The following is a 57,671-nucleotide window of genomic DNA, read 5'->3' as shown; positions in this document are numbered from 1 at the left end:
GGCTATCTTAATGCACCGCTAAACAGGCAACTTATGCTGGAAATGCTTAAAGATTATAAACGTCCTAATGACAAAATAAGTGAACTCCTTCAGGATGGTCAACTAACCGCCTTAAAAAAAGGGCTTTACATTCCGGGAAAAGTGACAGAACTCCCCACACCGGAACCTTTTCTCATTGCCAACCATCTCTGGGGTCCAAGCTATATCTCCCTGGAATCGGCATTGTCTTACTGGGGGATGATCCCGGAACGGGTATTTGAAACAGCTTCAGTGACCATCAAAACCACCAAAACATATAAAACACCGGTAGGACGTTTTACCTACCGGCATATCCCATCACCATATTATGCGTTCGGGATAGAAAGTATAGCGCTTTCCAAAAATCAGGTGGCAATGGTGGCGAGCCCTGAAAAAGCGATCTGCGATAAAATTGTTACCACATCGGGCATTGTATTACGCAGCCCGGGACAGGTAAGGGATTTCCTGACAGAAGACCTTAGGATCGATCAGGAAAGGCTCGCTACATTAAACTGGAAAACAATTCTGTCATGGGCAGAAGATGCCCCCAAAAAAAACAGCCTGCTTATGCTGGCTAAAACACTACAATCACTATGATTAAAGAATGGCTCGCGGAATATCAACCGCAAAATACCGAAGATACACTGGCCGCACTGCGTGAGATCATGCAGGAAATAACCCTTGCGGCACTCTCAAGGACAGACTTTTTTGAGAAAGCTGCCTTTTACGGGGGGACGGCACTACGGATTTTCTACGGACTTGACCGTTTTTCAGAAGACCTTGATTTTTCACTCCTGGAAGCCAATCCCAATTTCTCACTGGAACCTTATTTTGAGGGGATCGTAAAAGAATTTGAGGGGTTGGGTATGAAGGTAAGCATCCGTGAAAAAGAAAAGAAACAGCAGACCAATGTGGAATCGGCTTTCCTGAAATCCGAAACACTCTGGAAAGAGCTTATTTTGGAAGACATCGTAAAACAGGCCGGTATTACTCCGACAAACCAAAACGTAAAAATAAAGATTGAAGTGGACCGTATACCGCCATTGGGTTTCACCACAGAGGAAAAACTGTTGATCCGCCCGTTCTCGTTCTATGTAAAATGCTTTAACCTTCCCAACCTTTTTGCAGGGAAAATGCACGCGCTATTATTCCGTAAATGGCAAAACCGCGTCAAAGGGCGTGATTGGTATGACCTGGAGTGGTACATTAAAAAAGGGGTTCCACTGGATCTGCATCACTTTGCCCTGAGGGCAAAAGATACCGGTGATTGGCCAGAAGAAAACATTACCCGCGAACAGGTTTTACAATTATTAGAGGATAAAATAAAGCAGGTATCCATAGATAATGTTAAAGATGACATTGTACGATTTATCAAAGACGACAGTGTCTTAAACATCTGGAGCGAACAATATTTTACAGATATCATTCAGAAATTAAAATTCCAGTAAAACAGGCGTCATAAAAATAGTATTTTTGCCCCTCATTAAAAATCCTAACATGAAAGAACTAATCGAAAAGATCGGTGCAGAGTTTGAAGCTTTCAAAGCTGATGCTGAACTACAACTGGAGAAAAATAATAAAGCAGCCGGTACAAGGGCGCGTAAGTCATCCCTTGACCTTGAAAAACTGCTAAAAGAATTCCGTAAGATTTCCTTAGAGGAATCTAAGAAATAAAAAAATGCTTGCCGGGTATGGCAAGCATTTTTTCTATAGCTACTTCTCAAAACCAAACACAACTTCCAATTGCTTATTTAGCACTAACCGCGCGTTAAAAGTTTTCCCAGCCTTACTCTTTAGGCCTTTTAAGATAGGGGTTGATTTGTGTTGGATCAATTTTTCAATTTCATCAAGGCTTAGGTTCCTGCCGCAGATGGTCCGCCATTGCGACCAGTTACAGCTTTTGTCCGGGCATCGGATGGCTTTCTCATCAATTATCAGGTGGTTTGTATTGCACCCGGGACATGCCAGTTCCGGTACGGTTTCTTTACTGATTTTCGTGTGTAATAACTCATTGGTTATTTTCTCAGTATAGGCTTTGATCTCATTTTCAAAATCAGCGGCGGTTAATTCGCCATTTTCTATGCCTTCCAGTGCTGTTTCCCAATCCGCGGTCATGGCAACCGAAGCAATGGCTTTGTCTGCGACAATGGTATACACTGCAATTCCTTTTTCTGTAGGGGTAAGTGACTTCCCTTTTCGTTGGATATATTGTCGCGTAAGCAGTCCCTCAATGATACCGGCTCTTGTAGCGGGTGTCCCCAGGCCGGCCTTAACCTTCTGTTTTGCCTCAGGTGCAACAGCACCTGATCCGGGATGTTCCATTGCTGTGAGTAGGCTGGCTTCCGTATAGAGCGCGGGACTGCGCTTTTGTTTTTCGAGTAGTGAAACTCCGTCAATACGGACCATATCATCCACTTTTATTTCGGGCAATTCCATTTCTGCGTCATCCAAATGTTCAAATTTACCTTGTATAGCACACCAGCCCGCTTCCAATACGGTAACGGATGTAGCCTTGAAACGGCGGTGCAGCACTTGTAATTCAATTTCCGTTATTTCCTTCACACAGGCCTCTGAAACCGCTTCTAATAACCTAAAGGCAATCATGTGGTAAAGGGTCATCTCTTTTACGGAAAGTGCTGATGGGACTTTCTCCGTAACCAACAGGCCGTGATGGTCGGTTACCTTGCCTTCATTGACAATATGCTTGTTCAACCGTGCATATTTCAATTGTGGTAGTACTTTACCGAAAGCCGGATCGACTTCAAGCCCCCTGATGAGTTCCGGGACTGTACTCCAAAGGTCGGGTGTAATGTATTTACTCCCGGTTCGGGGATAGGTAATAAACTTTTTCTCGTAAAGGCTTTGTGCAATATCCAGTGTTTCGGAAGCGGTAAAGCCAAACTTGCGGTTGGCTTCTTTTTGCAGTCCTGTAAGGTCAAAAAGCAAAGGCGGTGGATCCTTTACGATTTCAGAATATATCCCGGTTACAACGGCTTGTTTCTGGCGCTGTAACACCTGATGAGCTTCTTCGGCTTCGGTTTTATCGTGGTATACTTCGGTAGATATACTATGAAAGTCAATAAATGATTTAGTATGCTGTAGTTGCAATTGCCAAAATTTTTCAGGGATAAAATTTTGATGCGCTTCGTACCTCTTGCAAATCATGGCCAGGGTCGGGGTCTGCACACGTCCAAGGGGATAGATACCGGTACCGGCAGCGAGAGTCAGGGCTTGTGTTGCATTAATACCCACCAACCAGTCTGCACGGCTTCTTGCACGGGCTGCCTGATACAAATTGTCAAAATCAGAACCCGGCTGCAGGTTCTCAAAACCTTTCTTTAATGCCGTTTCAGTAAGCGAACTTACCCACAACCTTTGGAAAGGTTTGGTACATTTTAGATAGTCATAGATATATCGGAAAATTAATTCACCCTCACGTCCCGCATCTGTAGCGACTATAATGTTCTTACATTGCTGAAATAAGTTTTCTATAACCTTTAATTGCCTTATAGTACTGTTGCTTTTATCTTTTTTACGATTAGTTTCCAATCGTGGGGCAAGTGTAAAAGTCTCAGGTAAGATTGGTAGGTTACTTTGTTGGAAACCCGTATAGCCATACGCTTCAGGGAGCGCCAGGCTTACCAGATGCCCGAACGCCCAGGTAACAGCATAGCCATTTCCTTCAATAAATCCTTCTTTCTTATCCGTTGCGCCCAAGAGCGCGGCCAGCTCACGGGCCACGCTCGGTTTTTCTGCCAATACTGCTATCATAACACATTCCTTTTAAATTTACATTTTCATACCGCGTTTCCTTGCCGGTGCCTGTTGCTCTTCTGTAGCAGTGTCGGATTTATCCTGCGTTGCTTTTTGCTGCTTGCCGTTTTTAGTTTCTTCCGAAGCATTATGTTCTGCTTTGGCAGCTGACTGCGTATTTTTAGCTTCGGCAGGCATCGCTTCTTCTTTAGACTTAGAAGGGTTGTTAAACGAAAAACCTACTTTGCCACTTTCCTGATTGTAGGTGATATACCCCTGGTATTCCTTGCCCTGCTTGTCTGTTAGTCCGCTGACATATACCGTAAGGCCTTCCTTTAATTTACTGTGTTGCTCGTCAGTAAGCTCCTTTCCACGGAATTCCTTAGGAGCCTCAGCATAGGTTCTTCCTTGCGATTGGTTTTGCCCGTTGCGGTCAAACAGAAATTCCACATAACGCTTATCTGCATTGAACTGTACCGTAGCGTCAAAAGCTTCACCTTTTTTGGAAGTCATGCCTTCCAGCTGTAAGGGCTTACCTTCCTGAAGCGTCTGTTTCTGCTGCTCGTTAAGCTTTATGCCCTTGATTTCATCGGGTATCTGCATCCATTCTGCCTTATAGGCTACGAGTTCGTTGGTTTTCCGGTCAACACTGATTACCGACGGGACCAACTCGCTGGTCTTTTGGTTAAACAAATTGACAACCCTTCCCATATTGCCGGTGTTCAACAGGTTCTCTTTGTCTTCTTTAGTAAACTCATGCCCGAAAAATGGGTAATTCAGGTTCGGCTCTTTTCTAATACCGTGCATCGCAACCACCACCTGTCCGGCATCGTTCTGCTGCAACGAAAGCCTGGCGTCAAGCTTAGCTACAGCATCACCCATCGTAAGGGTGAGTGGTATCAGGTTGTCAGTTTTATAGCCTTTTAGTAGCGGTTCCAGTGCCCCGATCTTTTCGAGGCGATCCTTGGTCAGTCCTAAGTCGGCTAAGGATTTCCAGTTTACCTGTTCGGGTTTGAAACGGTACTCTTCCGTTTTTCCATTTGATTCTTGTGTGTCCATACTATTATGATTTTTATGTTGATATTCTGCATTAAGCGCATACTTAGACATCAGCTTTTGGGCTGCTGCGCCCAAATGGTTGAGATGCTGTTGCAGTTCCGCCGCGATCTGTTTTCCTTCTGTTACCGGTACGCTGAAAAAGTCAAACCGCGTAGGGTCTGTCAGCTGGCGCTGGAAGTTCGAAAACAGGTTGCTGAAAAAGTTGCCGTTGCGGTCTACCCTCATGAATTGGGCTTCGCCTTTCTCGTCAGGTGGAACCGTTTCAAGCTTACCGTCCTTTCCCAGCTTCTTCACCGCGCTGATCTGGTTCTTTTGCTTATCAAGCACCAGCAGCATCTCGTTCATTTCGGGCTGATGTTCCATAGTTCTAATGTTTAGCTAACCTAAACTACTGTAGGCTTCGTGACAAAGGAAGGATTGTCTCTCGATGGCACATTTAGTCATTTTGCGTCCCCTGGCAGCCGCACCGGTTTATGGAAACTCTCACGGATAAATTGGTGGATATCGGAAAGCTTGTAGTAGAGTTTTCCGCTAATGGTGTAGTAGGCCAGTTTACCGGCTGAGCGGTAGCGTTGCAACGAACGCGAACTGATCTTGAGCATTTGTAATACATCCTGATTGTCCAGCAACTCCTCACCATCAATGCTGCTGTGGCGCTGTTCATTCTCCCGGATCCTTTGTGTCAGTAAATCGAAACGTTGCATTACACGTTCCATCCAGGCATTAAATTCCATTCGGTCTATGTTCATGGCTTTACATTTTGAGATTAATACTATCTCAAAGTTTTATATAAGTCATGACCTGGTGTGCCAAGGTGTGCCAATGGGTATTTATTTTTTTTCTAAAAAAAGCAGCACATCACTGTGCTGCCTGTTTTAAGGGGATTGGTATCCCTATAAACTTTTATCCATATAATGTTCCAATGAATCTTTGAGCTGGTCAATGAATAGCGTCCGCTTACCGGACCTATCTTTCATACGGTGAAAAGCGTGGTGTACGTCGCCCAAGGGCGTTTTGAAGATCGATTGAAAGATTAACGTAATTTTACGCAGGCCGATCTTTCCATTTGAAATAACGCCGGCAATGTAAAGTGCATATATTAATTCGATGAGGGCATTCTTGGTTCCGGTCCAGCGTAACTCATCAGGGATAACCGATAGACTGGTACTCCTTGTTTCCGGGTCTATGCGTGTAAGCAGGAAGGCATACAACAATTCGTGCGCGATGATCCGTGCCAGCAGGTGGTCGTAATAGGTGGAGAAATTGGGGTCGGTTTCAAAATAAAAGCTGTTGAGTCCTGTAAAATGGTGTAACTGCCCTCTGACAAAATACTCGCCGTCCCTGTCAGAACGCCCGGAACGGTAATACCGGAAAAACTCATTATCCCTGTACAACCGGCTGTTTTTCTTTAACAACTTCAGTTGCCCTGAAAAATATTTAATGTACATTTTCCCTTCTGAGAACGGACAGGAGGTCTCTATCCGATATACTTCATTGTAAAAAATCAATTTCCCCAATACTTGCGGCTTAACCTCTTTAAACAATTCGATTTCTTCCTGATTTGTAACGGATTTCAGTCCGAGAAGATATTCCCTTAAACGGTGCAGGGTTTCGTGAAGATGGACAATCATGTCACTGGATTGCAGTACAACATCGCCTCCAGTAGCAGAGAATTGCTGTTCCTTCTGATTGATATCAATGAGTAACCCTTTATAAAAAGCAATTTTTATCATACACGTGCGATTTAATCCTAAACATCATTTTTCTTTTTCTGAATTCGCAGCAAGGCATTGGATACTTATACCTGGAATCGCTTCCGAAATTCCAGTGGGGTAAACAACGTGTGCCTTTTGAAAAAACGGCGAAAACTACCGCCCGATGAAAAGCCCAGTTGTTCACTGATTGTTTCAATACCGTCACTATGGTGCACTAACAGGTATTTCGCTTCACTAATAAGGATTTCGGCAATGCAAAAGCCAACCGTTTTGCCGGTTACTTCCCGTACTACCTTGTTTAAATAACCATCCGTAACACATAATACACCGGAATAAAAACCTATATTTTGTTCCTGCCTAAAATGCTTTAGTAATAACTTTAGAAACCCCATGGTCAGGGCTTCTTTCCGGTTGTAGGTCGTGTTTTCAGAGGGGTTCGAATGATTGTATAACCAACCCGTTTGAAAAAGTAACAGGCTCAAAGTCATTGAGAATGATTGTACAGATAATTGCGAAATACCATCCTGGACCGTGGAATAATACATAAGGAGTTTCATAATACGGCTGAGTACTTTCTGTTCAAACGCGTCCGGGATTATTTTTAAGGGGTGTTTCTTGATAAAAGTCTCTATGAAATGATTGAACATTTTGGTTTCCAATATGAATTCCCGGTTGATTTTTACGATATAACAAAACAGCTTTTTCCCGGCATGGATTACCTGGTAATATTCCTGGCTGACCGCAACAATAATTTCACCGGATACGCCGAGCATGCTCACCCCGTCCACCAATATGCGCATTATCCCTGATTTAACGAAAACTAAAATAAAATGCCCGGAGCAGGATATATTTTGAATTTCGACAGCTAAGCCTTTGTATACGTATACCTCAGCAGGTAATTTTTTTGAGATAAATTCCATAACATACAGGTATTAAAATGCCCGGCGTACCGGGCATCAATTTTAAAAGGTTATGTTTTCATGCTGTGCAATACGGGAGATCAATAGATACTGCATGGCCTTGTTTGAATCGGTTAAAGCTCCTGACGTTGCTGCAACGATATTGCCTACCGATGTTTCCCAATCGGTATCTTCACAACAGCTGTGGTCTAGGGAATAACGCGCCAAAGAAGTAACGGTAAAGAGTACCCCTTGGTCGTTCGTGGTCAGAGCAATCGAGTTCGTTATGGTATTTTCAAAATTTACAATTTCAGTATAAGCACTTGCAAACGGTTGCTGCCTCAGGGTTGCAAAGTCATCAACGAAGGTTGTAAGATAATCTTTGGCACCCTGCGAAAGCGTGGAATTAGCCAAAACCGAAGTCAACGTTGATGAGGGTAAATTTATACTCGTCGAAAATAAAGCCTGTTCATTGTTGTCAATGGCAACTGCTTTACTACCCATAATCGTGGCAATAGCAGTCGATACTCCGGAAAATGTAGTTGGGTTATAGCCTGTATTTTGGTATTCTGATAAGAACTCCCTGTAATTACGCCCTATGCTGTCATAGGGATTCAATTTATTTTCGGCCTGCAAAGCAGTGGATTTCATAGTTTGTCCATAAACTGCCTCGTTAGGTGTCAGTTCGGTATCGGAGGAACAGGCCATAAGCAGCACTGCGGACAGTAGCCCGGGTAAAAGAACATTTTTCATAGTTTCGTTTTTAAATGTTACTGATTCGTTTTAATCAGTTCATTTATCCGGATAGACAAACTGCCAGGTTACAATCACGTAACCCTTGGTTTCTGAATTCACGACAAAACTATAGGCACGCATAACACCGCGCAACTGTTACACTTCGGGTATTCGTATTTTTACTACTGATTTTCGGAAAATCCACAGTCTTAAATTTTGTTAAAAGCCCAACAAATACAGGGCATTTAATTACTTTTGAATAGCCTTACCATATCGTTTGCCTTACTACTGCCTGATTCTTAACCGACACAGAAACTATTATTACGCTTGCAAATGATAACCGGCATCCATCTTAAAACTGCATTTTGTTGCTTATGTGCATTAATATGTGAAACATGCGCATACGCCTCTCTAAAAGACTCCTTAACAGGGAAAGACTATTCCTATCTTTTCAGAAAGATAAAGGAAACTAAAGACAATACTACATACCAGCAATTGTACTTAAAAGCATTCCTGGATAACGCCAAGGCAGGGACTGACTTTGAACTACTGATTCAGGGATATAAAAACTATGTCGATCATTCTGAAGGAACTTTAAAAATTATTTATACCGACAGCATGGTAAAGGCAGCATTAAAATCCAATGACGACAAATTAATTGGTTCCGCTTATCTTTCCCGTGGGATCGTTTTTTATGGCATGAAAAAACATCAGGAAGCCTTAGAAAATTATATTGCCGCGCGGACGTATCTCGAAAGGGCCGACGATCCTTACCTTTCGTATAAGCTCAAATACAACATAGCTCAGGAAAAATACTATTTGGGTCAAAACCGAGAGGCGATTGAACTCCTTACACAATGCCTGAAGTATTTTAAAGATGAAAACACCAGGGCATACTTAAATACCATCCATTCTCTTGGGTTGGCATACAATAAAAGCGGGGATTACGGGAATGCCGCCAGGATGGTTAGTTTAGGTGTCGGAGAGGCAAAACGCCTACATAACCATAGTATGGATTGCTATTTCCTGCATCTGGATGGGCTCAATGAATATTTTACATCGAATTACGCATCAGCAATAGCTAAACTAAAGCAGTCCATTGTGCCACTGACGAATCTGAATGATTATGCAAACCTGGCCGTTGCCAATTTCTATATCGGTAAAAGTTATTGGGCGCAAAAGAACTTCCGTGAAGGTATACCGTATCTTAAAAAAGTGGATGATGAATTTATCCGGAGCGAATACATCCGCCCGGATCTCAGGGAAAACTACGAGTTGCTAATCGACTATTACAAGGATAATAATAATCAGGGTGAAGTACTAAAATATGTAGACCGTTTATTAAAGGCTGACAGTATTTTACGAATAACGCATGACCATCTTTTTGACAGCATCCATAAAAATTATGATGACCGTGAATTACTCCTCGAAAAACAAAAAATGGAAAAGGCGTTATACAGGCAAAAGAGCAATAATAACTTATTAATCATAAGTTCGATATCATTGTTGGCAATAACGCTGTTCATATCCTATAAATGGAAAACCAACCGCAAAAGGCAGGAAAAAATATTTAAGGAACTGATGCAGGAAAACCAAAGGCTTTCAATGAAACCTGATAAAAATATCCTTAAAGAACTGGCAATTCCGAAAGATACCGTACAAAAAGTGTTACAGGCTCTTAAAAAATGGGAAGCCAATAAGGAGTATCTAAAAAGTAACACCAGCCTCACGGCACTCGCCGAGTATGTGGGAGCTAACAACCGTTATACCTCTGAGATTATCTCATTTCATAAAAAACAATCCTATAACAATTATGTCAACAGCCTTAAAATACAATACATCATAAAAGCACTTAAAACGAACCGCTTGCTGCGGATATTTACGGATGATGCCTTGGCTGCCGAGGCGGGTTTTACCAGTACGCAACGCTTTGTAGCCGCTTTTAAAACATACACGGAAATGTCTCCCAGGGTATTTATAGAAAAGCTAAGAAAAGAATTAGACGACAATGGCGAACCATCTTAATGGGCGATATAATAGGTAAGCAGGTCGTTAAGCTTGTTGGCCAAAAGTGTCGTCCCATAAACACCTTCTTCATTCTGCTTATAATAACGGCAACGGATATAATACAAACCGGTACCGGTAATCTCAAAAGGATCTAAAGCATCAACTTTTATCTTGTGGGTACCGGACTCGTGTTCGAGTTCCATACCAACTAAATACTGGCGCTCTTTAATTTCTTGTTGGCAATCGTGGAGTTTCAAAAGTATAGCTGTTTATTGAAGCCGCGAAAATACACAAATTTTATCATCCCATAAATTTAGAACAGAGATGTGAAACTTACAGAGATTTTAAGCTACAATCTGCATTCTGTTTAAATTATCTAATTGATTCACCTAGATATCTTTTAAACTTTATACAATCCTAAGATACTTTGCTAAGTTTACTTATATATCTATGCAACCTTTTATGATGTCTCTTTTTCAAATCTTTCTTCAATAGTTTTTTCCATTTTTATTTTTAGCATTTCATTTCTTCTAAAAAGTTTAGGTTTTGTTACAGTTATAGAGGATAGTATCCAAAAAACAATGTTTATGGCAATCCCAATAAAATAATTATTATAAGAAGACTCTGTTTTCTCTGTATAATAATAAATGCCGAAACACGTTAAAATAGCAATAGCTCCGGGTAGTAAAAGAAACCATTTTAGATTGCTAATCAAGACATTTTTTTCGTAGGCAGTTGTTTCTTCAAGTCTAATTCTTTCCTTAAGAGCTTTTTCTGTTTTATCAAGCTTGCTCGATTTAATTTGGTGCTCCCTCTTTTCATGTGTTAGATTTTCATATACAATATCTAAGTCTTGTACAAATTTCAATTTCACATCTTGAAACTCTCGGTTAAGCGCTAAGCCTATCTCATCATCAGGTAAACCTTTAAGTCTATTTGCATGTAAATTTTGTGCAATTTTAATTACTTCGTCAGCGGGTAACTGCTCAATTTGTAATTCCGTATCCAATAATTTTGACAAATCAGCTATTTGAAAAGTATTTTTATCAGGATGTAAATCGAACCTTATCATGTTAGCAAACAATGTTGAAAAGTCAAGTGGATTAACATTAGTTCCGCCATTGTCAATTGCCAGCATATTTATTAATGTTTCTAGTTTAATCGCAATTGGTAAATCATCTTTTACGGGCTTACTATGAGAATATCGGTTTACAGAAATTTCTTGTGAAAGTATAAACGCTTTCTCTTTTTTTCTTAAATATTCTGTTCCAGCAATAATTCCGACATCATGTAGCAGGGGAGCTTCCTTTTTATCATTACCTGTAACAGTCTTGTAGATATTATTAATGATTTCTCTTTTTTCAGAATCATTCTGAGCTATTTCTATTTCCTTGTCTAATTCTTCTGAATTGTTAAATATCTGAATTTCTTTAACCGCATCTAATCTTTTAGGCGGATTAGCAATTTGATTACAGAAATTTTCAAAGTCTTCTATCAAAAAACATTTCCGCTTTACCGCTGACTGTAAAAAGTGATCATCAGTAGCCTTAATTACCTCGTGGGAAAATCGTGATGCAGCTCTCAGGATTTCTTTCTTTTTATTCGCTATCGTTTTAATATATTCTTGTTCAGTAATATGGAAATAGCCCGTTGTAATATTAAGTTTTTCAAATACTACCTCAAGTTTCTTGATCGCATCGTGATATTCACTAGCTTCAAGTCCTATGTTCATTAACACATTTGTATCTAAAATACATTTCGAATCTCTAAATGCATTAATTGACATGGGGTCGGCGCCAACAGATGACTGCAAAAGATTTGCTGCAAATGCTGAAGTTCCGTATTGCCATAAGTGAGCATCCAGATCTACATCTTTTCTATAGATTATAGCATCTATAAATTTTTCAATAAGACTATCATAATCCGTTGGATCTAAATCTTTATTATGTCTAGTTCTGCGTGAAATATGGCTAAATATGTCTTCTTTTTTTGTTTTAAGTCTATCTGTTTTAGTGTAGCACAAATCAGAGATCCATTCAATTGAGTAAGCTTTGAAGAATTCTACCGTAGCATCAGAAAACCATTCAATTATACTTTCTTTAGAAGAGTTAAAAGGAGTAAAATAATTATCTATTATTCTCTCTAGCCGATCTTTAGATTCTTCATATCTTTTTTCTAAAGTTCTACGATTAGATTTGGTTAGATCATATTTATCTTTTATTAACTTAATCTCATTTTTTTCGGATAACTTCGAAATACCATCAATAATTCTTTCTTCTGCAATTGACGTTTGTAATAGACTAGCAACTTGAGTACCGATTTGTCCCAAGGTTAAAGGTTTTCCATTTTGAAAAAGTATTCGTACAATTAATTGTGAAATTGCATTCTTTGTTAAGGATCTTGAAGTGCTATCTAATCTAAGATGAAGTGTTTTGATGATTTTATCCATATAAATAAATATATTAAGTTATAAAAATATAAATTAATATGTTTTTTTAGCTAAAAAATTATCAAATAAATATTCATTAATTTTTAATAATTATGGACATCCAAAATTATTTATCTTTCTTTTTCGATTGTAATCAAAAGTTAAATTCACATATCTTTCCTATAGTATTAGTTACACCAATAATTACAGAATCTCTTAAATGTTTAATTCATATTCAAAAATTACAAATAAGAGTGAATTAATGCTTCGAATAAAACAGATATATATTTAAGGATTTTTTTTATGTGATTTGAAATAGCCTCAGATGCTTAATATTTAAAAAGTTCATCAAATTCTACTTCTAAAACTTTAGCTAAGGCAATTAAAGTATCGAACTTTACATTTATTTCTCCTCGTTCTATTTGGCCGATTGTTTTCTTATTTATGTACTCGCTACGGTCTGCTAACTCCTGTTGGGATATAGGACGTCCCTCATATTCAGTACTCTTGATATTTTGTCTTAGTGCTAGAATATGTTGGCCAAATCGTTTTCTTTCTTCCTTAAAATCTATATCGTCCATAGAGTTAAAATTCAAAGAAAAAAAGAAAAATTTTGATACCCTACAGGGTACCGTTGTTGTTTTTTATTTATATTTGTGAATGTACTTCTTTTGAGAAGTGTAATTTTGCGATACTTCAGAAGATAATGAAGCATTCGCTTTGAATCTTGCTATAGAAAAAACTGGACACTTTTTCAAAGCACGCAAGACAGATAAGTGTAAATGCTCACGCCATACGGCGTGGGCTCACTTATGCGTGCAAAGGTAGTCCAGTAAATCCTTCTATAGCATAAGCCGAGTTTAAACCCACGCCTCCTTTTTAAGGACAATCTCTCTGCTTACTTTCTTAGCGTTTTACTTCTTATTTCAACATTGATTTCGCAGCAGTTTAGGTTTAATCTGTAATGATATTCCTATAGTTTATTTTTTTTTTCATAGTTAAGTGGCCCGGCCTGTACTGGTATTCCTTTTATGAGTTAGTTGAGGAAAGGCTGGGTTTCTTTTTTGTTTTTGGGTATAAAAAAGCCCTCCGTCTAGTTTGGCGACTCACGGAAGGCATAGACCAATAAAATCGTTTGTTTCACTAATCTTAACCAATGTTATGAAATTTATTTCAGCTAACAATGGGCTAAGGCTGCTTTTCTATTCTTCTATGTTAGCATCCTTTCCTTGTACCGCCTTGGCCCGGGCGCATGCTTCACCCTATGGTGTGGCTTATTTTCAACAAACCATTTCAGGGACTGTTTCCGATAGCTCCGGGCCGTTACCGGGCGTTACTGTCATGGTAAAAGGTACTAATCGCTCTGTAGTATCCGATAGTGACGGGAAATTCTCTATTATGGCTTCACCTGATGAAGTGTTGGTATTTTCATTTTTAGGATATAAAACCGTTGAGGTTGCTGTGGGCAGTCAGATAGTTTTGTCGGTTACGCTTGTTGAAGATACCACCCAACTGGAAGAGGTGGAAATCAATGCAGGGTATTACTCCGTTAAAAAGAGGGAAAGCACGGGTAATATTTCCCGTATTACAGCAAAAGACATCCAAAACCAACCGGTTACCAATGTTTTATCTACCATACAGGGGCGTATGGCCGGGGTAAATATTACCCAAAATACCGGTGTGCCGGGTGGTGGCTACAACATACAGATACGGGGAACCAATAGCCTTCGCAGCGACGGAAATGCACCCCTGTATATCATTGACGGTGTACCCATAAGTGAACAGTCTGCCTCTATGCTGGCAGGGACTATATTGCCTGCCGGGACCATCAATCCCCTAAATGCCATAAACCCTAACGATATTGAAAGCATAGAGGTGCTGAAGGATGCAGATGCAACGGCCATATACGGTTCCAGGGGAGGCAACGGCGTTGTACTGGTGACCACGAAAAAAGGTAAATCTGGTGAAACTTCATTCAGCATTAATTCGAGCTCTGGTTTCAGTAAGGTAGCTTCAGAAATGCAAATGATGAATACTCAGCAGTACCTCCAAATACGCCAACAGGCTTTTGCGAACGATGGGATAGCTACAATCCCGGACTATGCCTACGATGTTAATGGTACATGGGATGCCGCAAAGAATACCAATTGGCAAAAAGAACTCTTGGGCAGGACTGCAAACAATTCTATGCTGCAATTTTCTATGAATGGTGGGAATGATAGCACACGCTTTTTAATAAGCGCCAGCCATAACGAACAAAACACTGTGTTCTCAAATGACTTTAAGTACAAGACCAACAACCTTGCAACCAATGTAAGCCACCGCTCACAAGACCAAAAATTTACCTTAAACTTTTCCGGCCTGTTTTCCGCCCAAAGCAATAATGTGGTCAATGATGACCTGACACGGCAGGCGCTAACCCTGAGTCCTAATGCACCCGCATTGTACAACAGTGACGGAAGCCTGAACTGGGAAGGCAATACTTTTACCAATCCTGTGGCAGGGTTTGAGAGCACCTACGAAAATAACACCAAGTCGTTCAATACCAATGTAAATTTAGGCTACAAGCTACTGCCTGCTTTATCATTGAAATTCAATGGAGGGATTAACTACCTTTCATTTAAGGATATGTCCTTAAGACCAAACACCATGTATAATCCCGCCTACGGGATTACCTCTGAGAGTTCGATGGCTTTTAAAGGAACTCAGGATCGATTTTCCTATCTGTTAGAACCGCAATTACAGTATTCGTTTAGCAAAGGGAACCATGAGCTCGAAATCCTCGCAGGGGCTACGTATCAGAAAACAACATCAGATAACCTGAATGTCGAAGGCTACGGTTTTCAAAGCAATACACTCTTGTCGAATATTTCGGCGGCAACGACACAGGTAATATCGCAAGACAGCCGTACCGAATATAATTATGGGGCAGTCTTCGGGAGGATAAACTATAAGTACAACCAAAGGTATATCCTCAATATTACCGGCCGTAGGGATGGATCGAGCCGCTTCGGGCCGGATAACCGCTTTGCAAACTTCGGCGCTTTAGGTGGTGCGTGGATTTTTTCAAAAGAAAGTTTTTTAAGCAACGTCGATTGGTTGAACTATGGAAAGCTAAGGGGAAGTTTCGGCAGCACGGGCAGCGACCAGATTGGCGATTATCAATATCTTGATACGTATTCGGTTACAGGAAACTTATATGGTAATTACACTGGCCTTACGCCGTCACGCTTATATAACCCTAACTTCAGTTGGGAGAAGACCACCAAACTGGAAGCAGCCGTTGAAGCAGGGCTGCTAAACGACCGTATCAATATTACCGCTGCATGGTACCGTAACCGTTCCGGAAACCAACTTGTTGGGATACCACTGCCTGCTACGACCGGGTTTGCAAATGTACTGGCCAACCTTCCGGCTACTGTCGAAAATAAAGGCTGGGAATTTGAACTGGCGGTTGTACCTGTAAAATCAGGTAATTTCAGGTGGGAAACCAACTTCAATATCAATATTCCTAAAAACAGGCTGGTTGCCTTTCCTGAACTTGAAGGTTCAAGCTATGCCAATCGTTATGTAGTCGGGCAACCGGTGTCCATCGTCAAGCTCTATAATTTTGAAGGTCTTGATTCACAGACCGGACTGTACCAATTTACAGACTTTAACGGTGACGGGGCTGTAACATCGCCTGAAGATAATAAGGTCATAAAAAATGTTGGGGTGCGCTATTTTGGGGGTATCTCCAGTAATCTTTCGTATAAAAACTGGGGGCTTGCTTTCCTGTTCCAGTTTGTCAAACAAAACCAATGGAATTATAATAGCATGATGCCTACGCCGGGAACTATGAACAACCAGCCCGTGGAAGTCCTGAACGTATGGTCTGCTGATAATCCCCAGGGTAATTATATGCCTTACACTTCCGGGGCTAACCCAGAGAAAAACCGGCTACACAATTATTTCATGAACAGTACGGCTGCGGTAAGTGATGCTTCTTATATCCGTTTAAAAAATATCCAGCTCAATTACCGCATTCCGGTAAACCACATTATTAAAGAAGCAATGTTCTACGTGCAGGGGCAAAACCTGTTGACCTTCACGAAATACTTTGGACTTGATCCTGAATTTACCCAAATCGGTTTTTTACCTCCATTAAAGACCGTTTCATTTGGCGTACAGTTGAATTTTTAAAAAATTGATTATGAAAAAAATTAAAAGAATTTTCTTCGGCTGCCTGCTCATCGGCATGGCATCCTGCGATAAAATGATTGAAACGGATATGCCCAATAACCAAATCGGCACCGAGCAGGTGTTTGAAGATGCGCAAACGGCTTATTCGGCGCTTTCAGGACTATACAATAACCTGCGAAGCAACTCACTGGTTTCAGGGAACGGTGCCGGTATGGGTGCCTTGCTGGGCTCTTATGCTGATGACCTGGATTGCTATTACACCGCCCTTAACGGCCATAAAGATATCAGTACCAACCAGCAATTGCCGACCAATACGGTAATAGAAACGGTATGGAAAAACGCTTACCTGCAAATTTATGCGGCTAACGCCATAATAATGGGGGCGCAAAATTCCACGTCGCTGGCTGATACCGACAGGCAGCAAATAATGGGTGAAGCAATGGTTATCCGTTCCATGATATACCTGGACCTTCAGCGGATATTTGACAGCATTCCTTACACGGCAACAATTGACTACGAACATAACAGGCAGCTCAGCAAACTTGGTGGTACGCAAATCATAGCCCTTCTTAAGACGGATCTTCTTAGCGCTATAAGTATGTTAAGCGATACCTATCGTGATCCGCAACGGATTTATCCCAACCGCCAAGTAGCGGAATTGCTTCTGGTACATGTATACATGCTACAAAACAAGTATGCTGAGGCTGAACAGGCAGCGCTGAGTATTATCAATTCACCATTGTATCAGTTCGAGACGGATATTAATGAAGTGTTCCATAACTCAGGTGCGCACATCCTGTGGCAGGTACCTCCGCAATATTCCGGAGATGCTACACAGGAAGCTTCGTTTTATTACTTTGAAGATGGCCCACCGTCAGCCTATGCGCTTACTGCTGGGCTTGTCAGTACTTTCACTTCCGATGATTTAAGAAGGACACTATGGATAAGTGAAATAACTGCAGGGGGGCAATTGTGGTACCGCCCAAATAAATATAAAAACCTCTCCGGTAACAATACAAATGAATACTCTATCGTCTTTCGACTGGAAGAAGTATATCTGCTACTTGCCGAAGCCATGGCGATGCAGGACAAACTATCAGAAGCGCTCCCGTACCTTAATGCTACAAGGATACGTGCGGGCTTGGCGGAGGTAGCGCCTACCACAAGGGAAACTCTGGTACAGGAGATACTGGAAGAAAAAAGACGTGAGTTTTTCACAGAACAGGGTATCCGGTTTACCGACCTGAAGCGTACCGGAAACCTCAACGCACTGGAAAATGTAAAACCATATTGGTCGGCATACAAAAGCAATTGGCCCCTACCACAGAATGAACTGCTCTTAAACCCAAACCTTGCGCCACAAAATGAAGGCTACTAATTCCATATTGGTACACAAAATACTGTGTTCATTATTGCTGTTTACCTTTTATACATTGACTGCGCAGATAATTCCCGAAAGGCTTATACAGGATGCAGAAAAGAGCCAAAACCTGGAGTCTGTAAAAGTTAGCGGCAACGCACATTACAGTATGGTCCGTCTCACGCATGCGCACAACCGTGATACCTTATTGGTATTTAACAATGTAGACGGTGTGACTATGGGCTTCAGGACTAAGGTGGGCGAAAGTTATTTTATAGGATCGGACGCAATACTACTGCCCGGTAAAGGTAAAACTGAACTGTGGAACCTGAAAAACAAAAGCAGTATCCTTTTTGACCACACTCAAAAGGTAAAGGATATGAAAGGCGGAAACCTGTTTGTAATCCATTATGACGCTTTAAAATCCGATCGCCTTATCCTGTACGACCAAAATGGCAAGCCACTTCAACAACTTGATGGGGTACAATCTTTTTTTGTATTGTCCAGTAGCGAAGTGGCAGCCGTAACCGCCCCCAATCATGAATTGTACATAATTTCAACAATAGGGAAAAGAAAAGTGTATTCAACAGGACATACTATAGAAAATGTGGAAAAAGGCTATAAGGACAATGAGTTGCTGATTTGGGAACGGGCTGCCGGGAGTGCGTTTCAGGAAATACTATGTCTTAATGGTTCAAAGATTTTCCGATTAGCAGATATACTTTCTGTACCATTCAACAACGGTTTTTTAGAAAAAGTGAGTACTCCCAACGGCTATTTTCTCCGTATTTCGTCGCAGTCTTCTCCTAATGAAGGCATCGTAGACATTTGGTATGGGAATGATACCCGCTTACAAGACAAATATCTGCCTCCGGGCGATGAACAGGCCTACCTATGGTATCCGGCAGAGAAAAAAGTGCAAAGGATTAGTAACCAAAATTTCAGAAAACAGATAAACCTTGGAAATGTAAAACAGGTATTAGCCTTTAATCCTGATCAATTACAGGACTACACCACGGTTTTTCCTACTGTTGAACTCAATGTAATTGACGTAGATACTGGCACAAGCCGTATATTGGATACGTTTCCTTTTGACATTTATGTTTCTAATAACGGTAAATTCGTTTTATCGTATAAAAAAGATAAATGGTGGTTATATGGCATCGACAATAATAGCGCGTCTTGTTTTGGAAGTAAGGAACTTTTAAAACCCTTTTTTACCAAGGATGGCAAAGGGATTATTTTTGAAGGCGAAAACGGGTTGTGGTTTTTCAATATTGCCAAAGGTAAGCTTACAACACTACTGAGTACGCCGGGCTATAAAGCTACTATTGTAAATGGTGCATCCAAAGCAGTGGCAAATCATGGAATGTACCAAAATTCAGTTGATAACGGAGGGCCTTTACTCATCAGGTTATTCGACTCCGAAAAGGCTGTTACCTCATTTATAAAATGGTACAAGGGGAAGGAGACAGTAGTTGTCCCACCATCCGCTCATTTATGCTCCGAAATACATTATGACCCGGAAATAAACAGGCTGATTTATCTTGAACAAGACCACAACCTGCCGCCAAGGCTGGTTACCAAAGGGAATGGGATACCGGAGCATGTGCTTTTTCAGAGCAATAAGGATGATACCTCTCTGGCACGGATACGGCAGGAAATAATATCTTACCCTGATGGACAGGGAAATCTAATACAAGGTGTTTTGTTCTATCCTGTAAATTTTAAAGAGGCTGGTACGTTTCAAATGGTTGTACATATCTATGAGAACCAGCGCCACCGCAAAAACCAATACCTCAATTTGAGTTATAACGATGGTATTGGATTCAACCCGAGGGTGTTTTTGGAAAATGGCTACTTTGTTTTCTTCCCGGATATCGCCTACGGGGATTCAGGTTCTGGCCTCTCAGCCCTACAGTGCGTTACCAATGCCTTGGATGTACTCAGGAATAAAGAATATATTGACCAGAGGAAAGTTGGGCTTATCGGGCATTCGTTTGGGGGGTATGAAACGAATTTTATAGCCACGCAAAGCGACCGCTTTGCTGCTTATGTTTCAGGAGCAGGAAATAGTGATATCGTAAATACCTATCACACTTTTAATACTAATTTCTTAAGCCCGTCTTTTTGGAGATTTGAATCATTTCAATACAGGATGTACAAACCTTTTTCAGCAGATAAAGAACTGTATTTCAGAAACAATCCTTTGTATAATGCAGATAAAGTAAACGCTCCGGTCTTGCTATGGACCGGACTGAAAGATGAAAATATCAAATGGGAAGAAAGCCGCACATTTTATAATGCCCTGCGCCGCAATGATAAAAAAGTCGTGGCGCTTTTTTATCGCGGGGAAGACCATAGCCTTCAGGGAAGTGCTGCGCAGCAAGACCTTTCGATCAGGATACTCAACTGGTTTGATTATTTTTTAAAGGGGCAAAAGAATATTGCCTGGATAAGTAAGGAAATGGAAAAGGGAGCAGAATAGCTCCCTTCCTTTTTTAGTTTACCCTGTAAAGGTTCATACCGCAAGCTGTATTGCTAACCTTTCTTTGAAGATTGTGGCTTACGTTATTGGCATCAATCCACGTACATAGTGAACTACCGGTAGGGTTACACTGTACATCTGTTTCAATACATTTAATGGTAGGCGCGGTACTATCAAAATAGAAACCGTTTTCCAACACTGTTTCGCTGCTTTTCTCCGGGCTTGTAGCAAATGCAGCACTAACGCCTGCTATAACAATTACAGCCGGCAAAAGGACACTTTTTAAAGTTTTCATAATATTAAAATTTAAAATTGATTGCTTACTATTTTAAGGGTTTTCAGCTTCTCCCTTTTTGAAATGTTTGGTTATCGCCTGCGCTAAACGGTAACGTAACATTTCCCTGCCGGACAAGACAAAAAGATACTCATCCGTCAGCAGCATTTGGGACAGTCTTTTTTTTCCGCGGTGTTCAATAAAAAAACTACCCAAATAACTTTGTTCTCTGGTATCATATATATCAATAACAGAAGCACTATCCCAAATTTCACGGGTTTCAAATTTCCCCATAAGATTGGATTCCACTAAAAGAAGATTATTGTAAGCTTCCATATTCCTGTTCACAATTAGAGGGGGTGCATCCAGCTTATGCGTGCCGCCGGGCAGATCCCGGACCGTAACCTGCGCACGCGATATTGTATCTATAGTATGTAGCCTCCGCAAAAGGTTGAGTCCTGAATCCATAACTAAAAATTCGTTACGGTAGAAGTAACTGTAAATAACGTTCCTACTCCTCCTGTCATAAAGGAGCATACCGTCGGTATCGAATACGCCATCGTATTGACGGCTAAGCAAATCATAGCTGATTTCGGGATTGGTTTTGCCTTGTGTAAAAGCCCCGAGCACATTTGTTTTGGTACTGTCGCTTTGTGCCCGGAAGACAAAAGTATCAGGGGTTACAAATTGCAATTGGGAAAAATAAATATCGGAAGTATTTATTTTTACAGCTGAAGAATCACCCAAACGTCCCCTAAATACTGCCGGGACAGTACCATCGTATATGTAAAAGTAGGGTGTACGTACCTGTACCTTTACCGAACGGAAACGCTGTCTTGGAGTATCCAGTGTTAGCCTTATACTTTGTTTCGTTTTTAAAAGTGTATCAACCAAGGTCAGTATCTGTGGAGCGGTAGAATTACCCAGAAAAATTTTTCCATCTTCGTAACCTGCAAAATAATAGGAATCAGCTTCAAGATTAAATACGGTTTCATCGTTTAAAGGGTGCTGTAAGAACCTGCGGGTAAAATTGTTTTCTTTTTTTATGATGTGTTCAGAAGACAAAAAAAGTATAATTACAAGGCTTGATCCGAGGCCCAAACATAGCAGATGGAGAACGAGTATTCTTCCCATACGCTTTCCTGACATCCTCTCAGTTAGCAAAAGCGCCAGTAGTGCTAGTATAATAAATACAATATTAAAGGCCATGTGTTCTGTCCAACCCAATTTTTCAAGAATGCCCCCGCAGGAACAAGGAATGAACTCACTATAATTCAGAATGAGGTAAATATAGACCGTAAAAGAAACCATCAAAGTAAACGAAGCATATAAGCCTATACTACGCAATGGTTTAAGCCATAGCAATATTACAATGAGATACTCTACAGAAATAACCATTGGTGCAACTATCCCTGCATACGCACTCAGCAAAGGCGACTGGGCAATTTGTACTTGAAAATTGCTATAATCCAAAAGCTTGCTGGTAGCTGCGTACACAAAAAGCAAGGTGTAAAGCAGGCTGATGGTATCAACTAATGCTTTTTTAACGTGAGGTGATAATTTCATTCCCTGTATTGCTATACTGAGGTTTCATCAATGTATTGATAAGACATCAGAGGTTTAATACAGGCAAGGTATATTGTTTAAATAGATAAAAAGGCTACAGATACAAGCCAAAAACACTCAAATACAAGCCATTATAAAACAACCATGATAGAAGTTTTTTCTTTATCGAATTCACTTCTTTTTTAAGTTCAAGCAGTATATTTTTAATCGTGTCCTGGGGAATGTGGTCAGGACTCAATCACTATATCTTACGATAAGAGTGGACAAATTTCTTTATGGTACCTAACTGCAAATGAGCGCCAAAAGTAATCAAAGAATACTAAATTTAATTTAATAGGAATTCAATCAATATCTTGCGTGTTGCCGTTAATGAATTATGAATACTTAAATGTCAGAGAGATGAATGTAGATTTGATTACAAGGGATGACTTTGAACGTTTCAAAACAGAACTGATTAATGAGATAAGAATGTTTCAAGTTAATAACCAACGTCCAGAAGAGAAGGGAAAAGCATGGCTTAAAAGCAATGACGTTCGAAAACTGTTAAACATTTCAATTGGTACCCTTCAAAATTTGCGCCTAAAGGGGACATTACCTTTCAGCAAAATTGGTGGGTTGCTATATTATAAATACGAAGATATATTGAAACTGATGGACAGTAAAACTGATACTGAATAATCGTTTAAAAGTATTCTTTTTTAAAGATGCGTTTTAAGATAAAAAATCACTATTTTTGCTTTGAAATTACCGTTAAAATTCATAAGTGAGTTATTCGGTGAGTACCAAATTAGGTTTAGTTACAAATTATTGATTTAAAGATATTTACGGGACAGGGTTAAAATCCTGCCACCCCGACCGAAAAAACTAAAAAGCTCTTAATTTTAAAATTAAGAGCTTTTTATTTTATGTAACTTAAGAACTTAAAACTGTGCAGTGTCATGTAATACCGTGTAGTTTTTGTCATTAAATTTTACCTTCCTGTTAGGTTTATCCTGCATTTCAAAAACACCGTTTACCACGTACTTATATTCGGTAAATTTATAGCCGGTGTTATAGGTAACAACAGCACGATAGACTTTCTTGACAGAGTCATATACCATAACTTTATCTTCCTGCCAGTTAAGTGGAAAATCAGTGCCGCGCAAGGCTACGTTTGTAGCTTTTCCATCTGTGCCTGGCACAGCAACCTCAAACACCACCGTTTGTTTCTCTGTTTTTTGCACGCATGACGCCATACATGCAGCGACTATAATAAGTAGTTTAGTTTTCATTTGTAGTTAAGTTTTTAGTAATAAGATAATCTAATCCAAATTTCCCCGAACCTAATACCAGTGTGTAGATACAAATAGCACCCATACATAATGACGGAAGCATATTCCACAATCCCTCATTAACCTGCTGGCAAAAAGCTGCAACCAGCATTGTACATAGTATTAAAAAAGAACTGATTCTTGTTTGCAGCCCCAGCATAAGGCAAAGTCCGCCAACGGCCTCACTAAACGCCCCTATCCACGCGAAGAATACAGGAAATGCGGCAAATATTCCTCCAAAATCTGCCACATCTTTAGGAAACCAAAACGCTACTTCAAACAAACCTAAATTTTTATCCGGTTCAGACCATGGCATACCGAATTTAGCCGCGCCAAACTCAAATGCCATAAGGTAGCCGCAAAATATACGAGGCACTGCTATAAGTAGTTGAGAACCGATATTTAATCGAAGTACCGGTTGTGTTAACATAAGGAATAATTTTTTCATGGTGTGCTTTATTTAACTGCCTCAAAATTATCATTAAACAATTTGTAAATCGGTGCAAATTATAATTTGGCACCTCTTTATAGTGCAATATTTTCGTACATTTAGTAAGGAAACCAAATCGGAACACCATGATATTTGAATTTAATAAACAAAGTGTATTTTTAATGGTGTTCCTTATACACCTTGCGGTGTATAGCATTCTATCGTTTAAAAGATATGCAGATAAACGAAATCCATCTGATTTTTTACTGGCATTGCTCCTACTACTGGGGTGTCTTTATGCATGCCCCTGGATGCTGGGCTTTGCGGGTTGGTATGACAACCAGCCTTACCGCGATATTTTATTTTACGTACCGTTTCAGCAACTTTTTTTTATCGGGCCGATAGGTTTGCTATATGTACTTTATCTTTTAAATCCTGGATTTAAAATAAAACCAACGTTTTTTTACCATTTTTTACCGGGGATATTTTACCTCAGTTATTCGATTGTATGTTTTGTAGCAGATAAATTTATTTATCATAGCTACGTTATGATGGATGACATTCAGGATCCCGACTTTGACAATTGGTATCAATATCTGGGGCTCATTAGTATAGCCGGCTACTTTTTTACGGCTTACAGATACTATATTAACTACAGGAAAATGGTTTTAAATTTTCTGAGTAATGCAGATGCATTGTCTTTTACGTGGATAAGAAACTTTTTTGTAGCGGTATTAGCATTTATCATAAGCTGGTTAAGCATTAATTTCTACAGTGTTATTACCGGCGGAAGCTACACAGCAAGCTGGTGGTATTTTTTAATCTTTTCATTGCTATTCTATTACATTGCCATTACGGGATACTCTAACAATACGGCTTCCAGACTTTATATAAAAAACTGGACATTACATAGAACTCCTGATATAGTTGTGCTTACGGAAGGTGCACAGAAAATGCTTAACAGTTATACTCCAGTACAAGCCATCGAAGAAGAATGGGAGGAAGAAAAACAAACCGCAACGGAGCCGGCTACGATTAATAACAATGCAGCCGAAGCTGAACTTTTAGAAAAGGTAGCGTTGCTTATAAACGAGCAACAGTTGTACGCAGACCCGGGGCTTAGCCTTACCGACCTCTCCGTTGCCACAAAAATAGGGCTCCATGTACTCAGCAGGCTAATAAATACTCAATCAGGGCAAAACTTTAATGACTACATAAACAATTTCAGGGTAAATGCCATTATTGAAAAAATGAAAGCCGGCGACCACCATAAAACTACACTCATAGGTTTAGCGTATGACTGTGGTTTTAACAGCAAAACAACGTTTCAGCGATCGTTTAAAAAACATACCGGTACTACCCCATCTGCCTATATAAAAACACACAATTTGTAAATAAACCTCAAAAAATAAGATATGAAGATATTGTTAACAGGCGCTACCGGATATATAGCGCAACGATTGCTCCCCGTACTCCTCGAAAAAGGACACGAGATGATATGTATGGTGCGTGAACGCGAACGGTTTGCCGGAAAATATGCTGCTACAAAAAACATAACCGTTATAGAGGCCGACCTATTAGCCCCGGAAAGCCTGGCAAACATACCTAAAGATATTGATGCCGCATACTACCTGGTACACTCTATGAGTGGCAAGGGAGAATTTTCGTCTTTAGAGGAACAATGTGCCGAAAACTTTATAAAGGCCATGGAAAATACTAATGCGCAACAGGTAATTTACCTCAGCGGTATTGTAAACGAAGAGCATCTTTCTAAACACCTTTCATCCAGAAAAAATGTGGAAGAAATACTGGCATCAGGCAAAACGCCACTTACCACGCTAAGGGCGGGTATAATTGTAGGTTCGGGCAGTGCTTCATTTGAAATAATACGCGACCTTGTAGAAAAGCTACCGGTTATGATAGCGCCAAAATGGCTATACACAAAATGCCAGCCGATAGCTATAAGGAATGTGGTAGAGTTTTTATCGGGTGTGCTGCTTAAAGAAGTTACCTACAACAACCATTATGACATTTACGGCCCGGACATACTTACCTACAAACAAATGCTACTGGGATTTGCCGAGGTTAGAAAACTGAAGCGACACATATTTACCGTACCGGTTATGACACCGAGGCTTTCGTCTTACTGGTTATATTTTGTAACCTCTACTTCCTACTCCCTTGCAAAAAACCTTGTGGAAAGCATGAAGATAGATGTGGTGGCTAAGCCAAACAATCTTAAAGACCTTTTAGGCATTAACCTTATTCCGTATAAAACGGCCATAAAAATTGCCTTTGATAAAATAGAGCAAAACATGGTGCTTTCCAGCTGGAAAGACGCGGTAGGCAGGGCTAACTACAGCAAGTTTTTTGCCAAGCAAATAAAAGTACCTCAACACGGTGTTTTTACCGACCGAAAAATGACCATTACTGATGACCCTGAACGTGCTGCCGACCGTATATTTTCTATAGGAGGAGAATCAGGGTGGTATTATGCCGACTGGCTGTGGAGCTTCAGGGGTTTCTTAGATAAACTTTTTGGCGGCGTAGGCCTGCAACGTGGCCGTAATAACAAAGCCTTGATTACCGCCGGCGAATCACTTGATTTTTGGAGAGTGCTGTACGCCAACCGTAAAGAGAAACGCCTGTTGTTGTACGCAGAAATGAAACTGCCCGGCGAAGCCTGGCTGGAGTTTAAAGTAAAAGGAAATAAAGTAATTCAAGTCGCTACGTTTCGCCCACTGGGCATTGCCGGCAGGCTGTATTGGTATAGCGTGTTGCCTTTTCATTACTTTATTTTTAATGGAATGATAAACAAAATAGCGCACTGATAAAGTTAATCCAATAGTTGCTCCCCTGTTTAGGTTACTAATAAAAACATAAAGCGTAAGTAAGCAAGTGTAATATTAAGTAACTTAAACATAAAAAATGGAAATGCAACATCAACTTACATGGCTGTTTGTACTGGCTATAGTGGTAGCCTGTGTAGCCTGGACAGTAACCCATGAGGAGGTTTTCAGGGAGCCACGCGAATATTGTGTTAACCGTTCTAAGGCAGGAAAAAGCATTGCATCACGCAAGTTCTTTTACCTTTTTACGTGCGAATACTGCTTTAGCCACTATGTTACCATTGTTGTTGTAGCGGTTACACAGTTTAAACTACTCATAGACGACTGGCGCGGGTATCTTATAGCAGGTTTTGCGCTGGTGTATATAGCAAACGCTTATATGAGTCTTTTTTTATTTTTAAGGCAACTGATTAAAAAGGAAAAAACGGAAATCCGGCATATTGAAGCATCAGATGAAGAAAGTGCCTGATGGCACATAAAACAAAAACCCGGCATTATGCCGGGTTTTCTATTTTGGGACTATTATTAAGAGCAACCGTTAGAAAATAACACGTTTGCTAACTTTACCTTTTGTAGTGTTAACCTCTACAATAAGCACCTGTTGCTCTGCTGTAAGGTTACTAATTACAGCTTCTGTATTATTAACATTATCTACACTGTATACTTTTGCACCGCGTATGTCATAAATGGTTATACCATTTACACGTGCGCTGCCTGCGTTTACGTGTATACTGCTTCCTTGTTTAAACACTGCTACTGTATTAGCGTCCAGCGGCTGGTCTGTACCAAGGGCTTGTGTAGTATAAAGTATCTCAAAACGATTATCAAATGTACCTGCTTCGGTAGCAAAGCTGTAGCTGTTATCGTTTAATGACCTGATTATACCTTCTGCATTGTCCTTAATATATACCGCCTGACCTTGCTGGAATACACCGTTAGCGTGGTCTATGGCAATAGTATACGTACCTGCCTGTGGAGCATTGTAACCCATTGGCACTACATCGGTATTACTAAATACCGGCCTTGCCTGTATGGTTAATGGATTTTGCTGGGCAAGTGTATACACACTAAGCGCATTGTTTTCAGTAAACTTGGTAGCATCATAACCAAAGTCGATACCCATAGTGGCATTGTCCATGTAAGCTATAGCAGTTTGACTTGCATTGCCGGCAGCCACCGAAGACAGGTTGATCCAAAGGCGTGACGCAGTATCTGCACCCTGCCTGAAGAAACTTTGCGAACTACCCGGAGTACCGCGGCGCATGCTGTTTGTAAAGGTAACTTCAGGATTAGTAAGGCCTGTAAGCGTACGTACAATAAATCCTTGACCAGGAGCCAGCAACCAGTTTGAAGAACCTGTTGATGGATCAAAAGCATAGAACTGGTTGTTCTCTGCACCACCACCCAGAGCCGGGTTTGCCACAAATGCAGCTAGGTTTAGCGTAGCATAAGAAGAGCTTGAGGCATTGTTCTTCTTTCTCCATAGATACACACCAGATGATGCATCTATAACGGTGGCGTTTCCATAGAAAAAGTCGTAAAGGTTTATTGGCGAAGGGTACGGGTTACCTATAGCATTGTACCTGCCGCCTGTTGTGGCAAGAGGCCTTGTTATAGTACCATTGTTTGGTACACCTGTAAACGTTCCGTCAAATTTAATAGCTGTAGCACCGTCGTTGTAACCCGCTGTAGCATCTGCATTTGGCATACGGATAAGGTAACCTTTTGCTGCTTCAAAGTTATTATCGCCGGGCGTTACAGAAGCATATACGTCTGTAGCCGTTTTGTACTCGTAGAATCGGTTAGATACTGTAGCCGGAGAAAACGCCTGAAGGTTTTGGCCCGCCACAGGAGAAGACCATATTGTATAGTCTGACCTGTAAAGGCTGCTTCCTTTTTTATGGAACACAATGTTACCACTGTTAGCGCTCACCGTAGTAGCTGCTCCCTGCACAAGAGCGCCGTTATCTGCTACAGTAAGTGTACCTGCAGGGTTAACCGAAAGCAAGTTATCTACATTTAGTGTTGCACCTGTAGCCACAGTAAGGGTTGCACCTTCGGCTATAGTAAGGTTATGTACTGAAGCCGTACCAGTGCTTATAACAGGATTATTTGTAGCTGTTGTTATAGTAACATCGCTAGATGAAGTCGGTACAGTACCACCACACCAGTTAGCTGTATTGTTCCACTCTGTATTAGCAGTTCCTGTCCAGTTAAAACATGGTGCGGCAACTGCAAGAGTATATTCTACATAAGTACCGTAAGCGTAGCTGCCACAAGCAGACGCTGCTGGAGTTCCTAAACCAGCGTTTGCTAATCTGTTCCATATCCTAACCGTATAGTTACCCGGAGTTAATGATGATGGAATAGCAGCTGTTATAGTATAAATTACAGAGTTACCATCTATATAGTTTGGTAATGCTAATGTTTCGTTAGCATCGTCAAAATTACCATCTCCGTTGTAATCTATGGCCATACCTACACCTATCCACCCTATACTTGTAACATTAAATGTATAGGTGTTACCAGTAGTAACAGGTATACTTAGTGAAGTACGGTTAATTGCAGTAGCAGAGCACGCTGTAATGCCGGAAAGGTCGTCTGTAAACGATGCCTGCGGCACAGTTAATAGTGTTATACGGTGAGTAGAATCACACGTTGTGTATGTAGGAGCACATGCACCAGTAAAGAATATACCTACAGGACTCCAGCTACTCTTATCTGAATCGCTACAAACTGAGCGTACCCACCAGTAATACTTAGAGTTTGTAGTTAATCCTGTAAGTGATACAGATGTACCTGTGGTTGGCGTACCTGTAAAGCTTGATACAGGCGTGGTATTAGTAGTACTGTAATAATACTCATATCCGTTTGCAGGAACTACCGATGGAGCAGTCCAGCTGATGTCTGCAGTTGTGGTAACAGCAACAGCAGTTAGGCTTACAGGATAGAAACACGTTGGTATCTTCATGCTTATATTGTCTATACTGGCCGATGGCTGCTCTCCAAAAATGCCATCATTTCTCCACTCAAATACTAAACGAACTGTTTGTCCGGCAAATGAACTTACATCAAGTGTAGGCGTGTAGTATGTTGTGTAAGTAGTTTGTGCAAAAAGATTACCACCTATTTGAATCCTGCCCGAACCAGAAGTAATTTGCGTACCGGCAGTTGGTATAAAGCTGGTAGGAACCATCCAAACGCGCAGGTAGTCATAACCGCTTTCTCCATATCCTTTCCAGTCAAAAGAGAATTCAACTGTGCTTGTTCCCGCCGGAATAGTAATATCCCTATATGCCTGAACAACGCTTATAGACGTTAAGTCGTATCCGTTAGTGGCACCACCATCGTTAGATACATAAAGTGATTTCGTACCTGAGCTACTTGTGGCAGTACCGATGAACCATTTGTTGGTTTGCCCTGTATTTACGAGAGACCAAAACGATTCACCTTCAAAGCCTTCTGTGTAGTTTAGCGTAGCTGGCACCTGAGACGTTGTAAACGTACCTGTTACATAACCTGATTCACAAGCAGCGTTAATGGCTTTTACCCTATAGTAGTATGTGGTTTGAGCAGTTAAACCTGTTATACTGTATGTGGTAGCTGTAAGGCCCGTTACTGGCGAAGCAGCTGATGTTGTAAATGCAGCATCTGTATACACTTCTACCGTATACGTAGGTGTACCACCATCTCCCTGTGTAGAAAGTACCCATGCAATATTTGCACCGTTTGCACCTGTTGAGACTACTGATGTAGATGCCATAGTAGGACAATCGCCAATAATTTTTCCAGATATAGCAAAAATATTAAGCACCGGCTCTACAGGTCCGTCTGAAGTTTTTGTAAACTTAACCGCGGCTACTTTTCTTGTTTGGTTCGCCGTGTTCACTGGTATAGCAATCTGGAAGATTTTAGAAGCAATAGTTTCAACATTTCCTGTAGTATCGCTCATGTTTGCCCTTCCAAGATTATCTACTATTATAGAACCTGTTCCCACAACCCAGTCAGGTATTGCTATTGACGTACTAAGCTGAGAAGTACCGCCATCTTCAAAAATAATTTCTGCCGAAGCAACAAGGTCGCCACTACCACCCGTTGCAGCAATATATATGTCGGTAAGTTTAACAGGTGTTTCAAAGGTAAGCGTTCCTGTATCGTTTTGACCCGCGAGCCTTAAACAGTTATTTCCGCTGTAATCAGGAATTATAAAGTTAAGGCCAGATGTAGTAGTGCTGCTTAAAAAGCGGTTTATCGGTAATCCTACTGTTGTAGGTGTACCTGTGCCAGAGATATAGTTTCTCGCCACGTAAGCATTTCTGGCACCTGCAGCGTCAGCGTCTACCGGTGCTGTTGTAGAATATTGTGCAGCACCCGAACCGTTTGCAATAACGTCCTTATTATACCCGCCTGAAGTTACATCTATAGGGGTATAGCCATTTGTAGCTGTAAAACTACCGGTAGAATAGGTACTTGCACAAGTACCTGTAGCAATAGCACTAACCCTGTAATAATAAACAGCATTTGCTGTAAGACCTGTTACAGCCTGTTTTGTAGCTGTAAGCCCTGTAAATGAAGTGAAAGACGTAGTATATGAAGCATCTGTAAACACCTCAAGATTATACGTGATTGCGCTTGCCCCACCACCGGTAACTGAATTCCAGTTAAGTGTAGCAGAACTGTTTCTTATATTACTTGCACCTACTACCAAAGCCTGACCCACGCAAGTTGTTACGTCAAATGTAGCAGCCGACGTGCTGTAAACAGGACCTGAACAAGATGATCCGCTGTTGTAAGCGTATATAAAATAATAGTAATGTGTATTAGAGTTAGCAGATGTATCGTTTATGTTTGTAGATGTACCTACTGCAATAACATTACCTGAGCCTATAGAGGCACCTACTGTATAAGTACTAAAGTTTGCCGGAGCTGCACTTAATGCAGATGATATACTACGTACAATAACATACCCCACTGAACCCCCAGATGGTGCTGTAATGGTACCTGTAGCACCTGTAGATGTGGCGCTTGCAGCTACTGTAGGAGCACCTGGTGTAGGACACTCCGGCTGAAGCGTAGTAGCGTTAGCTGTAAGCGTGTTAGAGCTACACACATTGTTAGCTGCCTGTACTTTAAAATAATACGTGGTTGTAGGGTTTAGACCTGTAACAGTGTACGAAGTTCCACTAATGCCAGAGTTAGTACTAACAAGAGTAGTTAGTGCAGCATCTGAATATGTTGTTACAGTGTAGGTAGGCGCACCTCCGTCGCCCTGAGAAGAAAGCGTCCAGCTTACGGTAGCACTGGTAGCGCTTGCAGCCGCGGCAGTTACCGCAGAAAGCGTAGGACAGTCGCCTATTACCTGGCCGGAAATAGCAAATATGTTAGGAACCGCTGTACCCGAAGCTACCCTGGTTATATTTACTTTAGTAACTTTTTTACCTTGGTTAGCAGAAGGAATAGCTATAGTAAGCTGGAAAATTTTAGCATTACTTTGGCTTATACCTGTTGTAGTAGTAAATTCGGCTTCGTTAGTTGTACCGTTTTTATTTACACGTCCAATGTTGTAAGCCAGTACAGGAGCACCGCTTGTTGCAAACCAGTCTGGAACGGCTGTGCTTGCAATAGCCTGAGTAGTGTCGTCTTCAAAATAAATTGTACCTGTTATAGAAGAAGCACCACCACCCGATGCTACCGCAAGATAAAGGTTAGTAAGCTTAGTAGGCACACTAAACACAAGGTCTTGTGATGGCGAAGCAGCCGTAAGCCTTACCGAGTTATTTGTTTTGTAATCCGGCATAAGGAAATTAAGACCTGCATTGTTTGGGCTTGCCATAGTGCGGTTTACAGGAAGTGCTCCTGTTGAAAGTGCCGCTGAATTTACATTTGGCTTGTAATCACGAGACATGTACACGTAGCCGCCACCATCTACATCACTTGTTGTAGATATGGTAGCCCATCCATTACCTTCGGCAATTACGTCTGCATTAAAACCTGTAAGGTTAATAGGAGAATAATTGTTCTCTGCCTTAAAGTTAATAGTAGATGAGAATGTAGCATCGCCACACCCGGCAGGAACTTCTGCTTTTACCCTGTAATAATATGTAGCATTAGCCGTAAGATCTGTAATGTTATAACTTAATTGATCTACAAGCGTGTATGTACCAAAAAGTGTAGTAAGTGCAGCATCTGTATACACTTCTACTGTATACGTTACAGGATTACCGTTTGTACCTTTTACCGAAGCCCAGTTAAGGGTAGCAAAAGAGTTCTTTACATTACTTGCCGCCGAGGAAACCGCTGCTGTTGCACAAGATGTAGCATTGCCTGTTACGGCAGTACTATATACTGGCCCAACACAGCTTCCGTTATTAAAGGCGTATACGTAGAAATAGTAACGCGTGTTAGACGCCACAAAACTTGATACAGATGAGGCAGTTGAAGAAAGTGCCACAACAGTACCTCCGCCAATTGTGCTACCTACTGCGTATGAAGTACCTGAAACAGGATCTGAACTTAGAGATGCCGAAGTACTGCGTACAACAAGATATCCTCCTGTAGGTGGCGTTGTTGCTGCCGTAATATTAACATTAATATTAGAACTTGTAAGCCCGCTGAAAGATATTGAAGCAGGAGCCAACGGAGCCGTACACGCTCCTGTAGAGGCGGTAACATTAAGAGTATAATCTTCGGTTTCACCTGTTACAGAACAACCCGATGGTGTGCTGGAATATATTACACTACGTACTCTCAGCCTGTGTGAACCTATTGCAGCCCCTGCAGGAACTGAGATCGTACCCGAATATAACGTTAAACCGCCTGAGAGTGCACCGGTATGTATGGCAATGGTTTCGCCTGCGTCGGCAAAATCAAGGTCATCGTTCCAGTCTACAAAAATACCTGTAGCTGTTGTACCTGCTGCCTTACTACCTGTATAGGTAAATGAAGAACCTGCCTGCACCGAAACTATTTGGGTAGCCGAATAACTAGCCGTAGCAGCTGCTGTGCTGTTACTTATATTAGAAGCACCTCCTATAGTAGTAAAGTTGGTGTTATAGTATGTAGTAGATGTAGTTACAGAACAATATGCCAAAGACTGGCTGCCCGTAACATAAGATGATGAACAGCTAGTGCCGTCTGCCTTAACCCTATAGTAATAAGTAGCGTCAGGAGTAAGCCCTGTTACAGTGTAAGAATTACCGGTTAAGCCGGTAAACGGAGAACCAGAAACCGGAGTTGTGTAACCGGCATCGGTATATACTTCCAAAGTATAGGTAGGTGTGGCACCATCAGAACCTAGAGAACCTAACGTCCAGTTTGCTGTAAACGACGATGTAGATACCGCAGCCGAAGTAACTGATGTCATTACCGGGCAAGCATCTAGTGTTTTACCCGAAAGACCAAAAATTTGTGCTACTGCCCCGGTAGCTCCACCTTTAGTAAACGTAATAGAGTTTAACTGTTTGGTTTGGTATGATAGGGGTACCGCGATTGTAAAGTAAAACACCTTAAACGAACCTGTACTTGTAGGTGCTGTAGCGGTCGCAGATGTACGTGTAATACGGTTTAGGGTATTGGCATTAGTACATGCGGGTACTGCTGTAGTTGCGGCATTGTCCCAGTTAACTAATGTTGTAGCACTGGCCGTGTAAGTAGTACCATCTGTAAAGTTTAATACCGGGGTTAGTGCAGCATTTCCGCTACCAGAAGTAACAGCCACATATATAGTACCAAACTTTTGAGGGTAAGCCAGTGTAATAGTACCCGAGTTTCCATTTGTAGGAAGCCTTAAACTGTTACTACCAGTGTAATCCTGCATGTAAAACTGAACACCTAAAGCGGTATTAAGTACGCGGTTTATAGGTAGTCCGGAGTTCGCCACAGGAAGGTTACTCGAAGCATTAAGCTGGTAATCCATAGCAACATAAGAGAAGTTTCCTCCGTCTATATCTGCAGTCGTAGATCCTGAAGGCACACCAATACCATTAGCAATAACGTCTGATGCATAACCTGTAGTAGCTAATGTGGTATAAACACCTCTTTTAGGAATAAAAGAAGTTGCAGCACTATAGGTACCACATGAAGTGTTATCTACCTTTACCCTAAAGTAATATGTAGTGTTCTCTGTAAGACCCGTAACCTGATAACGCGTTGTTGCAACTGCAGATGCGGTAGTTAGTATGGTACTAAAGCCTGAATCTGTAGCCACATCTACGGTATACGTACCTCCAGATACACCTGTTACAGTGTTCCAGTTTAGCACGGCAGATGTAGCAGTAAGGTCGCCCGCACCCACTACTACCGGAGCAGCAGTACACTGTGCGTTAACGTTGTTAAAGCCAAACACCAAAAACAACACGCTTACCAGAACAGCCATATTATGGCTAAATCTAAAAAGCGAAGGTGAATTTGATGAAAACACATTGTTAAAACCGGACCCCATAAGGGTTCGGGTTAACGCAAACCCTCTCCCAGGGGAGTGGTCTGATTCGTGGCTTCCGAAACCATTTCTGGAGGGAACGGAACCCGAAAGTGGTGTGTAATTTTCTCTCATTACTAATTCTGATTTTAAAAGATATTCTTAAAATTAAAAGATATTATAAATGAAAAGAGGCACACCTAACTAATTATCAAATATTCAACGAAAACGTTGTAAAGAAAACAATAGTTGTTAAAATTTTTATTTTAAGTAACATTACCTTAACAAAAAACCAATTTATACAGCATAAACAACAACCTTAAAAAACTTCAATAAACTGTATTTTTTAATAAAAAATCATATAATATTCTAAAAATAGCATCAAAACATTAAACAATACACTAAAACACAGGAAATAATTTAAAAAAATATCACACTGCATGGAACGCTTGTGAATATTATAACATCTATTTAACAATTAAATAATCCGTTGAATATTTTTATAACCAAATGATTTTGAATTTAATCCCAAAAATGTTGTTGCGATGCAACCGGTTTATTTAACCAGAGTTTGCAATTTTAAACAACATCTCATTTATTTAAATTTGTACATTTGAGACATGGAACACACAAAACGAAACCGAGGTAAAACAGCAGAGGACGATGCTCTCTTTAGCAATGAAAAGCAAATAAACAAATTAAGAGAGGCACTGAAAGACTTAAATTATCTGCTTACAAGAGGGTATACCATTAAATCTTCTTTAGCTCTAGCCGCGGGAAGGTATAAACTGAGATCAAGGCAATTAACCGCACTACAGGGAATGGCCTGCGCAGAAGCCGAAGTGTTAAACCGGATTGAAAAGCAGGTAGCCGAAAATCATATTGCCGGTAAGGAAATTTTTCTTGATGGTTTCAATATTATTATTGTGCTTGAAAGTTTTTTTTCGGGTGCCTATATATTTAAAGGACAAGACGGCTGCTACAGAGATATATCGTCAGTTCACGGTACGTACAAGCGTGTTTTACAAACAGAACAGGTTTTAACAACTGTAGGCAAGCTGTTTTTAGAGGCGGGAGCGGGCAAAATAACCTGGGTATTTGACAAACCCGTTTCTAACAGTGGTAAAATGAAAACAATGTGCTACGAGGTAGCGGCAGCACATAATTTCAACTGGGATGCAATCCTTGAAAATTCTCCAGATAAATACCTTGCCGAATGTAACGGTATTGTTTGCTCTTCAGATGCATGGATTTTAAACGAATGTAAAAAATGGTTTAACCTCACGGCCAACATTATTGAAAACCACAAAGTTCAGAAGATTAACGCCAACATTATAGTACCTTAATTACACCCTTCGGTAATCGCCTTGCCAGTGTTGTATAGCACGCTTAATTGCATCTGCCGAAAGTTTCTCTGAAACAGCACGGTTTAAAAGCCCTACAAATTCTGAGTCCGGAGCAAATCGCAACGCAAAAAGCTGTCCCTCGGTAAGTAGCGGTTCTATTTCCTCAAGGCGCTTACCGGTAAGCACAAAATAACGGTAACGAAGCTCATTAATTACAACACGGTTCTGCAATGTAAGCGCATAATGCTGCCTCAGCAAAAAACCCAGCCAGGTAACTGCAAAAAATGCCAAGCCTAAAACTACCCACACTTCTTTTAGACTATCATCTGTAAAGGCCTTGTAACCACAATACCCCATTAACAAGAGCATTACAGGGTAAAAGACAAAATGGTGCGGCGGATAAAATCGTATGTGGTTATTGTAATTTTGTTGCTGAGACATTAGTTACTTTGTTTTTATTAGGTATTCAATAATTTTATAATAAGTATTACAATTCCGGAAGTAGCTTTAATACGTCCCTTATATCTTTAAACGCCCTGAAATTAGGGTGACGCACTTCATGATCTACGCGCTCAAACGCCCAGGTAGTATGAAAAGGCACATGACAGGCATACCCCCCAATTTCCAAAACAGGCAATACATCGCTTTTTAGCGAATTACCTATCATCATAAAATGTTGTGGTTCTATTTCCAGGCGTTTAAGAAGCTTTTCATAATTAATAACCTCTTTATCGGCCATAACCTCTATGTGGTGGAAATATGGGCCCAGACCACTGTCGTGCAACTTACGCTGCTGATCTTTAAGGTCGCCTTTGGTGGCAACCACCAGTTTGTAACGCCCGCTTTGGTGTAGTGCCTGTAGCGTCTCCTCTACCCCGGCTATAAGCTCCACCGGTTTTTGCAGCAGTTCTTTACCAAGATCTAAAATACGCTCTATGTGTTTTGTAGATAGTGTACCGTGCGATATTTTAATCGCCGTTTCTATCATACTAAGTATATATGCCTTTATACCATAACCATACAACGGAAGGTTTTTAATCTGGTTAAGATACACTTCCTGGCTTATGCTTTTGTGGCTCAGGTAGTCTTCCATAAGCACGCAAAACGCTTTTTCGGTTTCCTCAAAAAATGGTTCGTTTATAAATAGGGTATCGTCTGCGTCAAACGCTATAACTTTTAAATCCATACATTAATTGGTTAAGTAAACATAAAAATACACAATTAGCCGCCATTTATGGTATACAAGCGAAATTTCCTTACATTAGCTAAAAAACCAACCATGGGTATAGGGTCTATTTTTTTCTTTTTATTCATAGTCTTTGTCTTTGGTCCCTTTGCAATACTAATAGGGTGGATCATAAAAAAATCGACCCGCAAACTTAGCAACCCGGAACTGCAAAACGAACGACTAAAACTAGAGCATTATGTAAATAGTGTTTTACCGTCATTAGCGCCTCTATCGTCTCCCAACCAAATTGTTAACGACATTAGGTGTAGCTATTCTAAAGGATTCTCCATTAGATCTGAGGGATGTATCTATTCTCAGTACGGGCAACCTGTTTTAGCATTTAGTGCTGTACACAGAGGAATTTATACAAACGAACGTATAGTACTAAAGAGCAGTAACCTGTCATTTTACATAGAAGTATATAAGGTAGACAAAAAAATAGAGCTAAACGGCCGCACCTTTGGTTACATTGATGGCGCTAAAACAATATACGACGCCAACAGAAAACGTGTAGGCTACGTGCGTATCCTTAAAAAGAATTTTGAAATTGTAATGAACGGCAGGCCTGTAGCCTCTTTAAACTACAGTGAGGCAGGTATAACAAAAACACTAAACCTTTTTTCAGAATTATCGTCAAACCGAAAAGCGGCTTTTAACATTGTGGAGACACTGGAGGACAATCTTAGCGAAGAAGAAAAGCAGTGGATAATATGCCTTATCGCCTACGAAATGATTCATAACCAGTTACTCCCACCCGTTTCGCACACCTCGCGAAGTGGTGCTTGGCGTTAATTGATTATCTGGCTGGTGTGGCCTGCAATAACCTTCCATCCGTCTGCAAATTGTTTCCAAATCCTGGTATAACGATAAATACCCGCATAGGTGTGCCCATCTACCGCGCCGCCCAAATCCTGAACTACACTTACCACTGCCACATCATCATACGTGTATATAAGCCTGGCACTGGTTTCTATACTATATATTTCCAGCTTCCCGCCCTCGTGTATGGCTATATCGTCAGCCTTGGTAACAAGATGCCCGTTTTGATTGGTAAATACAAGTGAATCTGCCAGTAACGTTATGAGTTCGTCTACGTTGCTGCTTTTCATAGCAGCTATGAGCCTGTCTTCGTACTGCTCAATGATTTGTTTGGTTTCCATAGTGGTAATTTTGCTCCACTAATTTAAGAAATTTCTGCCTTAATGATTTAGCTTTAATAAAGGTTTAATATTTTACTACCCAAACAAAAAACCGATAACTACAAAAAATAAGGTTACCATTAAAAATATACGTGCATCTTTAAACTTTTGGGGCACATTGGCTGCAAAGGCAGTGGGCGGTGTCGTTGGGATGGCATCTTCAATTGGGATAGCATTAACGTTAAGCCACTCTATTACAGCTTTGTCCTGCACGCTGGAAAATGAAAAAACGAATAAAGGAATGATGAATAATAGTTTCTTCATAGGTAATTTGGATTGGTTTTGAATAGAAAACGGCTGTATTGACGAAATATTTTTATGTACTTTTACATTTTACAAACATACTACCACAAATGCCCGAAACCATTATTATAATTGTCGTCTTTATCATTGCCCTGTCCATAGGAATTTTTATTGGAAAACAGCTATCTGCGTCTAAAGCAGCAGCAGACCAAAAAGTTTTAGAAGAGCGCAACCTGAGCCAGTTACAACTTATAGACCAGCTAAAAACGCAGTCGGCTAACGAAAAACAATTGGTTGAAAAACAACTCGTACAGGTTAATGCCGAACGCGATGCCATCCGCAGGGAAAAAGATTCCCTAGCCATACAACTTACAAAGTCGGAAACCGACTATGATAACCTCGTGGAACGTATGCGCGAACAGCGTCAGGAAACCGATGAACTAAGGGAGAAATTCACCAAGGAATTTGAGAACCTGGCTAATAAGATTCTGGAAGAAAAATCGAATAAGTTTACCGAGCAAAACCGCGAAAACCTGAAGAACATACTGTCTCCGCTTCAGGAAAAAATTCATCTTTTTGAAAAGAAAGTGGAAGACACCCACAAAGAAAGCATTGACTACCACGCTGCGCTGCGCCAGCAGATTCTTGGGCTACGCGAAATGAACGAAGCCATGAGTCGCGAAACGCTTAACCTTACCCGCGCCCTTAAAGGCGACACTAAAATGCAGGGTAACTGGGGAGAGCTTATCCTGGAACGAGTATTGGAGAAATCAGGCCTTGAAAAAGACCGGGAATATTTTGTACAGCAAAGCCACCAGCTGGAAGACGGCAGCCGCGTAATCCCCGATGTGGTTATAAGCCTGCCCGATGGTAAAAAGATGGTGGTAGACAGCAAAGTATCGTTAGTGGCGTATGAGCGCTATGTAAACGAAGAAGATGATCCGCTAAAGCTTGTACATTTAAAAGAGCACGTAAACTCAATACGCCGTCACGTAGACCAGCTAAGCGCCAAGAGCTACCACGACCTATACCAAATGGAAAGCCCTGATTTTGTATTACTATTTATCCCCATAGAGCCGGCGTTTGCCATAGCCTTAAACGAAGATGCTACCTTATACAACAAAGCTTTTGAGCGTAACATTGTTATTGTTACCCCAAGTACCCTACTGGCCACCCTACGCACTATAGACAGTATGTGGACGAACCAAAAGCAACAGGAAAACGCTTACGAAATTGCCCGCCAGGCAGGCGCGCTTTATGACAAATTTGAAGGCTTTATAAATGACCTTACAAAGGTGGGTAATAAAATGCGCGACGCACAGGCGGAATATCAAAATGCAATGGGCAAATTGTTTGAAGGCCGGGGTAACATGATTGTTACCATAGAAAAACTGAAAAAAATGGGAGCTAAAGCTAAAAAGTCGCTTCCCGAAAATATCCTTAGCCGCGCCATGAACCGGGAAGACGAAGAACTTTTAGACAATAACGACACACCCACTGCCCTAAACTAAATTACAACCCTAACAATATACTATGGAGCCACAGTACCGTAAAGCCAGCGAATCAAGAATCACGATATCAGAACTTATGCTGCCGTCGCACCAAAACTTCAGCGGCAAAATTCATGGTGGCTACATTCTTATGCTTATGGACCAGATAGCCTTTGCCTCGGCGTCCCGCTATAGTGGCAGCTATTGTGTTACTGCAAGTGTAGATACGGTAGACTTTCTTAACCCGATAGAAGTGGGCGAGTTGGTTACCATGAAGGCTTCCGTAAATTATGTAGGAAACAGCTCTATGGTGGTAGGCATACGTGTTACATCTGAAAACATACAAACCGGCGTGGTAAAGCACTGTAATTCGTCTTACTTTACTATGGTTGCTAAAGATGCATCAGGAAAAACGGTTCAGGTACCCGCAATAGAGCTAAACAACTTAACCGAAGTAAGACGTTTTTGTAACGCCCTAAAACGTATAAGCCTGAAAAAAGAACGCACGCTGCATGAGGAAACCTTTGACCATACTTCTGAAACCGCGCTGCAAAACCTAAAAGACTATCGTGTACGCCTACAACTGGATAAGCAAAAATAATCTTCGTTAACATCAATAAGCTTATCTGCTTACTGTTTGTTCAGGAGGTACTAAAATAAAAAAATGGATACCAGTTGTGGTATCCATTTTTTTATTCATTAAGCACAGTACTACTCAGCAGAAACGTCTACCGTAGTAGCTTCAGCTATCTTTTTATAGGTGCCGTTTTCCAGCTTTTCACGTATTGCTTCGTATGCAGATAGTGTTTCGTCTATATCTTGCTTTGTGTGCGATGCCGTAGGTATCATCCTAAGCAGTATAATACCTTTAGGAATTACCGGGTAAACCACAATACTAAGGAATATGCTGTAATTTTCCCTAAGGTCATTAACCATAACCATAGCTTCAGGTATACTACCTTCCAGATATACCGGCGTTACACATGTATTGGTGTCTCCAATATTGAAACCGCGCTCTTTAAGTCCGTTTTGAAGATAATCTACATTTTCCCAAAGCTTATCTTTAAGTTCAGGCATGCTACGTAGCATCTCAAGGCGCTTTAGCGCACCTTTTACAAAAATCATTGGCAGTGCCTTCGCAAACATCTGCGAGCGCAGGTTATATTTAAGGAAGTCTATAACATCCTTATCTGCTGCGATAAACGCGCCTATACCCGCCATTGACTTTGCAAATGTAGAAAAGTACACATCTATACCATCCTGGCACTCCTGCTCTTCGCCTGCTCCGGCACCGGTTTTACCCAGCGTACCAAAACCGTGAGCATCGTCTACTAACAGTCGGAAATTATATTTTTCCTTAAGGGCTACTATTTCTTTTAGTTTACCCTGCTGTCCACGCATACCAAAAACACCTTCGGTAATCAGCAGTATACCTCCGCCGGTAGTTTCGGCCATATTCCTGGCGCGCTCAAGGTTTTTCTCAATACTTTCAATATCATTATGCTTGTAAGTAAAACGCTTACCCATGTGCAGGCGCACGCCGTCTATAATACAAGCGTGGCTGTCTACATCATATACAATAACATCATTTTTACTAACCAGCGCATCTATGGTACTTACCATACCCTGGTAACCAAAGTTTAAAAGGTATGCCGACTCCTTGCCTACAAATGCTGCAAGCTCCTGCTCCAGCTGTTCGTGCAGACTGGTGTGTCCGCTCATCATACGGGCACCCATAGGGTAAGCAGCGCCATACTCGGCAGCAGCTTCTGCATCAGCTTTAAGCACCTCCGGGTGGGTAGCCAAACCAAGATAATCGTTAATACTCCAGTTTATTACCTTTTTACCGTGAAACATCATGCGGTTACCCAGCGGACCTTCCAGCTTAGGGAACACGTAGTAACCTTCTGCCTGTGAAGCCCATTTGCCAAGAGGGCCTTTATTTTTTTGTATCCTTTCAAACAAATCTTTTACCATAATGAAAAATTTACATTGGTGTTTAAAAAACGCACCAAAAGTAACCATAATATTAGTTTTGTCATAATAATTTTTAATGCAGAAAAAACTAATTATTAACCGTTTTAGCAAAAAATAAAAAATAAATATATATTTGGCAATCCATTAAGAAAACCGACCTCCTTATGTGGAAAACCGCCTTTAAATATGTTTGGGTTATTTACTCTGTTATTGCCCTACTTGCGGTACTTTACACAGCCTTACTCCCCGAAGATGTAGTAACAGCCAGTGTCCCCCATTGTTATTCGGTAAAAAATTTTGGAAAACCGTGCATTATGTGCGGCAGCACGCGCAGCTTTATGGCCATGGGCGATTTAAAAATACACAGGGCCTGGGCGTTTAACAAAATAGCCTTTATGCTTTGGATTATCATTGTGGCCAATAGCCTTTTAATCTTAAAACGTTTAATAACCAAACTGAAACGAATATGAAATTAGCAAGTTTAATAATAGGTATAACAGCACTGGTGGGTATGCTGATAGGCTTTGTGCCATGCCTTGGCTGGTTTAACTGGTTTAACATACCCCTGGCACTACTAGGATTAATTCTTGGCCTTGTAGATTACAACAACTCAGAACTGCCACAAACAAGTTACGACCCTTTAAAAGGTTACCAGAAACCATTTCCTACCGGAGCATTACTGTGCGGTATAGCGCTGGCATTGTCATCTTTAAGGCTTGTTATAGGAGGCGGCATTATCTAACATTTAAAAAAATGTTAATAAACAAAACTGTATAACCAACCAACATTGGTATAAATTATTATTTTTACATTTTTTACAACCAATTTAAATATAATTCACAATTATGGATTCTCAAAAAGTAGACATGTACATGATGGCCAATGCGAAATTTTTCCAGCCATCTCAAATCAATTTTATCCGCGAAAGGCTTCTTGCTGCGGATGATTCTAAATGGGCAATGATAAACAGCGCCGATCTTAAAGAGCCTTCTACCATGCTAATCATATCTATCCTAGCAGGAGGACTTGGAATAGACCGTTTTATGATAGGCGATACCGGCCTTGGGGTAGGTAAACTGCTTACAGCTGGTGGTTGTGGTATCTGGGCTATTGTAGACTGGTTCCTTATACAGGATGCTACACGCCAGAAAAATCTTGAAAAAATACAGCTGTATTTATAACAAATGGCTAAACGGCTATACCTGTATGTAACAACATTACTCATTGCTTCTTATGTTTATGTAGGATGGACTCTATATCATAAAGACAATCCCAGCACAGGAACAGTTTGTGTGTTTAAAAACATTACAGGTATAGCCTGTCCATCCTGCGGGAGCACACGTGCTGTTATACTCCTTACTGAAGGAAAAATTACACAGGCGGCACTTACAAATCCGTTAGGCTATCTTATAGCATTTTTTATGCTTACACTTCCCTTTTGGCTGTTGTATGATGCAGTGACACAAAAAACTACGTTTTACAACCGGTACAGAGCTGCAGAAAAAGTAATTTCATCTAAATGGATTATCGCCATACTTATACTTCTTGTTTTATCTAACTGGGTGTGGAATATCTTTAAAGACCTTTAAAATGCAAGTAAAAACTATAGAAGTACAGCCATACGAACACGAGCCGGCAAGTAATGCCTATCTAATGTCTATAATAGGTATTATTAGCGGCGTACCTCTACCCATTGTAAATACCATAGCTTCTTTGCTATACTTTTTAGCACAAAGAAAAAACACTTACTACGTACGCTGGCATTCTTTACAAGCGCTTTTAGCACAGGTTATGCTTATGCCGTTTAACAGTATAGCCCTTGCCTGGACGCTACGCATAATATTTTCTAAGGTACAAAGCGGGCCTGATTTTATAGACCAGCCAGAGTATTATACCGAACTAAAATCTCAACTCACCTTTCTTAACGAGGCAACCGTGGGCTACTGGGCTTATATTTGTTTTATTGTTTTCATCAACCTTTTCGAATTTATAGCCATTATAGTTACCGCTACCGAAGTTAGAAAAGGTAAAAATATCCGTTTCTTTGGAATTGCACGCCTTACTGATTTACTTTGCAGTAAGGAAAACAAAATCCAGCAATTTAAATGAAACTAGTATTTGCCTCTAACAACAAAAATAAAATTCAGGAAATCCGCCATCAGTTACCTTCAGAGATTGAACTACTGAGTCTTGAAGATATTGGTTGCACCGAAGAAATCCCCGAAACCGCATACACCATAGAAGGTAATGCCATATTAAAAGCGAATTACGTAACTGAAAAATACGGCTACAACTGTTTTGCAGATGATACCGGGCTTGAAGTAGACGCCCTTAATGGCGCTCCGGGTGTATATAGCGCGCGCTATGCCGGCGAAGCTAAAGATGCTAATGCCAACATGGATAAGTTGCTTACCGAACTAGCCGGAAACAAAAACCGTAAAGCCAACTTTAAAACCGTAATCGCCCTTAATCTTAACGGGCAGCAGCACTTGTTTACCGGGATTGTAAACGGTACTATAACTACCGAAAAAGCGGGAGACAAAGGTTTCGGCTACGACCCCCTGTTTAAGCCTGAGGGTTTGGAGGTTACATTTGCGCAAATTTCGCTTGACCAAAAAGCACAACTAGGCCACCGCGGCCGGGCCGTAAAACAACTTATAGACTTCCTGAAAAAATAACCCGCTGATATACAAATATTAGCATAAAAATAAATCTACAAAAGCCATTAGTAATTATGGTTAATAAACCGTACCTTTGCGGCTTATTAAATTTATATGAACAAATTCGAACTATTGGGGCTAAGCGAGCCACTTGTAAAGGCGATTAACGACCTGGGTTTTGAAAACCCGTCTGAAGTACAGGAAAAAGCCATACCCCTACTATTGGAAAAAGATACCGACATTGTAGCACTTGCACAAACCGGTACCGGCAAAACTGCAGCCTTTGGATTTCCGCTTATCCAGAAAATAGATCCTGAAAACCGCAGTACACAGGCGCTTATACTATCGCCAACGCGCGAACTGTGCCTACAGATTACAAATGAGATTAAGCTGTACTCTAAATACGTTAAAGGGCTGCACACTGTAGCAGTATACGGTGGAGCCAGCATTAACGACCAGGCACGCGATATTAAAAGAGGCGCGCAGATAATTGTAGCTACTCCGGGGCGTATGCAGGATATGATTAACCGCGGTATGGTTAACATCCGTGAGATTAATTTCTGTGTTCTGGACGAAGCAGATGAAATGCTTAACATGGGTTTTTACGACGATATCGTATCTATCCTTTCTACAACACCAGACGAAAAAAGCACATGGCTTTTTAGTGCTACCATGCCTCAGGAAGTGGCGCGTATAGCACGCGAGTTTATGCGTAAACCACTTGAAATTACCGTAGGCCACAAAAACCAGGGATCTAGCACTGTAGCGCACGAGTTTTACCTTGTGAACGCACGCGACCGCTACGAGGCACTTAAACGTATTGCCGATGCTAACCCAGACATTTTCTCGGTAGTATTTTGCCGTACCAAAAGGGATACTCAGGCAGTAGCCGAAAAACTAATTGAAGATGGGTACAACGCTGCAGCGCTACACGGGGACCTTAGCCAGGCGCAGCGCGACGCAGTAATGAAATCATTCCGTGGCAGGCAGATACAAATGCTTGTAGCTACAGACGTAGCTGCACGTGGTATAGACGTAGATAACATAACACACGTTGTAAACTACCAGCTACCCGATGATATAGAAACCTACAACCACCGTAGTGGCCGTACAGGCCGTGCAGGCAGGTCTGGTACATCTATTGTAATCATTACAAAAACAGAGCTTCGTAAAATCAACGCTATTGAGAAGGTAATCAAACAGAAGTTTGAAGAAAAAGCAATCCCTTCGGGTATAGAAATATGCGAAATACAGCTGCTTCACCTGGCTAACAAAATACATGACGTAGATGTTGACCATGAAATAGACGCATACCTTCCGGCGATTTATGAGGTTATGAAAGACCTTAGCAAAGAAGAGCTTATTAAGAAAATGGTTTCTGTTGAGTTTAACCGTTTCCTTAACTACTATAAGAAAAACAAAGACATTTCTGCTACAAAATCAAGAGACCGCAAAGAAGGCGATTTTACACCAGGCGGAGACGGAGCAGTACGTTTCTTTGTAAACATAGGTTCCCGTGATGATTTTGACTGGATGAGCCTTAAAGATTTCCTTCGCGACACCCTCGGACTGGGCCGTGATGATATCTTTAAAGTGGATGTTAAAGAAGGATTCTCTTTCTTTAATGCCGATGCTTCTCATGCAGAAACAATACTTGAAACCCTGAACAGCATGCACCTAGAGGGCCGCAGGCTGAACGTGGAAATATCTAAAAATGACGGAGGCCGTAACAACAGCCGTCGCGACCATAACGGCCGCAGTGGTGGTTTTGGTGGCGGAAGCCCAAGAGGCGAGCGTCGTAGCGATGGTTTCAGGAGCGGATCTGGACCAAGGAAGGACAGCAGCAGTGCCCGTCCGCCACGCCGTGGAGATTCATTCCGTGATAAAAAACCACGCCGCAGCTAAAAATATTTCTTACTAATTGTATACTAACTACAAAATGTCGCGTTTGTTTATTACTTTTACAAATCATAATAAGCCAATGCGATATTTTGTAGTTTTTTTTATCACCCTGCTATCTACAATTAGCACCTATTCCCAAACCACTGTTTCGGGTACCGTAGTTTCAGATATTACCATGCTCCCGGTTATTGATGCTAACATTATTAATATTAATAAAGTTAAAGGAACTACTACCGATGGTAAGGGTAACTTTACCATAGAAGCCTCTCCTAATGATACGTTGCACATTTCTTTTATCGGTTATCAGCCTGTAAAAGTGCGCGTAACTAATGACTGGATAAAAAATGCTAATAAAACACGCATTAACCTTGTAGAAAAGGCTAAAGTGCTGGAAGAGGTAGTTATAAACAAATACAACCTTACCGGTTACCTGCAGATAGATTCTAAGCTTGCCCCGGTACAGCAAAGGCCTTTCAGATACAACATTTCAGGACTTGGCTATGGTTATGAAGGCGGCGATAATGCTCCCGGCGCTTTCCAAAGGATTGTAGGTTCTGTATTTAACCCAACGGATTTACTACACAATGTTTTTGGCAAAAAGCCGAACGAAATGCGAAGGCTGCGCGAAATGAAAAAAGACGATGCGGTACGAAATGCCCTTGCCTCTAAATTTGACCGCGAAACACTGGCTGCATTGTTAGGGGTAACTAAAGAAGACATTGCCGAAATACTGGAACGCTGTAACTATAGTGAAGAATTTATAAAGTCTGCTAACGACCTGCAAATTATGGATGCCATTAGCGGATGCTATGAAGAATACAAAGCCGTAAACCGCAATTAAACGGTTTGCCTGTCCAAGTATCTTTGCGTTATAAAGTCAATATCTTTAATAGATTTTTGGGTCCAATCGATTCGCTTTTCAAGGAGTTCCTCCTCTGTAAGCTGCCATTTTATATTTGATTTACGAAGGCGCTGGCTTATATTTTGTATTATAATAGCAGCCGAAGAAGATATATTAAGGCTTTCGGTAAAACCAAGCATAGGTATTTTTATAAAGCCATCGGCCTGATCCAGCACTTCCTGGGTAAGCCCTTTCTTTTCTGTACCAAAAAAAATAGCAGCCCTTTCGGTAATATCAAAATCATCAAGGTCTGCCGCCTCAGCATGTGGCGATGTGGCAATTATTTTATAACCACGGCTTTTTAACTGATTTATACACTCGGTTGTGGTATTGTAGCGATCTACATCTACCCACTTCTGCGCTCCTAAGGCAATTTCCTTATCTATTTTTTTACCGTACTTTTCTTCTACAACGTGTAGTTCCTGTACCCCAAAAACTTCGCAGGTACGCAGCACCGCACTGGTATTATGCAGCTGGTATACATCTTCTATAGCCACCACAAAATGCCTGCTGCGTTGTGCGAGGATTTTAAGGAATGCATCGCGCCTGTTTTCGGTAATAAATCCTTCAAGGTAGTTAAGATAATCAGTATCGTGTGTATTTTTCATCCGGGTATTGTTGTTACAAAATTCTTTCCTAACTTAGGCTCATACAAACCTTCAATACATGACACAGGAAGAATTACTGGAGCAAATTTACAAAAAAGACAGCAAAGCCTTTACCGCACTGTACGATATGTACTCTAAAAGCCTTTATGGTATAATTTTCAACATATTAAAAGACAAAGAAGAAAGCGAAGACTTACTGCAGGAAGTATTTGTAAAAATATGGAAAAACATAGATTCTTATAACGACGGCAAAGGGCGCTTTTTTACCTGGATATTAAACATAGCCCGGAACGCGTCTATAGATAAACTGCGCTCCAAAAGCCACAACAACAGCAAAAAAAACCTCTCTTCAGATAATTTCGTACATATACTAGACTATAACACCAGCGTTACAAACCGCATAGATGCTATAGGTATAAAAGAATTTATTAACAAGCTAAAACCTAAATGTATTAAACTTATAGACCTGCTCTTTTTTAAAGGCTATACACAACAGGAAGCCAGCGAAGAGCTTGAAATACCACTGGGAACAGTAAAAACACAGAACAGGAATTGTATTAATGAATTGAGGAGTATTTTAAACGCATAATGGACACCGCAGCATACATATCATCAGGAATATTAGAGCTTTACGTTTTTGGCCTTTTAAATGAAGACGAAAACCGCGAGGTAAACCGCCTTGCCGCGCTCTACAACGACATTGCCGCCGAAATTGCCGATATAGAAAAAGCCGTGATTAACTTATCATACGCTGTTTCGCCAAAATTATCATCGGCTAATTATGAGCGCATACGCGAAAAACTATTAGACAAGTATCAGGAAAAAGTAATTCCTATACAGCCTAAACGTACTCTGGCACCATACATTGGCTGGGCAGCTGCCGTTATCTTTATGATTGGCTTTGGATACCAGTACATGATGTACAATGAAGCGACCAAAACTATGGAAGCCGCCACAAAGCAAAGCTCTAAATTTGAGCAGCTCTTAGCTATGTCGCAAAAAAACAATACCGCTAAAGACAAGGCGCTGGCTGTACTTAGAGATACAGAGAGTACTGTTATAAAACTGGAAGGCCAGCAGGTAGCGCCAACAGCTTCGGCTAAAGTTTTCCTAAACAAGGATAACGGCGAGATATACGTAGACGTTTCCGGCCTGCCCGATGCCCCCGAAGGTAAAGTATACCAGGTGTGGGCTCTTAAGCTGGATCCGCTTACGCCTACCAGTATTGGTGTGATAAATAACAAGAACGAAAACGGCAGCGTGTTTAAAATGGACAGCTATGCCGGCCCGCAAGCCTTTGGTATAACACTAGAGCCTGCTGGTGGTAGCAAATCGCCAACACTGGAACAACTGTACACCTTGGGTAAAGTTTAAAAATTATGTACTGAAAGTAGAATTTCTACAAATGATAAAGGGAAGCGTTTCGGCTTCCCTTATTTTTTTAATTACATTTGAAGCATGAGAAAGAAACTTGTAATACTGTCCGGAGCCGGAGTAAGCGCCGAAAGTGGTGTAGCCACTTTTAGGGATGCCGACGGCTTATGGGAAGGGCACGATGTAATGGAAGTTGCCACCCTCGAAGGTTTCCGCAAGAACCCCGCTTTGGTATTGGAATTTCACAACCAACGACGCAGGCAGCTTTTTGAGGTTCATCCAAACGATGCCCACCAAATTATAGCAGAGCTAGAAAAGGATTTTGATGTAACAGTAGTTACCCAGAACGTAGACGACCTGCACGAAAGAGCCGGCAGTTCAAACATCATTCACCTGCATGGGGAGTTGCTTAAAGCACGGTGCACCATAAACGAGCAGGCAATCATTGACTGGAAAGAAGATATTACACTTGGGCAACTGCACCCGCAAACGGGTAAACAACTACGGCCACATATCGTTTGGTTTGGCGAAGCGGTCCCGGCAATAATAGAAGCCGCTGAAGCCGTAGACCAGGCCGATATTATTGTGGTAATAGGAACCAGTATGCAGGTGTACCCCGCAGCCGGACTTGTAGACTACGCTAAGCCGGATGCTAAAATTTATTATATAGACCCCCGCCCCGCTACCATACCAAATATGCAGCATAGAGTAGAAGTACTTGCTATGGGTGGAAGCGAAGGAATGAGAACATTGAGGGATAAACTTTTACAGTAAAACACATTTACGATGTTGAAAAAAATTATAGGTTATTTATTATTAGTACTTGCCGCACTGATTGTTATTGGCACACTTATTACCATACCAAACACCCTTGAGGCTAAAACAACTGCTGCAATTGCAGGCAGGCTTGTGGGAATGGTTATACTGTTCTTTGTTGCGTTTTTGTTGTTTAGGGTTGGAAGGAGATGGCAAGGGTGGAGAAACAGGAAGTTGAACACTAACTAATATCGGTCAACCCTCAAGATAAATTATAGTAACACGGATATATAATCCGTATTACTATAATTTAAGTGTTTGTTACAGGTAACAAATTACTTGAAAAATTTTACCACGTTATCTTGAAATAATTTTTCTAGAGGCAGAAACTTATCTCGAAAGTTTAGAAATCTGTCGTCAACCATTTTTGTAGACAACTTTTCTTTATTCTTATCTGGAACTTTATATCTCACATATCTAATTTCATCGTTACTGAAATTAAAAGAATTAATTTTTTGTTCAATAGTTTGACGAGCATTGTCCAGCTTAACAAATTCTCCTAATTCGTCAATACTTCTCTCTTCTAATAACCCCTCTGATTCAGCATATTCCCAAATATTGGGAGGATACATTTCTTCCAATTCGATTGGGAAAGTTACTATCTTTGACTTTATATTAATAAGATGTTGCGGAGCTTTATAAGAAATAGCCTTTACTCTACTTTTATTTTGCGCATCCTTAAACTGATCTTCAGATTTTAATTTACTTAATTCTGCATTACCAGATTGATCATTATCAAAAATGCCAAATGCTTTGTATGAAGAAACACCCGATACCCAGGCCCAAGCCATAATTTGATTTTTTACGCCTGTACACCCCATACCCTCTTTACTAGCATATACAGTTTTATCCAAACCAAAGTGCATTAGCAACTTCGAAAAGACGACTACTTCATCCTTCCCTTCAACAAAAATCACATTTTTATGTATATTTTCAATCTGCTTTTTATATAATGAAATATCGTTTTGTAATCTATCGATGTCATCAACTTTCTGTTTTACATAAGGGGCTATGATGGGCATAATTCCCATATCCTCATCCAAATCTTTATAATTACTGATTTCTGAGACTTTCGCTTCAGCACCATTAGGCTTTTGAACTTTATAAAGTCTAACTTCGTTTAAGTTATTTTCTTTTAAAGTATAGAAGCCTGGCGAGTAAGTGGTCAATAAAATTTGTATAGATCTTGAATAATCAACAAACTCCTCAGCTAATCTAAACGCCGTTATCATTTCTAAATTATTCTCCGGCTCTTCGTACCCCCAAATAGTATTTACTGCGACAGAGCCTCTAGTCTTATTAATATTTAATTGATCAGCTATAAACTTTAAAATAACTGGAATATGTCTAGTTTTAATACCATCTCCCCTGTTAGAAAGGGAAATTTGATATTCCCCCTCTTTAGTGGAAAAATCTAAAGTTCTAAACAATGACTGAAGATTTGAAGGGAGTTGAATTTGGCTATCAATACTCAATCTTTTATTAATTTCAGAAATCATTGATTTTGTATTGTTTTTAATCTTTTCAATGAATTCATCTCCTGCAGTCCTTAATTCATTCTCAATAGTTTCAGCCAAAGAATCATGTAAATTAGATAGAAGTTCATAAAAATATGAATTATCACGTATAGCAGGTATATAAGAATATCTTATATTGAGAAGCCAAGCTGTTATTCTTGATCGAGGCGGAAAATCTTTTCCATCTAAGAACTTCATTACTTCACTTTGCAGCCCTATTTTTCGCCAAACTTTTGACCATTTTACTAATTTCCCTCCACTATAACTATCTGGAAGTTGTATTACTAATTCTATATGAATCTCCTCTGCTTTTTTTTGTTTTTTAGGAGCATATTTTGAATAGTCATCGTCAAAACTTAATTTTTTCCCATAGTCGGTTTCGCCATTAAAAAAAAGATTTAAGGCTTTCAAAACGTTGGATTTACCGACATCATTTAGGCCGACTAAAATTGACAACTTTTCTAATTCAATATCAGCTTTAACAATAGAGCGAAAATTTCTTACTCTTAGTTCTTTTATTATCATTTGTTAGTGGGTTGGAATGTTAAAACCAAGTTAATAAAATGTATATAATCTAATGAATAAAACTTTAAAAAATTCACTATCACTTTTAAAAACCTTATATTTGCGCGCATAAATAATACAACACACTATTTATGCAACTATCTGAACTTAACGCCATATCGCCTATAGATGGCCGATACAGGAGCAAAACCCAATCGTTATCCCCTTATTTTTCGGAACAGGCACTTATAAAGTACCGCGTGCTGGTAGAAATAGAATATTTTATAGCACTATGCGAACTGCCTTTACCACAACTTGCCGGGGTTGACAAAAACCTGTATGGCGCATTACGCGAAATCTATACCAACTTTACGGCAGAAGACGCGCTTCAGATAAAAGAAATAGAAAAAACTACCAACCACGACGTTAAAGCCGTAGAATACTTTATAAAAGCCGCTTTTGACAAGCTTGGCCTCGAGGCTTATAAAGAGTTTATCCACTTCGGGCTTACCAGCCAGGATATAAATAATACGGCTATTCCGCTTTCTACTAAAGAAGCGTTTCAGGACGTATATATGCCGCTTTTCATTAATGTAATAAACAAACTGAAAGAACTTAGCATAGAGTGGGCAGATGTACCTATGTTGGCTCGTACACACGGACAGCCTGCGTCCCCTACCCGCCTTGGCAAAGAAATCCTGGTGTTTGTAGAACGCCTTGAAGAGCAGCTTCGACTGCTTAACAATATTCCGTTTGCGGCTAAATTTGGCGGGGCTACCGGTAATTTTAATGCCCACTTTGTAGCCTACCCTAAAAACGACTGGCGTAAATTCGGGTCAGACTTTGTTGAAGGAACTTTGGAATTAAAACACTCTTTCCCTACCACGCAAATTGAGCACTACGATCATTTTGCAGCGTTTTTTGATGCCCTTAAACGCATTAACACCATACTTATAGACTTGGACCGCGATATATGGACGTACGTGTCTATGGACTATTTTAAACAAAAAATCAAAGCCGGCGAGGTGGGCTCATCTGCCATGCCGCATAAAGTAAATCCTATCGACTTTGAAAACTCAGAAGGTAACCTGGGTATAGCAAACGCTTTGTTTGAACACCTTTCGGCAAAACTTCCCATATCTCGCCTGCAGCGTGACCTTACCGATAGTACAGTGTTAAGAAATGTGGGTGTGCCTATGGGGCATACACTAATTGCTTTTGAAGCTACCTTAAAGGGACTTAATAAACTCCTACTCAACGCTGATAAATTTGCCGAAGACCTTGAAAAGAACTGGGCAGTAGTGGCTGAGGCCATACAAACCATATTACGCCGTGAGGCATACCCTAACCCGTACGAAGCACTTAAAGAACTTACGCGTACTAACACGATAATAAATCGTGAGGCGATTCATAACTTTATAGATACCCTTAGCGTAAGTGAGGAAGTAAAACAAGAGCTACTTCGCATAACGCCATCAAACTATTTAGGCATACAGCCTTAATCAACAGGCAGAAAACTGTTAAATCCTGTTTAAATTTTATCGTATGCAGAAAAACCGCTGCAAAACTTTTGGCACAATTTAGTATATTGTAAGCACGCCATAAAGCTGATAAAATTTAAACAGGTTTTTTATGCCAAATAAAATACTTATTCTCTTTGCACATCCATTGTTTGAAAAATCAAACGCAAATGATGTGCTTGTAAAAAGCATTCCAAATTCGGCTAACATTACCTTTCACGATCTTTACGAAAATTACCCAAATTTTGACATTGACATCCGTAGAGAACAGGAGTTGCTGTCCCGCCATGATATTATTATTTGGCACCACCCCATGTACTGGTACAGCTGTCCCCCATTACTAAAACAGTGGATAGACCTTGTGCTTGAACACGGATGGGCATACGGAAGTAAAGGAAAAGAACTTATTGGCAAACGCCTGTTTCAGGTAATAACTACCGGTGGCAAAAAGGAAAACTATACGCCGCAAGGCAAAGACCACTTTACTATAGGCCAACTTCTCGAACCATTTTGCCAAACCGCCACGGTATGTAACATGCACTATTTACCCCCGTTTGTAGTACATGGTACACATTTTATTAGCCCCGAGGATATGGCACAGTGTGGAGAACATTACAGCACCCTGTTGCAACTTTTAGAACGGAATGACTATGACTTAACGGAATTTAGCGGCCATCGTTACCTAAATGACTGGCTTATAACAAAACTACTATAAGCTATGACAGACGGATTCTTTTTTCAGGCAATTATATATTTGCTCGCGGCAGTAATTTGTGTACCTGTAGCAAAAAAATTAGGGCTTAGTTCTATACTGGGCTACCTTTTTGCAGGTATAATTATCGGACCCTATGTTTTAGGTTTAATAGGCCAAGAAGGGCAGGACATAATGCACTTTGCCGAATTTGGTGTAGTAATGATGTTATTTCTGATTGGGCTAGAACTAGAGCCCTATAAATTTTGGCGTATGCGAAAGTTTATACTGGGTATGGGCAGTTTACAATTAGTCTTGACAGCTGGCGTATTGTTTACTGTATGTTCTGTAGTAATGCCCTGGCCTTGGGAAACAACTTTTATAATAGCAGTGGCACTTACCCTGTCATCTACGGCTATTGTAATGCAAACACTAAAAGAGAAAGGCCTTGCAAAAACCTCTATGGGAAGGTCGTCATTTGCCATTTTACTGTTTCAGGATATAGCAGTAATACCCATCTTAGCTATAATACCGCTACTGGCAGATGGGCATGTATCTGGTAATACTATACATCAGTCACTTATCAGTAACTACCCAAACTGGTTACAAACTATTATCGTATTCGGAACAATTGGCTTTGTATACATAAGCGGAAGATATATAATCATACCACTACTGCACATTGTAGCTAAAACACGCTTACAAGAAATGTTTACCGCATCTGCCTTATTACTTGTAATGGGCGTATCATTTATAATGCAATTGGTGGGCCTCTCGCCTGCACTCGGGGCTTTTATCGCGGGAATGGTACTTGCTAACAGCGAATTCAGGCATGAACTTGAAGGAGACATAGCACCTTTTAAAGGCTTACTTTTGGGATTGTTTTTTATTGGAGTAGGTGCATCGATTAACTTTAATATTATGATGGCCGACCCCGTATTCATCATCATTTTTACAACAATATTCAACTCGATAAAGTTCTTAATACTTCTTGTGGTAGGCAAAATCTACAAGAAGAGTTCAGACCAAAATCTCCTATTTGGTTTTGCACTTAGCCAGGCCGGAGAGTTCGGATTTGTGATATTTGGATTCGCCCTACAGTTAAACCTAATGCCTGTAGATTTATCGAATCAAATGATGGCGGTAATTGCCATAAGCATGGTAGGCACCCCTTTCTTATTACTTATTAACGAAAAATGGATAGATCCGTATTTCGGCGTTAAAGAGCACAATAAGAATAAGTACGACCACATTGAGGAAAATAATGAAGTTGTAATTGCTGGATTTGGTAATTTCGGAAGCACAATTGGACGGCTCCTTAAAGCCAACGGAATACCGGCAACGATTCTAGATATGGATTCAGACCGTGTGGACTCATTACGAAAAATGGGTTTTAAAGTATACTATGGAGACGCGTCACGACTTGAATTACTACAGGCAGCAGGTTGTGAGAACGCGAAACTGTTCATCGCCGCCATAGACAATCCGCAAGTCAATTTATACGTCTCAGAACTGGTAAAAAAACACTTCCCACATCTGAAAATACTTGCGCGAGCCCGAAACCGAAACGATGCATTCGACCTTATAAATATGGGAATAAATGATTTCTATCGTGAAAACTTATATAGTGCTGTTAACTTAGGGATAGATGCGCTCGTGGAAATGGGACACAGGCGATATACCGCTACAAGACAAGGACAACGTTTTATAAAATATGACGAAGCTGCCACACGCAGACTGGCTACCGACCGCCATGATAAACAAATGCTGATAGCAGGCACACTTAAGGAAATCGAAATTCAGGAAAAATTACTAAGGCAGGATTTATACGCACAACTAGGAGGATTGGACCATAGTTGGGAGAGTGCCGAAAGAAGAAAAGAAGAGAATGAAAACTAATAATTAAGTACGCTTTGAAGAATGGCTAATACTGTTTAGTCTAGAAAAAAACAAAGTATACTTTATAACAAAAAAATGTAAAACTTATAACTGTTTACGATCAACTGGAATTGATTAGTTAGACTTACTATTTTAAAGAAATTTAAAGTAGGAATATAATGTCTATAAAGAATCCAGATTAACGCCCCCCTCACATCGTTCACGCAAGGATTCCCGGGAAAAACTACCCTCATTTGAGTTGGTTTTACGTTTGTTATGCTGTAAAATAAATGTTTTTGAGATGTATTTAGGGAGGTGTTTAAAAATA

The 57,671-nt window shown here is 40.6% G+C and carries 51 protein-coding genes (1 of these 51 running past the window's edge); 30 read left to right on the top strand and 21 right to left on the bottom strand.

The genetic code is table 11. From position 1 onward, the window contains the following. The 3 genes in view from ACLI08_RS14630 to ACLI08_RS14620 are tightly spaced (at most 49 nt apart) and all read left to right on the top strand, a layout consistent with a single transcriptional unit that may run on beyond the window. Positions 1–615 carry the 3' portion of a type IV toxin-antitoxin system AbiEi family antitoxin domain-containing protein gene (locus ACLI08_RS14630; RefSeq protein ID WP_411429254.1) on the top strand. The gene continues 24 nt to the left of window position 1, outside the view, so 615 of the gene's 639 nt are visible here — the last part of the coding sequence; its start codon lies beyond the left edge, outside the window; it ends in the stop codon at positions 613–615. Continuing rightward, on the top strand, positions 612–1,466 hold the full coding sequence (locus tag ACLI08_RS14625; protein ID WP_411429253.1) for a nucleotidyl transferase AbiEii/AbiGii toxin family protein: 855 nt from the start codon (positions 612–614) through the stop codon (positions 1,464–1,466). The genes ACLI08_RS14630 and ACLI08_RS14625 overlap by 4 nt, the downstream gene beginning before the upstream one ends. 49 nt (positions 1,467–1,515) lie before the next feature. Beyond that, a complete protein-coding gene (locus ACLI08_RS14620) occupies positions 1,516–1,692 on the top strand; it encodes a histone H1 (protein ID WP_411429252.1) in 177 nt (58 codons plus the stop codon). A 39-nt stretch (positions 1,693–1,731) separates the two neighbouring features. Here ACLI08_RS14620 and topB read toward each other — a convergent pair whose 3' ends face one another. The 6 genes from topB to ACLI08_RS14590 form a co-directional block, all read right to left on the bottom strand. Continuing rightward, on the bottom strand, positions 1,732–3,789 hold the full coding sequence (topB, locus tag ACLI08_RS14615) for a DNA topoisomerase III (protein WP_411429251.1): 2,058 nt from the start codon (positions 3,787–3,789) through the stop codon (positions 1,732–1,734). 18 nt (positions 3,790–3,807) lie between these two features. Beyond that, complete coding sequence (locus ACLI08_RS14610; protein ID WP_411429250.1) at positions 3,808–5,193, bottom strand: DUF3945 domain-containing protein; 1,386 nt, start codon at positions 5,191–5,193, stop codon at positions 3,808–3,810. A gap of 77 nt (positions 5,194–5,270) precedes the next feature. Then, the gene (locus tag ACLI08_RS14605; RefSeq protein WP_411429249.1) at positions 5,271–5,579 is read right to left on the bottom strand and encodes a helix-turn-helix domain-containing protein; all 309 of its coding nucleotides are present in this window, start codon (positions 5,577–5,579) and stop codon (positions 5,271–5,273) included. A 144-nt stretch (positions 5,580–5,723) separates the two neighbouring features. Then, entirely contained in the window at positions 5,724–6,563 is an 840-nt protein-coding gene (locus ACLI08_RS14600) for an RteC domain-containing protein (RefSeq protein WP_411429248.1), read from the bottom strand. A gap of 65 nt (positions 6,564–6,628) precedes the next feature. After that, positions 6,629–7,465 (bottom strand): helix-turn-helix domain-containing protein, encoded by an 837-nt coding sequence (locus ACLI08_RS14595; RefSeq protein WP_411429247.1) that lies wholly within the window; start codon positions 7,463–7,465, stop codon positions 6,629–6,631. Between the two features lie 42 nt (positions 7,466–7,507). After that, positions 7,508–8,197 carry a hypothetical protein gene (locus tag ACLI08_RS14590; protein ID WP_411429246.1) on the bottom strand — a complete coding sequence of 230 codons (690 nt, stop codon included), beginning with the start codon at positions 8,195–8,197 and terminating at the stop codon, positions 7,508–7,510. A gap of 477 nt (positions 8,198–8,674) precedes the next feature. On the opposite strand from ACLI08_RS14590, the gene ACLI08_RS14585 reads away from it, so the two are divergent. Further along, on the top strand, positions 8,675–10,204 hold the full coding sequence (locus ACLI08_RS14585; RefSeq protein ID WP_411429245.1) for an AraC family transcriptional regulator: 1,530 nt from the start codon (positions 8,675–8,677) through the stop codon (positions 10,202–10,204). On the opposite strand, the gene ACLI08_RS14580 is transcribed toward ACLI08_RS14585, so the two are convergent. The 3 genes from ACLI08_RS14580 to ACLI08_RS14570 all read right to left on the bottom strand — a co-directional run bounded on the left by ACLI08_RS14580 (position 10,201) and on the right by ACLI08_RS14570 (position 13,195). Beyond that, positions 10,201–10,443, bottom strand: a complete 243-nt coding sequence (locus tag ACLI08_RS14580; protein WP_411429244.1) for a hypothetical protein — start codon at positions 10,441–10,443, stop codon at positions 10,201–10,203. The genes ACLI08_RS14585 and ACLI08_RS14580 overlap by 4 nt on opposite strands. Before the next feature lie 203 nt (positions 10,444–10,646). Next, a complete protein-coding gene (locus ACLI08_RS14575) occupies positions 10,647–12,635 on the bottom strand; it encodes a hypothetical protein (protein WP_411429243.1) in 1,989 nt (662 codons plus the stop codon). A gap of 308 nt (positions 12,636–12,943) precedes the next feature. After that, positions 12,944–13,195, bottom strand: coding sequence for a helix-turn-helix domain-containing protein (locus ACLI08_RS14570; RefSeq protein ID WP_411429242.1), 252 nt, complete (start codon positions 13,193–13,195; stop codon positions 12,944–12,946). Between the two features lie 580 nt (positions 13,196–13,775). Here ACLI08_RS14570 and ACLI08_RS14565 point away from each other — a divergent pair. From ACLI08_RS14565 to ACLI08_RS14555, 3 genes are read left to right on the top strand one after another with little or no spacing between them, the layout of a single operon-like run. Continuing rightward, positions 13,776–16,796 carry a SusC/RagA family TonB-linked outer membrane protein gene (locus ACLI08_RS14565; RefSeq protein WP_411429241.1) on the top strand — a complete coding sequence of 1,007 codons (3,021 nt, stop codon included), beginning with the start codon at positions 13,776–13,778 and terminating at the stop codon, positions 16,794–16,796. Positions 16,797–16,806: 10 nt separating this feature from the next. Continuing rightward, a complete protein-coding gene (locus tag ACLI08_RS14560) occupies positions 16,807–18,174 on the top strand; it encodes a RagB/SusD family nutrient uptake outer membrane protein (RefSeq protein ID WP_411429240.1) in 1,368 nt (455 codons plus the stop codon). Further along, a complete protein-coding gene (locus tag ACLI08_RS14555) occupies positions 18,161–20,644 on the top strand; it encodes an alpha/beta hydrolase family protein (protein ID WP_411429239.1) in 2,484 nt (827 codons plus the stop codon). Before ACLI08_RS14560 ends, ACLI08_RS14555 begins: the two co-directional genes overlap by 14 nt. A 13-nt stretch (positions 20,645–20,657) precedes the next feature. On the opposite strand, the gene ACLI08_RS14550 is transcribed toward ACLI08_RS14555, so the two are convergent. Continuing rightward, positions 20,658–20,939: a DUF6520 family protein gene (locus ACLI08_RS14550; RefSeq protein WP_411429238.1), complete on the bottom strand. Its 282-nt coding sequence runs from the start codon at positions 20,937–20,939 to the stop codon at positions 20,658–20,660. 33 nt (positions 20,940–20,972) lie between these two features. Then, complete coding sequence (locus ACLI08_RS14545; RefSeq protein WP_411429237.1) at positions 20,973–22,484, bottom strand: MauE/DoxX family redox-associated membrane protein; 1,512 nt, start codon at positions 22,482–22,484, stop codon at positions 20,973–20,975. Between the two features lie 399 nt (positions 22,485–22,883). On the opposite strand from ACLI08_RS14545, the gene ACLI08_RS14540 reads away from it, so the two are divergent. Next, a complete protein-coding gene (locus ACLI08_RS14540; RefSeq protein ID WP_411429236.1) occupies positions 22,884–23,162 on the top strand; it encodes a helix-turn-helix domain-containing protein in 279 nt (92 codons plus the stop codon). A gap of 242 nt (positions 23,163–23,404) precedes the next feature. On the opposite strand, the gene ACLI08_RS14535 is transcribed toward ACLI08_RS14540, so the two are convergent. Both ACLI08_RS14535 and ACLI08_RS14530 read right to left on the bottom strand, forming a co-directional pair. Then, a complete protein-coding gene (locus tag ACLI08_RS14535; RefSeq protein ID WP_411429235.1) occupies positions 23,405–23,755 on the bottom strand; it encodes a hypothetical protein in 351 nt (116 codons plus the stop codon). Beyond that, complete coding sequence (locus ACLI08_RS14530; protein ID WP_411429234.1) at positions 23,745–24,242, bottom strand: DoxX family protein; 498 nt, start codon at positions 24,240–24,242, stop codon at positions 23,745–23,747. The genes ACLI08_RS14535 and ACLI08_RS14530 overlap by 11 nt, the downstream gene beginning before the upstream one ends. 128 nt (positions 24,243–24,370) lie before the next feature. Between ACLI08_RS14530 and ACLI08_RS14525 the strand changes: the two genes are divergently transcribed. From ACLI08_RS14525 to ACLI08_RS14515, 3 genes are all read left to right on the top strand, one after another. Beyond that, complete coding sequence (locus ACLI08_RS14525) at positions 24,371–25,618, top strand: helix-turn-helix domain-containing protein (protein ID WP_411429233.1); 1,248 nt, start codon at positions 24,371–24,373, stop codon at positions 25,616–25,618. A 21-nt stretch (positions 25,619–25,639) separates the two neighbouring features. Then, on the top strand, positions 25,640–27,055 hold the full coding sequence (locus tag ACLI08_RS14520; RefSeq protein WP_411429232.1) for an SDR family oxidoreductase: 1,416 nt from the start codon (positions 25,640–25,642) through the stop codon (positions 27,053–27,055). Between the two features lie 97 nt (positions 27,056–27,152). Then, a complete protein-coding gene (locus ACLI08_RS14515) occupies positions 27,153–27,542 on the top strand; it encodes a hypothetical protein (RefSeq protein WP_411429231.1) in 390 nt (129 codons plus the stop codon). Positions 27,543–27,611: 69 nt separating this feature from the next. Here ACLI08_RS14515 and ACLI08_RS14510 read toward each other — a convergent pair whose 3' ends face one another. Next, entirely contained in the window at positions 27,612–35,624 is an 8,013-nt protein-coding gene (locus ACLI08_RS14510) for a fibronectin type III domain-containing protein (RefSeq protein WP_411429230.1), read from the bottom strand. A gap of 485 nt (positions 35,625–36,109) precedes the next feature. Between ACLI08_RS14510 and ACLI08_RS14505 the strand changes: the two genes are divergently transcribed. Then, positions 36,110–36,835, top strand: a complete 726-nt coding sequence (locus tag ACLI08_RS14505; RefSeq protein WP_411429229.1) for a DUF434 domain-containing protein — start codon at positions 36,110–36,112, stop codon at positions 36,833–36,835. On the opposite strand, the gene ACLI08_RS14500 is transcribed toward ACLI08_RS14505, so the two are convergent. Then, positions 36,836–37,276: a DUF6526 family protein gene (locus ACLI08_RS14500; protein ID WP_411429228.1), complete on the bottom strand. Its 441-nt coding sequence runs from the start codon at positions 37,274–37,276 to the stop codon at positions 36,836–36,838. Between the two features lie 46 nt (positions 37,277–37,322). Then, entirely contained in the window at positions 37,323–38,021 is a 699-nt protein-coding gene (locus tag ACLI08_RS14495; RefSeq protein ID WP_411429227.1) for an HAD family hydrolase, read from the bottom strand. A gap of 48 nt (positions 38,022–38,069) precedes the next feature. Between ACLI08_RS14495 and ACLI08_RS14490 the strand changes: the two genes are divergently transcribed. After that, on the top strand, positions 38,070–38,855 hold the full coding sequence (locus tag ACLI08_RS14490; RefSeq protein ID WP_411429226.1) for a hypothetical protein: 786 nt from the start codon (positions 38,070–38,072) through the stop codon (positions 38,853–38,855). Here the strand turns inward: ACLI08_RS14490 and ACLI08_RS14485 are convergent. After that, entirely contained in the window at positions 38,852–39,223 is a 372-nt protein-coding gene (locus tag ACLI08_RS14485) for a nuclear transport factor 2 family protein (protein ID WP_411429225.1), read from the bottom strand. The two genes, ACLI08_RS14490 and ACLI08_RS14485, sit on opposite strands and share 4 nt — an antisense overlap. 75 nt (positions 39,224–39,298) lie before the next feature. Further along, the gene (locus tag ACLI08_RS14480) at positions 39,299–39,526 is read right to left on the bottom strand and encodes a hypothetical protein (protein WP_411429224.1); all 228 of its coding nucleotides are present in this window, start codon (positions 39,524–39,526) and stop codon (positions 39,299–39,301) included. Between the two features lie 89 nt (positions 39,527–39,615). Here ACLI08_RS14480 and ACLI08_RS14475 point away from each other — a divergent pair, with 89 nt between their 5' ends. Both ACLI08_RS14475 and ACLI08_RS14470 read left to right on the top strand, forming a co-directional pair. After that, complete coding sequence (locus tag ACLI08_RS14475) at positions 39,616–41,016, top strand: DNA recombination protein RmuC (RefSeq protein ID WP_411429223.1); 1,401 nt, start codon at positions 39,616–39,618, stop codon at positions 41,014–41,016. 22 nt (positions 41,017–41,038) lie between these two features. Beyond that, positions 41,039–41,596 carry an acyl-CoA thioesterase gene (locus tag ACLI08_RS14470; protein ID WP_411429222.1) on the top strand — a complete coding sequence of 186 codons (558 nt, stop codon included), beginning with the start codon at positions 41,039–41,041 and terminating at the stop codon, positions 41,594–41,596. Positions 41,597–41,706: 110 nt separating this feature from the next. Here the strand turns inward: ACLI08_RS14470 and ACLI08_RS14465 are convergent, their stop codons facing one another. After that, complete coding sequence (locus ACLI08_RS14465; RefSeq protein ID WP_411429221.1) at positions 41,707–42,972, bottom strand: aminotransferase class I/II-fold pyridoxal phosphate-dependent enzyme; 1,266 nt, start codon at positions 42,970–42,972, stop codon at positions 41,707–41,709. Positions 42,973–43,136: 164 nt separating this feature from the next. Between ACLI08_RS14465 and ACLI08_RS14460 the strand changes: the two genes are divergently transcribed. The 8 genes from ACLI08_RS14460 to ACLI08_RS14425 all read left to right on the top strand — a co-directional run bounded on the left by ACLI08_RS14460 (position 43,137) and on the right by ACLI08_RS14425 (position 48,375). Beyond that, positions 43,137–43,442, top strand: a complete 306-nt coding sequence (locus ACLI08_RS14460; RefSeq protein ID WP_411429220.1) for a DUF2752 domain-containing protein — start codon at positions 43,137–43,139, stop codon at positions 43,440–43,442. Next, positions 43,439–43,714, top strand: a complete 276-nt coding sequence (locus ACLI08_RS14455; protein WP_411429219.1) for a hypothetical protein — start codon at positions 43,439–43,441, stop codon at positions 43,712–43,714. The genes ACLI08_RS14460 and ACLI08_RS14455 overlap by 4 nt, the downstream gene beginning before the upstream one ends. Positions 43,715–43,817: 103 nt before the next feature. Further along, on the top strand, positions 43,818–44,153 hold the full coding sequence (locus tag ACLI08_RS14450) for a TM2 domain-containing protein (protein WP_411429218.1): 336 nt from the start codon (positions 43,818–43,820) through the stop codon (positions 44,151–44,153). 3 nt (positions 44,154–44,156) lie between these two features. Beyond that, positions 44,157–44,561 (top strand): DUF2752 domain-containing protein, encoded by a 405-nt coding sequence (locus ACLI08_RS14445; protein WP_411429217.1) that lies wholly within the window; start codon positions 44,157–44,159, stop codon positions 44,559–44,561. Position 44,562: 1 nt separating this feature from the next. Next, complete coding sequence (locus ACLI08_RS14440) at positions 44,563–45,081, top strand: DUF4870 domain-containing protein (protein WP_411429216.1); 519 nt, start codon at positions 44,563–44,565, stop codon at positions 45,079–45,081. After that, entirely contained in the window at positions 45,078–45,650 is a 573-nt protein-coding gene (locus ACLI08_RS14435) for a non-canonical purine NTP diphosphatase (RefSeq protein ID WP_411429215.1), read from the top strand. The genes ACLI08_RS14440 and ACLI08_RS14435 overlap by 4 nt, the downstream gene beginning before the upstream one ends. Positions 45,651–45,746: 96 nt before the next feature. Beyond that, the gene (locus ACLI08_RS14430; RefSeq protein WP_411429214.1) at positions 45,747–47,537 is read left to right on the top strand and encodes a DEAD/DEAH box helicase; all 1,791 of its coding nucleotides are present in this window, start codon (positions 45,747–45,749) and stop codon (positions 47,535–47,537) included. A gap of 76 nt (positions 47,538–47,613) precedes the next feature. Next, on the top strand, positions 47,614–48,375 hold the full coding sequence (locus tag ACLI08_RS14425) for a carboxypeptidase-like regulatory domain-containing protein (RefSeq protein ID WP_411429213.1): 762 nt from the start codon (positions 47,614–47,616) through the stop codon (positions 48,373–48,375). Here the strand turns inward: ACLI08_RS14425 and ACLI08_RS14420 are convergent. Next, complete coding sequence (locus ACLI08_RS14420) at positions 48,372–49,043, bottom strand: TrmH family RNA methyltransferase (protein WP_411429212.1); 672 nt, start codon at positions 49,041–49,043, stop codon at positions 48,372–48,374. The genes ACLI08_RS14425 and ACLI08_RS14420 overlap by 4 nt on opposite strands. A 58-nt stretch (positions 49,044–49,101) precedes the next feature. Here ACLI08_RS14420 and ACLI08_RS14415 point away from each other — a divergent pair, with 58 nt between their 5' ends. From ACLI08_RS14415 to ACLI08_RS14400, 4 genes are all read left to right on the top strand, one after another. Then, a complete protein-coding gene (locus ACLI08_RS14415; RefSeq protein WP_411429211.1) occupies positions 49,102–49,632 on the top strand; it encodes an RNA polymerase sigma factor in 531 nt (176 codons plus the stop codon). Beyond that, on the top strand, positions 49,632–50,417 hold the full coding sequence (locus ACLI08_RS14410) for an anti-sigma factor domain-containing protein (RefSeq protein WP_411429210.1): 786 nt from the start codon (positions 49,632–49,634) through the stop codon (positions 50,415–50,417). Before ACLI08_RS14415 ends, ACLI08_RS14410 begins: the two co-directional genes overlap by 1 nt. Before the next feature lie 84 nt (positions 50,418–50,501). After that, positions 50,502–51,191 carry an SIR2 family NAD-dependent protein deacylase gene (locus tag ACLI08_RS14405; RefSeq protein ID WP_411429209.1) on the top strand — a complete coding sequence of 230 codons (690 nt, stop codon included), beginning with the start codon at positions 50,502–50,504 and terminating at the stop codon, positions 51,189–51,191. 12 nt (positions 51,192–51,203) lie between these two features. After that, positions 51,204–51,422: a hypothetical protein gene (locus tag ACLI08_RS14400; protein ID WP_411429208.1), complete on the top strand. Its 219-nt coding sequence runs from the start codon at positions 51,204–51,206 to the stop codon at positions 51,420–51,422. Positions 51,423–51,508: 86 nt separating this feature from the next. On the opposite strand, the gene ACLI08_RS14395 is transcribed toward ACLI08_RS14400, so the two are convergent. Continuing rightward, entirely contained in the window at positions 51,509–53,275 is a 1,767-nt protein-coding gene (locus tag ACLI08_RS14395; protein WP_411429207.1) for an ATP-dependent nuclease, read from the bottom strand. Between the two features lie 131 nt (positions 53,276–53,406). Between ACLI08_RS14395 and purB the strand changes: the two genes are divergently transcribed. The 3 genes from purB to ACLI08_RS14380 all read left to right on the top strand — a co-directional run bounded on the left by purB (position 53,407) and on the right by ACLI08_RS14380 (position 57,364). Then, positions 53,407–54,756, top strand: coding sequence for an adenylosuccinate lyase (gene purB / locus ACLI08_RS14390; RefSeq protein WP_411429206.1), 1,350 nt, complete (start codon positions 53,407–53,409; stop codon positions 54,754–54,756). Between the two features lie 130 nt (positions 54,757–54,886). Next, entirely contained in the window at positions 54,887–55,489 is a 603-nt protein-coding gene (locus ACLI08_RS14385; RefSeq protein WP_411429205.1) for an NAD(P)H-dependent oxidoreductase, read from the top strand. Between the two features lie 3 nt (positions 55,490–55,492). After that, entirely contained in the window at positions 55,493–57,364 is a 1,872-nt protein-coding gene (locus tag ACLI08_RS14380; RefSeq protein WP_411429204.1) for a monovalent cation:proton antiporter-2 (CPA2) family protein, read from the top strand. Positions 57,365–57,671 lie beyond the last annotated feature (307 nt).

Origin of the sequence: Flavobacterium sp. RNTU_13 (genome assembly GCF_046614455.1) — a bacterium.
Classification (GTDB): domain Bacteria; phylum Bacteroidota; class Bacteroidia; order Flavobacteriales; family Flavobacteriaceae; genus Flavobacterium.
Note: the sequence above shows the minus strand (reverse complement) of the source record. Positions and strands in the feature narration are given on the sequence as shown.

Excerpts from the sequence above, each read along its gene's own strand:
- ACLI08_RS14625 (WP_411429253.1), top strand. The coding sequence starts at position 612 with ATGATTAAAGAATGGCTCGCGGAATATCAACCGCAAAATACCGAAGAT.
- ACLI08_RS14620 (WP_411429252.1), top strand. The coding sequence starts at position 1,516 with ATGAAAGAACTAATCGAAAAGATCGGTGCAGAGTTTGAAGCTTTCAAA.
- topB (WP_411429251.1), bottom strand. The coding sequence starts at position 3,789 with ATGATAGCAGTATTGGCAGAAAAACCGAGCGTGGCCCGTGAGCTGGCC.
- ACLI08_RS14610 (WP_411429250.1), bottom strand. The coding sequence starts at position 5,193 with ATGGAACATCAGCCCGAAATGAACGAGATGCTGCTGGTGCTTGATAAG.
- ACLI08_RS14605 (WP_411429249.1), bottom strand. The coding sequence starts at position 5,579 with ATGAACATAGACCGAATGGAATTTAATGCCTGGATGGAACGTGTAATG.
- ACLI08_RS14600 (WP_411429248.1), bottom strand. The coding sequence starts at position 6,563 with ATGATAAAAATTGCTTTTTATAAAGGGTTACTCATTGATATCAATCAG.
- ACLI08_RS14595 (WP_411429247.1), bottom strand. The coding sequence starts at position 7,465 with ATGGAATTTATCTCAAAAAAATTACCTGCTGAGGTATACGTATACAAA.
- ACLI08_RS14590 (WP_411429246.1), bottom strand. The coding sequence starts at position 8,197 with ATGAAAAATGTTCTTTTACCCGGGCTACTGTCCGCAGTGCTGCTTATG.
- ACLI08_RS14575 (WP_411429243.1), bottom strand. The coding sequence starts at position 12,635 with ATGGATAAAATCATCAAAACACTTCATCTTAGATTAGATAGCACTTCA.
- ACLI08_RS14570 (WP_411429242.1), bottom strand. The coding sequence starts at position 13,195 with ATGGACGATATAGATTTTAAGGAAGAAAGAAAACGATTTGGCCAACAT.
- ACLI08_RS14565 (WP_411429241.1), top strand. The coding sequence starts at position 13,776 with ATGAAATTTATTTCAGCTAACAATGGGCTAAGGCTGCTTTTCTATTCT.
- ACLI08_RS14560 (WP_411429240.1), top strand. The coding sequence starts at position 16,807 with ATGAAAAAAATTAAAAGAATTTTCTTCGGCTGCCTGCTCATCGGCATG.
- ACLI08_RS14555 (WP_411429239.1), top strand. The coding sequence starts at position 18,161 with ATGAAGGCTACTAATTCCATATTGGTACACAAAATACTGTGTTCATTA.
- ACLI08_RS14550 (WP_411429238.1), bottom strand. The coding sequence starts at position 20,939 with ATGAAAACTTTAAAAAGTGTCCTTTTGCCGGCTGTAATTGTTATAGCA.
- ACLI08_RS14545 (WP_411429237.1), bottom strand. The coding sequence starts at position 22,484 with ATGAAATTATCACCTCACGTTAAAAAAGCATTAGTTGATACCATCAGC.
- ACLI08_RS14540 (WP_411429236.1), top strand. The coding sequence starts at position 22,884 with ATGAATGTAGATTTGATTACAAGGGATGACTTTGAACGTTTCAAAACA.
- ACLI08_RS14535 (WP_411429235.1), bottom strand. The coding sequence starts at position 23,755 with ATGAAAACTAAACTACTTATTATAGTCGCTGCATGTATGGCGTCATGC.
- ACLI08_RS14530 (WP_411429234.1), bottom strand. The coding sequence starts at position 24,242 with ATGAAAAAATTATTCCTTATGTTAACACAACCGGTACTTCGATTAAAT.
- ACLI08_RS14525 (WP_411429233.1), top strand. The coding sequence starts at position 24,371 with ATGATATTTGAATTTAATAAACAAAGTGTATTTTTAATGGTGTTCCTT.
- ACLI08_RS14520 (WP_411429232.1), top strand. The coding sequence starts at position 25,640 with ATGAAGATATTGTTAACAGGCGCTACCGGATATATAGCGCAACGATTG.
- ACLI08_RS14515 (WP_411429231.1), top strand. The coding sequence starts at position 27,153 with ATGGAAATGCAACATCAACTTACATGGCTGTTTGTACTGGCTATAGTG.
- ACLI08_RS14510 (WP_411429230.1), bottom strand. The coding sequence starts at position 35,624 with ATGAGAGAAAATTACACACCACTTTCGGGTTCCGTTCCCTCCAGAAAT.
- ACLI08_RS14505 (WP_411429229.1), top strand. The coding sequence starts at position 36,110 with ATGGAACACACAAAACGAAACCGAGGTAAAACAGCAGAGGACGATGCT.
- ACLI08_RS14500 (WP_411429228.1), bottom strand. The coding sequence starts at position 37,276 with ATGTCTCAGCAACAAAATTACAATAACCACATACGATTTTATCCGCCG.
- ACLI08_RS14495 (WP_411429227.1), bottom strand. The coding sequence starts at position 38,021 with ATGGATTTAAAAGTTATAGCGTTTGACGCAGACGATACCCTATTTATA.
- ACLI08_RS14490 (WP_411429226.1), top strand. The coding sequence starts at position 38,070 with ATGGTATACAAGCGAAATTTCCTTACATTAGCTAAAAAACCAACCATG.
- ACLI08_RS14485 (WP_411429225.1), bottom strand. The coding sequence starts at position 39,223 with ATGGAAACCAAACAAATCATTGAGCAGTACGAAGACAGGCTCATAGCT.
- ACLI08_RS14480 (WP_411429224.1), bottom strand. The coding sequence starts at position 39,526 with ATGAAGAAACTATTATTCATCATTCCTTTATTCGTTTTTTCATTTTCC.
- ACLI08_RS14475 (WP_411429223.1), top strand. The coding sequence starts at position 39,616 with ATGCCCGAAACCATTATTATAATTGTCGTCTTTATCATTGCCCTGTCC.
- ACLI08_RS14470 (WP_411429222.1), top strand. The coding sequence starts at position 41,039 with ATGGAGCCACAGTACCGTAAAGCCAGCGAATCAAGAATCACGATATCA.
- ACLI08_RS14465 (WP_411429221.1), bottom strand. The coding sequence starts at position 42,972 with ATGGTAAAAGATTTGTTTGAAAGGATACAAAAAAATAAAGGCCCTCTT.
- ACLI08_RS14460 (WP_411429220.1), top strand. The coding sequence starts at position 43,137 with ATGTGGAAAACCGCCTTTAAATATGTTTGGGTTATTTACTCTGTTATT.
- ACLI08_RS14455 (WP_411429219.1), top strand. The coding sequence starts at position 43,439 with ATGAAATTAGCAAGTTTAATAATAGGTATAACAGCACTGGTGGGTATG.
- ACLI08_RS14450 (WP_411429218.1), top strand. The coding sequence starts at position 43,818 with ATGGATTCTCAAAAAGTAGACATGTACATGATGGCCAATGCGAAATTT.
- ACLI08_RS14445 (WP_411429217.1), top strand. The coding sequence starts at position 44,157 with ATGGCTAAACGGCTATACCTGTATGTAACAACATTACTCATTGCTTCT.
- ACLI08_RS14440 (WP_411429216.1), top strand. The coding sequence starts at position 44,563 with ATGCAAGTAAAAACTATAGAAGTACAGCCATACGAACACGAGCCGGCA.
- ACLI08_RS14435 (WP_411429215.1), top strand. The coding sequence starts at position 45,078 with ATGAAACTAGTATTTGCCTCTAACAACAAAAATAAAATTCAGGAAATC.
- ACLI08_RS14430 (WP_411429214.1), top strand. The coding sequence starts at position 45,747 with ATGAACAAATTCGAACTATTGGGGCTAAGCGAGCCACTTGTAAAGGCG.
- ACLI08_RS14425 (WP_411429213.1), top strand. The coding sequence starts at position 47,614 with ATGCGATATTTTGTAGTTTTTTTTATCACCCTGCTATCTACAATTAGC.
- ACLI08_RS14420 (WP_411429212.1), bottom strand. The coding sequence starts at position 49,043 with ATGAAAAATACACACGATACTGATTATCTTAACTACCTTGAAGGATTT.
- ACLI08_RS14415 (WP_411429211.1), top strand. The coding sequence starts at position 49,102 with ATGACACAGGAAGAATTACTGGAGCAAATTTACAAAAAAGACAGCAAA.
- ACLI08_RS14410 (WP_411429210.1), top strand. The coding sequence starts at position 49,632 with ATGGACACCGCAGCATACATATCATCAGGAATATTAGAGCTTTACGTT.
- ACLI08_RS14405 (WP_411429209.1), top strand. The coding sequence starts at position 50,502 with ATGAGAAAGAAACTTGTAATACTGTCCGGAGCCGGAGTAAGCGCCGAA.
- ACLI08_RS14400 (WP_411429208.1), top strand. The coding sequence starts at position 51,204 with ATGTTGAAAAAAATTATAGGTTATTTATTATTAGTACTTGCCGCACTG.
- ACLI08_RS14395 (WP_411429207.1), bottom strand. The coding sequence starts at position 53,275 with ATGATAATAAAAGAACTAAGAGTAAGAAATTTTCGCTCTATTGTTAAA.
- purB (WP_411429206.1), top strand. The coding sequence starts at position 53,407 with ATGCAACTATCTGAACTTAACGCCATATCGCCTATAGATGGCCGATAC.
- ACLI08_RS14385 (WP_411429205.1), top strand. The coding sequence starts at position 54,887 with ATGCCAAATAAAATACTTATTCTCTTTGCACATCCATTGTTTGAAAAA.
- ACLI08_RS14380 (WP_411429204.1), top strand. The coding sequence starts at position 55,493 with ATGACAGACGGATTCTTTTTTCAGGCAATTATATATTTGCTCGCGGCA.